Raw genomic sequence first — 46,186 nt, forward strand, 5'->3', positions numbered from 1 at the left:
CCCGCGCGGAGAGGAAGTCACCCGGGTCGATCGCGAACCCGTCGGCGCCGCGCTCGGCGGCCTCACCGACCGTTTCGGACAGATCCTGTCCCTCACTCACCGCGGACATGGCTCGACGCCCGGCCGCTGCGATGGTCATGCGCCTCGCTCCTTTTAGAGCTCATTGTCGAAAAACCGGTTCGAACGATCACCGACCACCGGGGTCGGGACGCTCCACCGAGGCCACGAACCGTTTCGAACGCATCGTTCGTGGTCACGGAACCGTCCACACTCATAACTCGCGACAGCGATGTTCGGGGAAGCACCGACATTCCGGTGTCGCGTCGTGCGGTGGTCAGAGGCTATCGCACGAGTCGGGAAACGCGCGGCGATTTCGTCGTATCCGAGCCGGGAATTCGACCTTTCCCGCCGTTTTCGCGCGATTCGTCACTTCCACGAAGCCGGAGCGTTACCCGCGGCCGGAAATTCGGTTATTCCGATTCCTCGGCAGCGCCACGCGGCATGAGATCGTGCACCCGGCGCAACCGGTCCAGCCAGCGGTGCTGCGTCTCCGCCGGAGGTGTGGCCGCGGCGACCAGCGCGGGGGAGGGGGCGGGGGCGCGTCGCGGCACCGGCAGCCATCCGTTCACCGGCAGCAGGGGCTCGCTGACCATGTCGCCGTCCAGCAGCGCCACCGTGCCCAGGCCACAGGCGAAGGGCAGCTCCGGCAGGGCCCCGGCGAGGGCGAGCTGCGCGGCCAACCCCACACTGCTCTCCACCGCGGAGGAGACCACACAGGGAAGTCCGCAGGCCTCGGCCACCCGCAGCGCGCGTCGGACCCCGCCCAGCGGGGTCGCCTTGATCACCGCCACATCGGCCGCCTCCGCGACCGCCACCCGCAGCGGGTCCACCGCACGCCGAATCGATTCATCCGCCGCTACGCGTACATCGACCCGCCGTCGTACGGCGGCCAGCTCCGGCACCGTTGGGCAGGGCTGTTCGACGTACTCCAGGCCGGAAGCGGCGCGGTCGAGCTCACGGATCCGCCGCACAGCCGTGTCGGTGTCCCAGGCGGCGTTGGCGTCCACCCGCACGGCTCCGGAGTTGCCCAGTGCGTCCCGCACCGCCACCAACCGTTCGACGTCGGCCGACTCCGGCTGGCCCGATTCGGCCACCTTGACCTTCGCGGTACGACAACCGGAGTCCGCGACGATGCGGTGTGCCCGCTCCGGGTCCACGGCCGGAACGGTGCAGTTGACCGGTACGGCGTCCCGTACCGGCTCGGGCCAGCTCTCGAAACAACTCTCCAGAGCGGCGCGCAGCCAAGGGGCGGCATCCACGTCCGAGTAGTCCTCGAACGGGCAGAACTCCCCCCAACCCGCGGGGCCGCTGAGCAGCACGCCCTGTCTGGTCGTGACTCCACGAAATCTCGTACGCATCGGCAGGCTGTAGACGCGTACCGCGTCGAGTTCGGCCAGGTCGAGTTCGTCGTCGGTGGAGCACATGACTTCGATCCTGGCACGTGCGTACCAACTCGGGCAGAGGTTTGCCCGGAACACCACACCGTCGGCGGTGGTCACAGCGAGTGCCGGGGTCAGGCCACGCTGGGTCTGCCGATGTCGAAGACGTCCACCTCGAAGCGGGCCCACTGCTGCCGCAGTGCCGCGACGCCCCGATCGAGCGCGAAGTTCAGTTCACCGAGGGTGACCGGCAGCAGCGTGAACACCTGTAGCTGTTCTACTCCCTGCGCGTCGGTGAACCGGGTGAACTCGGGCGGGAAGAGTGGATGACCACCCGCCAGCAGCGCGTGGAACTCGGTACCGGCCAGCAGCGGTTTGTCGTTCGGTACGAGCTGGTCCGGCACCAGGTGAGTCCCGTTCCGCACCAACAGTTCCGACGAGATGTCCACCAGGTAGCGGGCCGCTTCGGCCTGTTCCCGGTAGACCGTGCACGCCAGTTCCTGCGCGGGCTCGGCACCGATCGGTTGGAAACGCAGTCCGGAACTGATCACGGAGCTGAGGTGGTATTCGTCCAGATGGAAAAACACCAGACCGTAGCCACGATCGGGGCCGTGCACGTTCGGTGGTTCCGCCTCGGACGGTGTTCCCGCGTACCGTTCCAGGTTCGCTGCCAACCCGACGAAGCGGTGAGCCCCGCCTATCGTGGGTGTCGCGTCGTTCCCGGTGCTCATCCTGGCCCTCCAGCATCCTCCGCCTGCGGTGGTGTCCAACTACGGGCGTCGAAGCGGGATCGGCCCACCACGAGCCGTACCCCGCGCCCCCAGGAGCGGGGCAACCGCCTCTCACCCGTCCACATCGGGAACGGCCGGTCCCAGCAGGTCCTCGGAGTCCAATATCCGGTAGGCGTAGCCCTGTTCGGTGAGGAAGCGTTGCCGGTGTGCAGCGTAGTCGGTGTCCAGGGTGTCCCTGGCAACCACCGAGTAGAAGTGCGCCTGGCCGCCTTCCGTCTTCGGCCGCAGCAGTCTGCCCAGCCGTTGGGCCTCCTCCTGTCGCGAACCGAACGTACCGGACACCTGCACGGCCACCGAGGCCTCCGGGAGATCGATGGAGAAGTTGGCGACCTTGGAGACCACCAGCCGGTTGATCTCACCGCGCCGGAAGGAGTCGTAGAGGGCTTCGCGCTCCTTGTTCCTGGTCGAGCCCTCGATGATCGGGGCGTCCAGCTCCCGGCCCAGTTCGTGCAGTTGTTCCAGGTAGGCGCCGATCACGAGTGCGGGCTCGCCGGGGTGTTGGTCCAGGATCGCCCGTACCACCGACGCCTTGGTACGTGCGGTGGCACACACCTTGTAGCGTTCCTCGGCCTCGGCGGTGGCGTACTCGATGCGTTCGTTCTCGGTCAGCGTCACGCGCACCTCGGCGCAGTCGGCAGGCGCGATCCAACCCTGCGCCTCGATGTCCTTCCACGGCGCGTCGAAGCGCTTGGGGCCGATCAGTGAGAACACGTCGCTCTCCCGGCCGTCCTCCCGCACAAGGGTGGCGGTCAGACCGAGGCGACGCCTGGACTGGAGATCGGCGGTCATCCGGAACACCGGCGCGGGAAGCAGGTGCACCTCGTCGTAGACGATCAGACCCCAGTCGCGGGACTCGAACAGGTCGAGATGCTGGTACTCGCCCTTGGACTTGCGGGTTATCACCTGGTAGGTGGCGATGGTGACCGGCCGGATCTCCTTCTGCTCGCCGGAGTACTCGCCGATCTCCTCCTCGGTCAGCGAGGTTCGTTCCACCAGCTCGCGCTTCCACTGTCGCCCGGCGACCGTGTTGGTGACCAGGATCAGCGTGGTGGCGCCCGCTTCGGCCATGGCCGCCGCGCCGACCAGTGTCTTACCGGCGCCGCAGGGCAGTACGACCACTCCCGAGCCCCCTGCCCAGAAGGCGTCCACGGCCTGTCGCTGGTAATCACGAAGTTGCCAGCCGTGCTGGCGCAGCGAGATCGGATGGGCCTCGCCGTCCACGTAGCCGGCCAGGTCCTCGGCGGGCCAACCCAGTTTGAGCAGGGTCTGCTTGAGCCTGCCGCGTTCACTGGGATGCACCACCACGGTGTCGTCGTCCAGGCGCGACCCCACCATGGGTTTGACTTTCTTGCTGCGCAGCACCTCTTCGAGCACGGCGCGATCGCGCGCCGTCAGCACCAGCCCGTGCGCCGGGTCGTTGGACAGCTCCAGCCTGCCGTAACGACCCATCGTCTCGACGATGTCGACGAGCAGTGGCTGCGGAACCGGGTACCTGGAGTTGTTGACCAACGCGTCGACCACCTGCTCGGGATCGTGACCCGCGGCCCGCGCGTTCCAGAGCGCGAGCGGGGTCACCCGGTAGGTGTGAACGTGTTCCGGTGCTCGTTCCAACTCGGCGAACGGTGCGATCGCGGTTCGGGCCTGCTCGGCCCCGGGATGATCGACCTCCAGCAGGACGGTCTTGTCCGATTGGACGATCAGCGGTCCGTCAGTCACGTGCTGGCTCCTGGCTGAACTGGATCGGTGCTGGTGTGCGCGGGTGGTCACCACCGGCGCAACGGGTTCCCGACCGTCGAGTATTCCACCGCCGACGGAGCGTGCCACAGTGTCGCGCACCACGGTACCCGTCGGGTCGGCCGGTGGGTGGGCGTCAATTTCCCGCGAAATCGTCGGGCGCCAGCCGCGGATGTGCGGTCGGACACGGCTTCGCGAGTGTGTTCCGCGTCCGGCAGTGCGGGGCACAAAGCTCCTGTTGCGGTGAGATTCCATTGCGACAACACTCGTCCGGTTCGTCGGAAAACGAGGTCCCGGTATGTCGCCTTCCTCCAGTATCTTCTTCGTCCGAAAGAGTGAAAGCTATCGAAGAGGACGGCGTGAGTACTCCATCGCAACCACCCGATCCGGCGGAACCGCCCGAAGAGCAGCGGGCAGCGGAAGAGCCCGCTCACGAAGCTGGCGCGGAACAACCCACCTCCGAAGAAGGAGAGGGCAAGGCTCGTAAACCGCTGGTGATCACACTCACCACGCTCGGCGTGGCAGTGCTGCTCGGAGTCCTCGGGACGTTCGCCCTCGGGCCGCTGCGGTCGAACATCACCGAAGCGATCTCGGGTTTCACGGGGCCGACCATCGAGAAGGGTGACTGCCTCGACATGGTCGACGCGAGCCTGCGGAACTTCGAGGAGGAGAAGGTCGCGTGCGGCTCCGAAGCCTCGGACTACAAGATCGTCAAACACTTGACCAACGAGAGTTGTTCCGAAAAGCGCGCTTACGAGGTGTTGACCATCGAAAGTGACGTCTACTGCATGATCCTGGACGTCACCGCCGAGGACTGCCTGTGGGTGCAGGACAAGCAACACCTGGACACCAAGGTCTCCTGCGAGTCGAACAGGGCGACGTTCGACGTCACCAAGGTCGCCGACAAAGCCGACAAGGCCGTCTGCGCTCCCGGCTCCTATTACGCGATCTACCCCGAGCCCACCCGCACGGTGTGCATGAAGGAAGTCAACGGTAAGGGCTGAAGTACCGGGTCGGACCACTCCCGCGAACGAGTTCGCGCAAGGCTCGTTCGATACCGGCGGCGCGGTCGGAGTGATCGGAGCCGTTCGCCACCGCTCGGTGGCGAACGGCTCCTCCTGTCATGGGCGAGTCAGCTCGACTCGCGTGCCGCCGATTCCGCCGTGGTGGCCGATTCCGTTTCGGACTTTTCACCCTCGGTTTCCGACACCGTCCCGGTCTCGGAGTTCCCCTCGGTCTCGGAAGCCGCATCGGTTTCCGAACCGGCCTCACCGGTCTCGTGGGATCCCGTGCGGGAATCCGGTTCTTTCTCGGAAGCGGATTCTTCGGTCCGGGCTCGTTCCTCGGCGGGCTCCGCTTCCGTCTCGGGCTTCGATTCCGCCTCGTCGGCCGACTCCGTTGGGGAAGCAGCTTCTGTGTCGGCCTCCGAAGTCGTGTCCCCGGTTCGCTCGGTCGGAGCTTCCGGAGCTTCCTCGGAGTCGCGTTCGTCCGCCTTCTCCGCTGTCTCTGCGACTTCAGTGGGCTCGGTGGTCGTTTCCCCGGAGGCCCCGGAATCGTCCGAATCGGGCTGGTGCTCGCGGCTTCGCAACAGCCTGGCTATCTCGCCACGCAGCTGGACGAAGGTCTCCGATTCGCGCGTACTGATCTGGTCGCGGTCCTCACCGAGTTCGACCGGCAGATCGGCCACTATGGAGGCCGGGGACTTCGACAGCACCAGCACCCGGTCGCTGAGATACACGCTCTCGTCGATGTCGTGGGTGACCAGCAGAATCGTCGTGTCCTGCTCCTTGCGCACCTGCAGCAGCAGGTCCTCGAGCTCGAACCTGGTCTGCGCGTCCACCGAGGCGAACGGTTCGTCCATCAGCAGCAGCGCGGGACGGCACGCCAGTGCCCGGGCGATGGCCACGCGCTGCTGCATTCCGCCGGAGAGTTGCCAGGGGTACTTGCGTTCCGAACCGGACAACCCGACCCACCGCAGGGTCTGTTCCGCCCGTTCGCGGCGTTCGGCCTTGCCGATACCGCGGGAGCGCAACGGGAACTCGATGTTGCCGCGCACACTCATCCACGGAAACAGCGAGCGGCTGTAGTCCTGGAAGACGACAGCCAGGTCCTCCGGCACGCCTCGCACCAGGTCGCCGTGCATCCGCACCTCGCCGCGGCTCGGTGTGATCAGTGAGGCGAGGCAACGCAGCAGCGTCGACTTGCCACACCCGGAGGGGCCGACGATGCAGGCCAACTGGCCGGACTCCACGTCGAACGACACGTCGCCGATCGCGGTGTGCTGTTGACTGCCCGCGTAGGTGTGGCCCAACCCCGTGACTTCCAGCATCTTCGGCACGGTGTCGCTCCTGTCGGTTATCGGTTCGGACTGCTCCACTGTCAGGGTGTTGGTCATTGGGGCACCGCCTTGAGGACACGGCTCTCGACAGCCGAGAGGATCGCGTTCAGCACGTAGCCGAGAACGCCGATGAGTACGATTCCGCCCCAGAGCTGTTCGTAGTCGAGTTGGTCGCGTGCCAGCACCATCGCGTGGCCCAGACCGTCGCTGGCTCCGACCAGCTCCGAGATCACCATCATGATCAGCGCCAGCGAGAGGCTGATCCGCAGACCCGCGAAGATCTTCGGCACGGCGCTGGGAAGCACCACCGACCCGAACCAGAGCGGACGGGATATCCGGAACGCACGAGCGGTCTCGGTCTTGGTGACGTCCACCGAGCGCGCGCCGTCGGCGCTGTTGAGCAGGATCGGCCACACGCAGCCGAAGACGATCGTGGCCAGCTGCAGCTTGAAGCCGATGCTGAACAGCACCATGAACACCGGCAGCAGCGCCGGGGGCGGGATAGAACGCGCGAAGGACAACAGCGGCCCGACGTAGGCGAGCGCGTTGCGCGAACGCCCCAGTGCCAGTCCCAGCGCCACTCCGGCGACTCCGGCGACCAGCCATCCCAGCAGCAACCTGCCGATGCTGGGCAGCACGTCCTCGAACGCGGCTTCGGTCAGGAACAGCGTGCCGATCCCACCGCTGAACCACAGCTCCCAGGTCCTGGTGATGATCTGGAGCGGCGTGGGGAAGAACGTGTTGTCCCCGCCGGCGGTGATCAACTGCCAAAGCAGTACGCACACGATCAGTACCGTGAGCTGCAGCACGGCCCCGGTCAGCCGACCACGAGTGCGGACCCTGGTTCCTTCGGTGCTCATGATGTACCTCCCGCCGGGGCCCAGGTGATCCACTTCCGTTGTGCGCCGGCCATGCCCGCGTTGATCAGGTAACCGAACACACCCGCGATCAGGGTTCCCGCCAGCACCTGGTCCATCCGGCCCGCACCACTGCTGGCCAGGTAGATGTAGTGGCCGATCCCGCCGTTGCTGCCCATGAGCATCTCGGCACTGATCAGCACGATCAGTGCGGTGCTCGCGGACAGCCGCAGACCGGTGAACACGAACGGGATCACGTTGGGCAGCTTCACGCGCAGCAGTACCTGCGTTCGCGAGATCCGGAACGCCCTGGCGGACTCGAGCAGCTGGTCGTCGATCTCACCGATGGCGTAGATCGTGTTGAACAGCAGTGGCCAAAGACCCGCGTAGACGGCCAGAAAGATCTTGCCCGCGGGACTGCCCGCCGCCACGACCACGACCAGCGGGATCAGTGCGACCGAGGGGACGGGGCGCAGGAATTCGATCAGCGCCGTCACCGCGGTGCGCAGCAGCGGCACGCTGCCGAGCAACAACCCGGCGGGCACGGCGATCACAGCGCAGAGACACAGCGCGATCAACCATGCCAGCACGGTGGCGACCACGTCGCGCAGGAAGTCCTGCTCGCCGAGCATCCGCACGAGCTCTTGCAGCACGGTGGAGGGGGGTGGGAGATATTGCTGTGGCGCGAGACCGGAACGGCCGACGATCTCGCAAATCACGAGAAAGACGGCGACCCCGATCAGCGCGCGTAAGGTGTTACGCATGGTTTCCTGACTGGTTCCGATGGTTTGGCCGGGATCCGTCGATCCGGGACACTGATACGAGTTCGTCCCGCCGGAAGCTTCGGGACGGCGAACGCCTCGCCGTCCCGGGCGGAAAACCTCGATCAGTCGAGCGGCAAGCAAATGCCGGGCCGCGTTCGGCGGCCCGGCTGGCGTTGCTCGTTCTCAGGTCACTCGTTGCTCTCGGGTGCCTGGTAGAGCATCGTCTTGATGTCGAACTGGTTCGCCGGGAGCTCACCGTTGTTCTCCATCAGGCTCACGACGCTCTTGAGCCTGCTGGCTTCGAGCGTCGACGGGTAGGTGCCGATCGTGACCAGCGAGGCCGTCTTGGGCTTGATCTTGGCGTACTCCGGCAGCAGTTCCTCGACCGCGTTGCGGTCGCCGTTGGCCTCGGCCTGGGCCTTCGACATCACGCGCTGGAACTTGGCGGCGGCTTCGGAGTTCTGCTCGACCCACTCGCTGGTGGCGGCGTAGCCGGCGATCGGCATGTTCGCGGTCGGGCCGGAGGCCTGGTCCAGCAGGGTTTCCGCGCCGAGCTGGTTGGCGCGGGAGATGAAGGGTTCGATCACCGAGGCCGCGGCGACATCGCCCCGTTCCAGTGCGGAGGGCATGTCCGGGAAGTCCATCGTGACGAACTCGATCTTGCTGGTGTCGACCCCTCGGGTCTCCAGCGCGCTCACCGCGGTGAGTTCGTTGAGGTTGGCCCGTGTGTTCACGGCCACCTTCTTGCCCTCGAGGTCGGCGGGCTCCTGCACCGATCCGTCCGGCATGTGCATCAGCAGGAAGGTGCCCTTGGTGGCCTGGTAGGCGTCCGAGATGGCCTTGACGTCCACCTTGTCCTGCTGCTTGGCCCGGATGAACGAGACCCAGTTGCCGAAGGTGACATCCAGCTCACCGCTGGCGATCTTCGGGATACCCTGCGCACCACCGGCGATGGTGCTGGTGTTGACCTTCAGCCCCTCTTCGGCGAAGTACCCTTTGTTCTTGGCCAGGTGCAGTGGTGCCACGTCAACCGCGGGCATGGTGCCCAGGTTGATGGTGGTCATTCCGGAGTTCGAATCCTCGTTGCCCTCCGAACCGCTCAGCAGGCCGCAGCCGGAGGTCAGGAACAGGCCGATTCCGGCAGCGAGCGCCAGCGCTCTCCGGGACAGTGAGCGGCCGCTGGGGCCGCCGCGCGTAACAGGTCGAACCATGGTCAGCAATGCTCTTTCGGGTGATCTGAACGGGACGGCGAACAGGTCATTACTTTCACGGTTCCGGTACTAAGAGTCAACAGCTCAATAGTTATGCCACCACACGAGTGGTGCTCAATGAGCTATTTGGACACACAGTGCGAACAATGAATCTCTTTCGTGTAACGAGTGCGATTGGTCTCAGGCACTCGCGTCATGGTGAGTGTTTTATCTCACATTCGAGCGTGAGAGGTAGCTCGCTGTGCCGATCTAGCCGGGTGATTACCCTCTAAAGGTCTAATCCTGGCAATAGTGTGAATAACGGTACGTATAGCGCCCCACTTTCCCGATCGTGGTGTGCGCCAGTACGCTGAGGCCGCCCGCAGGAGTCGCGCAGCCCCGGCTCCACGGGGGGTGCGTTCGGGATGTCAGGGTGACGACCATCCCCTGAGCTGCACTTTCGTGTTTTCGGTGTCGACTGTCCGCACTGCGGAGACGACACGTGCCCGTAACTGTCGGAATGAGGAAGCCACGAGTGGCCGGAGGAAACAAAGGCCCCGATCGGTCGACCGGGACGGGGTCAGCGGGTTCACACCCATTGGTGACGGGTGCGGAAACCGCGACCGCGAGTGAAACGGGTGCGCCGGGGGAGGCACCCGTGGCGAACGGCAGCAGCGGTCCGGTCGACGATCACTCCGAGGAGCGGCCCTCGGGTGGGCTGCGGATGCGCAACTGGCGCCTGCGTACCAAGCTGCTGGTGGTTCTGCTCGTCCCGGCACTGGCAGCGCTGGTGTTCGGTGCTCTGCAGGTCGTCTCCGACTACAACCAGACACAGCAACTGCTCCGGATGCGACAGCAGGTCACTCTGGACACCAGATCCGCCGAGGTCGTGCACGAGTTACAGCGCGAACGCGACCTCACGGTGGCCTACATCGCGGCCGGACGCGGTGGCGAACGTTCCCAGCTGACCGAGCAGCGCGCCGCCGTGGACGCCGCGATCGAACGGTTCCGCTCGGCGATCGACGAGGCGAAACAACGGGGCAACACCTCGGTTGCCTCCTCCTACGAACAAGCGGTCAACCGGTTGGACCGGCTGCGGGCACTGCGCACGGTCACCGACGAGACCGCCTACCCGGCCAAGGCCGCGCTGCGTGCCTACAGCGCCTCACTGGACAACCTGATCGCGCTCGGTGAGCGCGCCGTCACCAGGATCAACAACGAGAGTGTGGTTCGGCTCTACCGGGCCACCAACGCGCTGTCCCGGGTCAAGGAGCAGGAATCGGTCAAACGCGCCAGACTGCTCTCGGCGTTGGAAAGCGGCGAATTCGGTATCGGTGGCCAGCGGCAACTGCTCGCCACCGACGCGAGTATGGAGGCCGCGCTGGAGGAGTTCCGCAAGCGCGCCACCAACGCCCAGATTCAGCGCTACAACGACACTGTCTCGGGCCTCGCGGTCGGTCAGGCTCGTGACCTGCAAGAAACCGCCATCGTGCAGGCCCAGCAGGGTGAGGGGCTCGACGATATAAACGCCCAGGAATGGATGCGTACGGCGACGCAGACGGTGAACCTCACCTACCAGGTGGAGTCGGAACTCCGGCAGCAGCTGCAGAACCAGGCGGACCAGCTGGCCGGCGCCGCTCGTACCCAGACCTATGTCGTGGTGGTGCTGGTACTCCTCGTGCTGATCGTGGCGTTCGCCATCGCGCTCCTAGTGGCGCGTTCGCTGCTGCTGCCGCTGCGCACGCTGCGGCGTTCCGCGCTGAACGTGGCCGACAACCGGCTTCCCGAAGCAGTCGAGTCCATCCTCGAAGAGGACAATCCGGACCTGGGCGAACGCAGCCGTATCGACCCGATCCCGGTGCACACCACCGAGGAGATCGGCAGGGTGGCGCGTTCCTTCGACGCGGTGCACGCGCAGGCGCTGCGCCTGGCCTCCGAACAGGCCCTGCTGCGCAACAACGTCAACGACCTGTTCGTCAACCTGGCACGCCGCAGCCAGACGCTGGTGCAGCGTCAGCTGTCGCTGATCGACCGGCTGGAGCAGGACGAACAGGACCCGGACCAGCTCAGCCAGTTGTTCGAACTGGACCATCTCGCCACCCGGATGCGCCGCAACAACGAGAACCTGCTCATTCTCGGCGGCACCGATCTGACCCGCCGGACGGTGCGTCCGGTCCCGCTCAGCGAGGTCATCGGCGCCGCTGTCTCCGAGGTGGAGCAGTACGCGCGGGTGGTCATCGGGGAGACGCCCGAGCTGGCGATGCAGGGGCGCGTGGTCAACGACATCGTGCACCTCATCGCGGAGCTGCTGGAGAACGCCACCGTCTACTCCAATCCGGACACCGAGGTCACCGTGCGCACCGCCTATCGCAGGCAGGAGCTCGTGCTGGAGATCCGTGACCGCGGTGTGGGGGTCGACGCGGAGCAGCTCGACGAGATCAACGATCGGCTGGTTCGCCCGCCGGACATCGATGTGGCGGTCTCGCGCCGAATGGGCCTCTACGTCGTCGGTCAGCTCGCACGCAGGCACCACGTCACGGTCGAACTGCAGAACAACGGTGACCTCGAGGGTGGCGCCACCGCCACCGTCCGGTTGCCGGGCGAGCTGATCGTGCAGCTCACCCCGAACGGCCCCATGCCGATGCCCGACATGCCGCGCGAGTCGTCGCGGGAGAGCATGGGCGAGACCGGCTCCAACGCCGGGCTCGCCGCCGCGTTCGGCGGTGCCGACCGTGCGGCCCAGCTCGAGCAACCGCAGGCCAACAACGGGTATCACCAACAGTTCCCCTCGAGCTCCCCGGAACTCGACGAACGTGACTCCGTCCCGGACAGCCCGGCGGCGCTGGAGGCGGAATCGACCACGCGAACCCCGTGGCCGGAGGAACAGCCGGAGTCCTGGGCACCGGACTCGGAGCCGTCGGAGACTCCGAACTATTCGGTTCGGTTGTCCTCGGGAGACACCTACGGAGTCACCGAGGTGCCGCGCTGGGAGAACGATTCCGAATCGCGGGATTATCCGGACGAACCGGAACTTCGTCGCGATGACCGACCCACCATGGGCTGGCCCGGGCCGGACGACTCGCCCCGTGCGACCGAATCGGACTCTCCGGACGAGTACGAGGGGCAGTGCGCCCCACCTCCTGGGCTGGAGGATTCTCCGGACCTGTTCCACAGTCCGTTCGAGTCGGAGAAGACCGAGCACATGTCCTGGCCCGGCCCCGAGCCGGCGGACGAGTCCGCCGGAGCGGGACCGCCCGTGCGCCCGGGGGACACCGACATCACCGAGCAGGTACCCGCTGTCGGACTCGGCTCCGAACCGGGTGCGCCGGAGATGGACGACACCCCGACCGAGCGGCTTCCCATATACGAAGCGGTGCTCTCGCAGTGGTTCCGTGAGGAAGACGGGGAACCCGCCACTACGGGACGTTCGGCCCTGGAGCACAACTCCGAACTTCCCTCCGACTCCGAGCTGGTCGACGACGCGATCGGTTGGCCGGGGCGCTCGACGTTCACCGACGATCATGGCGGTGATTCGCGACGTAATGGTATGAACCACGCGGTATCGTCTGGTGGCGATCTCGATGCTGGTGTTACCGGAGGCGAGTCGCGGAATGCTTCCCACCCGAGCGCTCGTGATTCGGCAGGACAGCGGGGGCCCGCTTCGCGGCCCGCCGAGTCCGAGGGGCACGAACGGCGAGTACCGCTCGAGGAGCCCGGCAGCTCCGCCGCCCCGGAGCCCGAACCCACGACCGACGGCGGCGGTTCCCACAGCTCGGAAACCGCCATGCGTGCCTTCTCCGGCCGTAGAGCTGCCACGCGCGAACAACGCAACCGGGTAGCCGACGCCCGTCAAACGGGCGAGGACCCGGGATGGGGTGCCGGTGACGCCGGATGGGAGGCCGCCGAAGCCCTCGTACAGCAAACCGAGCAGGAACAGGAACAAACCGCGGCCGGGTTGCCCAAACGCAGACCCAAGTCGAATCTTGTTCCGGGCTCGGCCACAGAACACCAGTCGCCGCCACCTGGCAAACCGGCAGTGCCCCGGTCGGCCTCGGCCGTCCGTGGCAGAATGTCCAACTTCCAGCAAGGCGTCCGACGTGGTAGGCACGCAAAGGTCGAACCAGAATCGACCGAACAGTCCCGCTCGATTCCGAGCCGTCCCGAGGAGCAGGAGTGACCGGGTCCGTCCAACAACCCATGAGCAGCAACAGCTTCAGTTGGCTGATCACCGACTTCGTGCGTCGGGTACCCGGCGTGGCGCACTCTGTCGTGGTCTCCGCGGACGGTCTGTTGCTCGCAGGATCGCAGGGTCTGCCCCGAGACCGTGCGGAGCAGTTGTCCGCTGTCGCGTCAGGGCTGGTCAGCCTTACCCAAGGCGCCGCCCGTTGTTTCGAGGCAGGTGACGTCACCCAGACGGTCGTCGAGATGGAACAGGGCTACCTGTTCCTGATGTCGATCAGTGACGGCTCCTGCCTGGCGGTGTTGGCCGCACCCAATGCCGACATCGGTCTGGTTGCTTACGAGATGACCCTGTTGGTGGAGCGTGTCGGACGACAGCTCACCCCCGAGCTGCGCGCTCAGTTGCAGGGTATGGGTCGATGAGATCAGCCGAGGCTGACGTTGGGAGCTCATGATGAGCGAGGGGGCCAACCCGAACTGGGACGGGGACCTGTTCCGGCTCTACAGCCAACGGATGGGTGACGACTGGCAGCAGGACTTCCTCGGTGAAGCCCCGGACGGTGGCGCCGGAGGGCAGCCCACCCCGCGTGGCGGCGAAGCCGCCAGTACCGAGGAGTACCAGCGTGGACTCTTCGGCGGGCCCGGTGCGGATCTCTTCGGCTCCGACTACCGCTCGGAGCACGGCGAAGCCGCCTCCGGCCAGGGGTCGCGTGGCGGTGAGGACGGTTCGGGCGGCGGCCCGATGTCCATGCCGTCCATCTCGCAGCCGATGTCCCCGCTGTCGCAGTCCATGCCGTCGATTTCCTCCTCGATGCCCTCCATTCCCGGGCAGGACGGCACGTCGGGTGAGGACACGGAGGAAGAAGGCTCGCTGATGCGGCCGTACGCCCGGACCCGCGGGCGTACCCGGAGCGACTACGAACTCGCGATCGAGACCCTGGTCTCGACCAGCGAGCTAGGGCGTACGCAGAGTGCGCAGGCCACACCGGAACACCGGTCGATCTGTGGCCTGTGCACGGATGCCCGTTCGATCGCCGAGATCTCGGCGCACCTGCGGCTTCCGCTGGGAGTGGTGCGAGTGCTGATCGGCGATATGGCCAGTCTCGGCCTGGTCGAGATTCACGATAGTGGAATGGTCGTGGGCGACCGGCCGTCCATGGAGTTCTTGGAAAGGGTGCTCAGTGGGCTTCGCAGGCTCTGATCCCCACGCGATGAACGGTGGAGACGGTGGTGGAAAGACCTCGACGAAGATCGTGGTCGCCGGTGGTTTCGGGGTCGGCAAGACGACCCTGGTCGGATCGGTCTCCGAGATCCTCCCGTTGACCACCGAAGCGGTCATGACCGAGGCCAGCGTCGGGGTCGACGACCTCACGGCCACGCCGGGCAAGGTGACCACCACGGTCGCCATGGACTTCGGCAGGGTCTCGTTGGACTCCGAGCTGATCCTGTATCTGTTCGGAACCCCCGGGCAGCACCGCTTCTGGTTCATGTGGGACGACTTGGTCCGTGGCGCCATCGGCGCGGTGGTGCTCGTGGACACCCGCCGTCTCGCCGATGCCTTCGCCTCGATCGATTTCTTCGACGATCGTCAGCTCCCCTACGTGGTGGCGGTCAACACCTTCGACGGGGTGCTGCACCACCGCCTCGAGGATGTGCGGGAGGCGCTGACCATCGACGAATCCGTGCCGATGCTGGGATGTGACGCCAGGGACAAGGAGTCCACCAAGAACACCCTGATCACGCTCGTGCAGCACGCGATGCGGCAGCGGATGGCGACCTCACAGAGCTGATCCGTTCGCCCTCGCCGGTGGCCGGTGGTTCGGCCCGCCCGGCCGAGCCCACCGGTACGTGGATCGAGTTCCTCCGGTTCGCGGCGTGGAAGCCCGCTGGAAGGCTGCCACGCTTCGGAGGTATCGACCGCGTGCCGGAGCGTGCCCGGTCCCGCGAGTTCCGCGCGGGACTCTCGGGCGAGCTGTTCACTGGTCGACCACCGCCACCGAGGTGATCCGGTGCAGCGGGAAGTCACCCAGCTCACCGCGGGTGGAGTCGAATCCCTGCAACACGCCGCCGCCGACACTCACCGGCCGCACGATCCGCTGCGTCGCTCCGCCCTGGGCGTCCACGAACCCCAGCCACACGCTGTGGCTCTGGCGCGCCGCCTCCCGTAGCAGTTCCAGCGTCGCGTTCGCGCTGGGTCTGCCGCGTTCCGGCGCGATGGTGTTGCCCCGGGTGGCAGCGGCCTGATCTCCCGCCCGCAGCGTGCGCACCCGCTCGGTGAGCTGCTGCTCGTCCGGACGGGTGGAATTGCTCGGTTCACCGCGTGCCCCGCCGTACCTGCCCCGCCCCTTGATCCGCTGCGGCCCCCGACTCAGGTCCAGCACACTGCCGTCGGTGCTCTCCGCGACCGGCGCGTACCCGTTGCCGCGCAGCTCCTCGACGAGCTGCTCCAACGGCAGCGGGCTGATCAGCACGGTCGGGGCGATCCTGCGCAGCCCCAGGTGGGCCAGCTGCTGCTTCCCGAGAACCTCGGTGAGCACCACGGGATCTTCACAGCGCAGAAAGGACGAAGCCGTTCCCACGCGCAGTTTGCCGTGCCTGCGGGCCGTGTCGTCTATGAGATAGGTCAGCCCCTGCGGCACCGGGGTGCGGGAACGCTGTTCGAACAGCTCCCGCAGCTGTTCGCTGCTGCGCCCGGCGTCGAGCGCTCGCCGTACGCTCGACTCGCTCACCCGGTACACCGTTGCGCTACCCGCCGACTCCACGTCGGCCACCAGGTTCAGCTCGGCGGCCAGCTCCGGCTCCAACCTGCCCGGGGCCACCACGGTCAGATCGGCCTGCACCAGCACGTGATCGACCGGTTCCGGGATCGCTGAGGCCATAATCCCGGCGGCAGCGCTCTCGTCGCCGGTCAGCAACGCACGCCCGGCCGAGGAAAGCCCCCCGAGCGCGACGATCCCCAGCGCCCTTGCCTCCCGGAGACTCCAGGCCACCAGTTCGTCACGCATCGAGCCGCCGCGTCGCGGCGCGCGCCAGGCGAGCACGGCGGCAACGTCGTCCTCCCGCCGGAAGCCCCACCCGCCGGGCTGCTCGTCCAGCGACTCCAACACACGCCGCCGGTCACGAGGTGCCGAGGAACGTCGCAGCCCCTCGGACAGCGTGCCCAGCAGCCGGTCCCGCGCGTCCCGCGAACCGATCAGACCGGGCAGCCGGGGCAGCTCCAGCCAGGAGCCGGCCAGCAGCGCCCAGCGGTGTTCCGGAGAGGCGGCCAACCACACATCGGCCTGTCTAGTCGGAACCCACTGCGGATCCTCCTCGGGGCTGGTGTCGATCAGCCCGGTCCCCACGGCAAGCTCCACGACCAGCGCGGCGCGCGTCTCGTCGCTCTCCAGCTTCCGGGCCAGCTCACGGACGTCCCGCACCCCCACTCCACCGGAACGCAGCACGTCCGGAGGCTCCTGCCCCCAGCTCTCCAGCAACAGCTCGACGTGGCGGTTCAACTCCAACGCCTCACCGGCGGCAGTGCCGTCGATGCGCTGTTGGCCGTGCTCGTCGAGTTCCGGTACCGGTTCCGTCGTCGCCACATCTCCCATCGGGCGGTCGCCTCGTGCGGCGAGCCCGAGCTCGCGGGGGAGTTCGACCGTGTTCTCGTCCCGTCGAAGCAGCAGACCGCGAAGCAGCAGCCGACCGATCGGGGTGTCCGAACGCTCCGCGCCGGGTTTGGCCTGCCCCGTGCGCCCGATCGGAGAAGCACCAGCGAGTTTGCTCACGACGCCGTGCTCCTCGTCGTCCAGTTCCGCCAGGACCTCGCGGGCGCGCTGCTCGGACAGTCCGCCGAGTTCGGCCCCCAGCCCCGCGGGGTGGGCGCCGATGGTTTCCCGCACCGTGACCGCGGTGCGGAGCGCATCGTCCGGACCCCAAACCAGGGCGAGCTCCCGCAGCGGCTCGACTCGGGAGCGCAGCTGTTCCAGAGTTGCCTCGCCGCCGAAGAAGCCGGTGAGCCGCTCCAGCGACACGCTCCGCTCGTCGGCGTCCAGCAGCACCAGGGCCTCCAGCACGTTCAGGCTGAACGTGTCCAGGTCCTCGCAGGCACGCGTGACCGAGGAACGCACCGTCGCGCGTGCCGCGAGTACCGCGGAGTCCGTCGGGGGCGGCGTCGCCAGATCCGGCCGGGAACGCAGCAGCGCGAGCAGCTGCCGGTCGTCGCGGGCACGCAGCAGCGCGGCCAGCGAATCGGTGCTTTCGTGGGGCGGTTCGTTCGTGGCTGGGTCGGCGGGCATCCGTTCCAACATACCCGTGCGGGTGGCTACCCGGTGGCGTGTGGTAAATGGCACTCGCCGTTCGGGGGTGGTGGGGGCAACACCCCGGATCAGGCAGACTGTGCTTCGAGTAGGAAAGTTCGAAAGCCCTCTCGCGGCTCGGTTCCGGCCGGGATCACCGGGCGTACGCGGCGGGATTCCCCGAAGGAGGTTGGCGTGGCCGACGCGAGCAAGTCCAAACGTGAGCGCATCGACCCGGAGTGGCCGCACGACGAGGCCGGACACCCGGTGACCGAGTTCCTGGCCGACCGCCAGGGCGCCATGTCTCCGTTCGGGGAGGTCACCTTCCCACTGCCGGAGGGGTCCGTGCCGTACCACCATCCCGAGACCACGATCAATAAGAGCTCCTAGCGCTACTCCCGTACGCGAACGGTCGTCGCCCCGCCAGCCCCTGGGGCCACCGGTGTTCCGTCCGTGCTCACCGCCCCGTTTTCCCCGCGGCCGCGGTGTCGGATCGACCACACGTGGCCGGGAACCGCGAGAGGCTCCGGCGGGCGGGGCACCGCGACGAGGCGGTTGACCTGGTGCTGCGCGGGGCATTGCCGGGTAGATGACGAAGACCCGTTGGGACGGGGTCGCCGTGGTGCCGCGATGGTGAGTTCTAGTCTCGGAGCTGCCACAGGGTTTCGCGAGAGCTCATCACTGACAGAGGTGCTACATGCCGGTTCCAGGTCCGGGCTATTCGATCACCGTTCGCGTCGAGGCCCCACCCTCGGCGAACGCCGCCGGTGACCTCACCACCGCGGTCGGCCGTACCGGTGCGGTCATCACCGCGTTCGACGTGGTGGAGTCGCACTCCGACCGCATCGTGGTGGACATCACCTGCAACTCGTTGTCCGCCGATCACGCCGAGGACATCACCGAGGTTCTCGAGGCGTTGCCGGGCATGCACGTTCGCAAGGTCTCCGATCGGACCTTCCTGGTGCACCTTGGCGGCAAGATCGAAGTCAATTCGAAGGTCGCACTGGCCAATCGTGACGACCTCTCCCGCGCCTACACCCCCGGTGTGGCGCGGGTGTGCACCGCCATCGCGAAGAATCCCGACGACGCACGCCGACTGACCGTCAAGCGCAGCTCCGTCGCGGTACTCACCGATGGCTCGGCCGTCCTCGGGCTCGGCAACATCGGCCCCGAGGCCGCGTTGCCCGTGATGGAGGGCAAGGCCGCGCTGTTCAAGAAGTTCGCCGGGGTCAACGCCTGGCCGGTGTGTCTGGACACCCAGGACACCGAGGAGATCATCCGAGCCGCGGAGCTGCTCGCTCCCGTCTACGGGGGCATCAACCTCGAGGACATCGCGGCGCCGCGTTGTTTCGAGATCGAGGCCAGGCTCCGGGAGAAGCTCAACATCCCCGTCTTCCACGACGACCAGCACGGCACCGCCATCGTCGTGCTCGGGGCGCTGCGCAACGCGCTGCGGGTGGTGGACAAGGATCTCTCGGACTGCCGGGTGGTGGTCTGTGGCGTGGGCGCCGCGGGCTCCGCGATCATCCGGTTGCTGCGCAAGAAGGACCCCGCCGACATCATCGCGGTCGACATCGACGGCATCGTGCACAGCGGGCGGCAGGACGCCGACGAGCACCTGCGCTCCATCGCGGAGCAGACCAACGCCGAGGGACGCACCGGCTCGCTGAGCGACGCGGTTCGGGGTGCCGACGTGTTCATCGGAGTGTCCGCGCCGAACCTGCTCAGCGAGGACGACGTGGCCGCCATGAACGACGACGCGGTCGTGTTCGCGCTGGCCAATCCCGACCCCGAGGTGGATCCGCTGGTCGCGCAGCGACACGCCACCGTGGTCGCCACCGGGCGAAGTGACTACCCGAACCAGATCAACAACGTGCTGGCCTTCCCCGGGTTCTTCCGGGGGCTGCTGGACGCGCACGCGCACAACATCACCGACGACATGATGCTGGCCGCTTCCAACGCCATCGCCGACGTGGTGGACGTCAATGACCGGGTGAATGCCTCGTTCATCGTGCCCAGCGTGTTCGACACCACGGTCGCTCCCGCCGTGGCTGACGCGGTCCGCAGGGTCGCGGTCTCCGGCGAGCCGGTCACCCCGGCGGCACAGGGTGGTGCCACCGGCGGCACCGTGGTGGGCGCCGTGGCGCCGAGCTTCGCGGAACTCGACGAGGAAACCGACATCTGACGAAGCGCTACCGGCTCACAGTGCGGCCGCCGCTGCCCGCGGCGGCCGCACACCTGTGTCGTGCCGGTGCCGATCGTCTAGGCTCGCCGCATGGCGACACAGCACGAATTCAGCCACGTGGACGAGTCCGGTGCCGCGCGGATGGTCGACGTCGCCGACAAGGAGAGCAGCGCCCGCAGCGCGGTGGCCTCCGGCGTGGTGCGTACCACGGCGGCCGTGATCGAACAGCTCCGGCGGGACGACCTCCCGAAAGGGGACGCGCTCGCCACAGCTCGTATCGCGGGCATCATGGCCGCCAAACGCACCCCGGATCTCGTGCCGCTGTGCCATCCCATCGCGATCGCCGGAGTACGGGTCGAACTCGAAACCGGGGAGCGGGAGGTGCGGATAACCGCCACGGTCCGTACCACCGACCGGACCGGGGTCGAGATGGAAGCTCTCACCGCCGTCACCGGGGCCGGACTGGCACTGCACGACATGATCAAGGCGGTGGATCCGGCCGCCGTGCTCGACGAGGTGCGTGTCGAGCGCAAGGAGGGCGGTAAAACCGGAGTGTGGACCCGGCCGGACGATTCGGAATGAGCGCCGGGTCGGAATGAGCACCGGATACGAGTACTCGGCAGAGCGGCAGGCAGCAGGGGAGCACACCATGACCCAACGAAGCGCCCGGGTGATCGCCGCTTCCAACCGCGCGGCGCGGGGAGTCTACGAGGACCGCACCGGGCCCGTCATCGTGGACTGGCTGCGACAGCGCGGTTTCCGGGTGCCCGACGCCGAGGTCGTCGGTGACGGTGAGCCGGTGGGAGCAGCGTTGCGGTCGGCCGTCTCCGAAGGGGCGGAGGTCGTGCTGACCACCGGCGGCACCGGGATCAGCCCCACCGACCGCACCCCCGAGATGACCGCCGAGGTGCTGGACTTCCCCGTGCCGGGGTTGGCGGATGCCCTGCGCGAGGCAGGGCTGCCCGAGGTTCCCACCGCGATCCTCTCGCGCGGACTGGCCGGTGTCGCGGGCAGCACGCTCGTCGTCAACCTTCCCGGCTCGCGTGGGGGCGTGCGGGACGGCCTCGAGGTGCTGGACGGCGTGCTGGAGCACGCGTTGGAGCAGTTGCGTGGCGGTGACCACCACCGTGGCGCCGAGCACACCCCCGAGATGGGCGCCGGGAGCGGCGCGATCGAGCACACGACGGCGAACTCGGCCACGAGCGCAGGGGAGGACGGAGTCGTGCTCGCGGAAATGACCGAGGCGAGCATCGACGTGTCCCTGCTCGCCGAGCGCGTGGAACATCGCGCGGCGGGTGCCGTGGTCACGTTCGCGGGTGCCGTCCGCGATCACGATGGTGGTCGCGGGGTCCAGGAGTTGGAGTACACCGGTCATCCCTCGGCCGAGAACGTGATCTCGGAGGTGGCGGCCGATGTGCTCTCGCGCTCGGACGGGGTGCGCGCGCTCGCGGCGCAGCACCGCACCGGGATGCTGGGGATCGGTGACGTGGCCCTGGGCTGCGCCGTTTCGGCCGAACACCGCAAGCAGGGATTCGACGCCTGTGCGGAGCTGGTGGACGAGGTGAAACGGCGGCTTCCGGTGTGGAAGCGGCAGGTATTCGACGACGGGCAGGAAGAGTGGGTCAACTGCCCTTAGCGTGATCATGTCGGCTCGGTTCGCGTGGCGGTGCGGGTGGCGGAACCTCTGGCACGGCTCTCGCTGCGGGGAGGCCCGACATCGGGTAGCGACCTACACAACGTCGGGCCTTCCTCGCGAGAGCCGCACCGGAGAACCCGCGGCGGCGCCGACTGCGTGAGTGGTCGGGGTTCACCCTGCGTCGAAGCGGCCCGGCCTTGCAATGCATCCGACTCACGCACCGGGGTCACCCGCGCTGCGACCCGCATGGTCGCGTCCCCACAGCGGTCTCGGGCGCGGCGATTTCGTGGGAAATTGACGCCCAGCCGGCCACGTCGCCGGGCTGTCTCGACAATTTCGCGAGAAATTGACGCCGCCCACAGTGGGGCTCCCCCGTGCTTGTCCCGGGGAGGCTCTGTGGCGGGTCTCGATCGCGTGGGTGGTGCTGCGGCGCTCCTGGTGCGGCTCAGCGGTGTTGTTCGGTGCTTGCGCCGTCGCGGTGTCGTTTGTCGGAGAACGCACCGGTGATCGCTCGCACGAGCAGCACCAGCGCCACTCCCAGCAGCCCGCCGCTGACGTTGTCGAGCCAGTCCTGCGCGCTGCAGTGCCGAACGAACAGCGTGAACCCCTGACTGGCCTCCACCAGGGCGGGCAATAGCAGTATCACCGCCACAACAGCGGCCGTGTGTAGGCGGTTCCGCACAGCCAGCCCGGCACACACCCCGAACGGCAACAGCACGAGCGAGTTCAACGAGCTCTGGGTCGGCACGGGCAGATCCAGCAGCCCCGGACTCGCGGGCCAGCCGAGCGGGCAGGCGAAGACCCGGCGCGCGGACAGGCCGAACTCCGGTCCGCTCTGCGGTGTGAGGGTCACCGCCGTCCCGGCGGCCAGTGCCGTCATCGCGGCCAGGGTCGGAATCCTTCGCGTTCCGGCGGCTCGTACCAGCCTGCCGTGCAGCACCGCCCCGAGCAGCGTCAGTACCACGAACACCGCCACCGAAGCGGGTGACACCACGGATCGGATCACGGCTTCGAGCACTGCGCTCCCTCTGGTCGGCGCCGAGAACCATGATCCATTCTGGTGCCGCGGCCGAAGGGATGTCCAACCGCCTCGGATGAGCCGTCCGAGTCCTCACTGAGCCGTGCGGTGGACAAGAACGGGGCCCCGCCGCTGGGGGAAGGCGGCGAGGCCCCGAGTTCGGGCTGCCCGGCTTCCGCGTCCCCGACCACAGTCGGGCTCCGGTGCTCGCTCCCTCGCTCCCGAGAACCGGTTCGCGTCCGGGCGCCGGGATCCGCGATGGAACCCGGCCGTGTTTCGGTTATCGCGTCATCAGCGGATGTCGAGCTGCTGACCCGGGAAGATCAGGTCGGCACTCTCCAGGATGTCGCTGTTGCGCTCGTAGATGTCCTGGTAGTTCACGCCGAACCGCTGACCGATCTCGCTCAGCGTGTCACCGGAGCGGACGGTGTAGTCGGCACCGTTCGAGCGCACCGTGGACTGCTGGGACTGCTGCCCGGAGTCCGACTCGGTCTCGGTGGGCTGCTCCTGCTTCGGGGCGGATTCCTGCGGCGCGGCTGCCTGTTCCTGGGCGGCGGAGTCCTGGGAGACGGTGCCCGCGTTGTCGGTGCTGCCGCTGACCCAGTTGGTCTTGGCGGTGCAGCCCGGCCAGGCACCGGGACCCTGCTGGGCCAGTACCTTCTTGGCGATGGCGATCTGCTCGGCACGGCTGGCCTGGTGGGCGTTCGGGGCGTACTGGTCACCGCCGAAGGCCGACCACGTCGAAGGGGTGAACTGCAGGCCGCCGTAGAAACCGTTGCCGGTGTTGATGTGCCAGTCCCCGCTGGATTCGCACTGGGCGAGTTCGTCCCAGTCCGCGGCGCTGGCGGGAGCGGCCACCGCGAGCGGCGTGGCCACCACAGCACCCGCGACGGCTACCCTGGCAGCGTTGCGAGTGAAATTCGACGACTTACGATGCTTGCCCTTGTAACGAGCCATGTCCCTCTCTCCTGCCGCGCCTGCGGGATTTCCGGCGGCTCCGAAGAGAACCCGGATTCCGTGGAGTTTCGGGGGCTCCAGCGGTTTCCCGTCCCTGCCCGGTTTCGTTTCGTTCGGGGGTAGGAAGCCCGCCGGGCAGAGCTCGGCGCTGCGGACTTCCCGGTTTTCTCGTTGTTCCGGCCGGTTCGGGGCCGACCGATGGGAACAGTACGTAATCGCGCAAGCGAACGGAAACTTAATGGATTGTGACGCTAGTCACAGTAACATGGCTTCGGGGTCACTCGATCAGGGGTATTTATGCAGCGCACGGCGTCGTTATCAAGCCGTTTCCGAGTCGATATCGATCACTCGCGGTGAGGTCTGAATCACCTTTGCGGACCCGGCTTCGATTGCACAGATCCAGTGTGGTAGGGCAGGTCTGTCCTTTTTTGCTGCCGTGTGGAAGGAAGTTGCGCGGCGGGCGATTTCGACACTCACAGCTGTTCGGTGGTCGCGAAGCGCGGCCGAAAACGGTTCATCGGGTGATCCGTCACCCGGTTGGGGAATGCGGAAGATGTGGCCTCGGAAACGCGGCTGTGAGATCCCGGTGAAATCACACAAAAGAGTTAGGCAGACACGCCGAGGCATGGTCTCCGGCGTGTCGGTTCCCCGCCGCTGTGGTTCACGGTCGGAGGTCGACAGCCAGCAGGCCGCGAGGCGGGGTGCTGGTCGGATCGTCGCCACGCGGGCCCGCTCAGCCGCCCGCGAACGGTGGCAACACGTCGAACTCGGCCCCGTCCGGAACCAACACGGCCTCGTCCCGCACGGCCACCCCGTCGAGCAGGAAACCGCACGCTCCGACCACCCGGGCCAACGGTTCCTCGTGCGCCGCCAGTACGGCTCGAACCACGTCGGACGCGGACACCGGCGCGTCGGCCGCGCTCGGGCTCACCCGCAGCGTCTCCTCCGCGACTCCGGCTGCCGCGCGGGCTCCCGCGAAGTACCGCACCCGCACCGCGACCGCCGTGGCCGCGGCGGAACCCGTCGGCGGTGATGCCGCGGGCTCCGGTGGGACGAGCTGTGTTTCCTGTCTGTCGTCCATCATCGGCCGGGAGTCCTTTCGGGATGCCGTGTCGCCTCGGCGCGAGGCCCCGTAGGCTCGGCGGCCCGGACGCGCGCCGGTCGGCGTCGGCCGGACCACCGAGCGAGTAGCACTTCGAGAAGTTCTAGCCGCCGATCGAGCTCATCGGGCGGGAAGGCTGCGCGAAGCCCTCCTCGTCCATGCCGTGGCCCGCGGCCTTGGCCCACATGGTCTCCCGCCACAGTCGGGCGAGTTCCTCGTTGTCGACGCCCTCCCGCATCGGTTCGCGCAGGTTGGTCTCGGTCTGCGAGAACAGGCAGGAGCGCAGCTGCCCGTCGGCCGTGAGCCTGGTGCGGTCGCACGTGGCGCAGAACGGCCTGGTGACCGAGCCGATCACTCCGACGGTGGCAGGGCCACCGTCGACGAGCCAGCGTTCGGCAGGCGCCGAACCGCGTTCGGCGCTGTACGGGGTGAGGGTGAACTCCTCACCCAGCATCCGCAGGATCTCGTCCGCGGTGATCATCTCTTCGCGGTCCCAGCCGTGCTGCGGATCCAGCGGCATCTGTTCGATGAACCGTAGCTGGTAGCCCCGCTCCAGACAGAACCGCAGCAGATCGCACGCCTCGTGATCGTTGGTGTTCCGCAGCAGTACGGCGTTTACCTTCACCGGTTCCAGGCCGGATTCCTTGGCCGCACGCAGTCCGTTCAGCACGTCGTCGAACCGGTCCCGACGCGTCAGCCGGTGGAACGTCTCCCGATCCAGGGTGTCCAGCGAGATGTTCACCCGGTCGAGGCCGGCGGTGGCCAGCTGCTCGGCGAACCTGCCGAGGTTGATGCCGTTGGTGGTCAGCGAGGTCTTGGGAGCCTGCGGCAACTCGCTGGTGGCGGTGATGATGTCCACCAGGTCCTGCCGCAGCAACGGTTCACCACCCGTGAAGCGGACGTTGGTTACCCCGAGTTCGCGCACCGCGAGCTCGATGAGCCGGATCATCTCCCCGGTGTCGAGCATCTCGGACCGCTTCATCCACGGCAGGCCCTCGGCGGGCATGCAGTAGGTACAGCGCAGATTGCACTTGTCTATCAGGGACACCCGCAGGTCGGTCGCGATCCGTCCGAAGCGGTCGACCAGGTACGGCGTATCCGGACGCGCCGACGTGTCGATCGTCCGGCGGGCGACCGGGATGCCCAGGTCCACGGAAGTCACACCGCTCAGCGTAACCGCCAGGTCGGGGGGAATTCGATCGCGCGAACCGGTTTTGTGCCGGTGCGCTCAATCGGTAAGGCCACGACCGCGTGAGGTTCGGAGAAAACCACGAAATCTTTTTCAAAACGTGAAAGCGGAACAAAATCCCTGGATCGAGCCGCATTAGCGAGTTTAACGTGTGTTTCGTGCCGCAATATCGTGTTTCCGAAGCAGCGGAGCTGCTCGGCGTCAGCGACGACACCGTTCGACGCTGGGTGGACGCGCAGCAACTGCCCGCCGAGTCGGACGGTTCCGGGCGCCTGGTGGTGGAGGGCTCCGCGTTGGCCGAATTCGCCCGCACCAGAGCCAGAGCCGCCCGCGATCCCTCCGGGATCGAGCGCTCCGCGCGCAACCGCTTTGTCGGACTGGTCACCGAGGTCACTTCGGACACGGTCATGTCGCAGGTCGAACTCCAGTGCGGCTCCCAGCGAGTGGTTTCGCTGTTGAGCACCGAAGCGGTGAGCGACCTCGGGCTCCGTCCGGGAGTGCTGGCGGTGGCCGTGGTCAAGTCGACCGCCGTGGTGATCGAGACCCCCGGAGGTGGGCAATGAACCGCACACATCGCGGCGCGGCGTCGACGGCGGTGCTGGTGGTCCTGCTGTCCCTGCTCAGCGGCTGCGGCGCCGCCTCGAGCGAGCGGAACACCCTGACGGTACTGGCCGCCGCGTCGCTGACCGAATCCTTCCGCGAGATCGGCGACGAATTCACGAAACGCAACCCCGACGTCGACATCCGGTTCAACTTCCAGGGCTCCTCGCTGCTCGCGGAGCAGATCAGGCAGGGCAGTGGCGGGGACGTGTTCGCCTCCGCGAACACCGACATGATGGCCAAGGTGCGGCGGGCCGACGCGCTGGCGGGTGATCCCCACACCTTCGCCACCAACCGACTGACCATAGTGGTTCCACCGGGCAATCCGGCGGGAGTCGAGTCGTTCGCCGACCTCACCGACTCCGACACCTCGGTCGTCCTCTGCGCCCCGCAGGTGCCGTGCGGTTCGGCCACTGAACAGGTCGAGTCCGTCTCCGGGGTGCGGCTCGACCCGGTCAGTGAGGAGAGCGACGTCAAGGACGTGCTGCACAAGGTGGTCGCGGGCGAGGCCGATGCCGGACTCGTCTACGTTACCGACGCCAGTTCCGCCGGTGAGGAGGTGGAGGCGATCGACTTCCCCGCCTCCGACGAGGTGACCAACGAGTATCCGATCGCCCGGCTGGCTGAGGCGGAGCATCCGGAACTCGCGGGCCGGTTCGTCGAATTCGTACGGGGCGAGCGGGGACAGCGCATCCTCGGCGATTACGGTTTCGGTGCGCCGTGAGCGACCCGGGTTCACGAGGTGTCCGTATCCCCGGCGCACGCGGTGGGGAGCGGCCGGTCGGGGTGCCCCTGCCGCTGCGGTTGCCCGCACTGTTGGCACTGGCACTGATCGTGCTGCCGGTGCTCGGCCTGTTCACCCGAATCGACCCCGCTCGGTTTCCCACCCTGCTCACCAGCCCGGCAGCGCTGACCGCGCTGGAGCTGTCGGTGCGTACCGCACTGATCGCGACCGCGCTGGCGCTGCTGCTCGGCGGGCCCCTGGCCGTGGTGCTCGCGCGTTCTCGTTTTCCAGGGCTGCGGTTCGTGCGCGGGTGCGTGCTGCTCCCGCTGGTGCTACCCCCGGTGGTCGGCGGCCTGGCACTGCTCTACCTGCTGGGCCGCACCGGACCCCTCGGAGGACTGCTGCGCGACTGGTTCGGACTGACCCTGCCGTACACCACCACCGCCGTGGTGCTGGCGCAAACCTTCGTCGCCATGCCGTTCCTCGTGGTGAGCCTGGAAGGAGCGCTGCGCGCGGCGGGAACCGAGTACGAGCGGATCTCGGCCACCCTGGGGGCCGGGCCGTGGCTGACCTTCCGGCGCGTCACACTGCCCCTGCTGCTCCCCCCACTGGGCTCCGGCCTGGTGCTGACCTTCGCACGCGCGCTCGGGGAGTTCGGGGCCACCATCACCTTCGCGGGAAGCCTGCGCGGCACCACCCGGACGCTGCCGTTGGCCATCTACACCGAAGCGCAGGCCGATGTGGAGGCTGCCGTGGCGATGTCGCTGCTGCTGGTGGCCATCGCGCTGTTGGTCATCCTCGTCGCCCGACCGAAGGCGGTGGAAGGACGTGCCTGACCGTACCGACGTGCCTGACCGTACCGACGTGCCTGACCGTGCCGAAGACACCACCGCGCCGTCCCCGAGCGATCCGCCCGGAGCGGGAGAGGGCGGCGAGGACAGCGGGCTGGTTGCCGAGATTCGGTTGCGGCGCGGTGAGTTCACACTCGAACTGTCCTGCCGGGTACCTCCCGGCGAAGTGCTGGCCGTGCTCGGCCCGAACGGGGCGGGCAAGTCGACGCTGTTGACCGCGCTGACCGGATCCGTCCGCCCGGAACACGGCAGGATCCGGCTCGCGGACCACACCTGGCTGGACACCCGACGTCGGATCGACGTCCCCACCCACCGCCGCGGCGTCGGACTGCTCGCCCAACGGGCGATGCTGTTCCCGCACCTCACAGCCCTGGACAACGTGGCATTCGGGATGCGCGCCTCCGGCGTCCGCAGCAAACCGGCACGGCGAGCCGCGCTGGAATGGCTGCGACGAACCGAGACCGGCGAGCTCGGCGACCGCAAACCGGCCGAGCTGTCCGGTGGACAGGCACAACGGGTCGCGTTGGCGCGGGCACTGGCCGCCGACCCCGAGCTGTTGCTGCTCGACGAGCCACTGTCCGCCTTGGACGTGGCGGCCGCCCCCGCCATGCGGGGACTGCTGCACCGGGTGCTGGGGCAGCAGCGACGGCCCTGCGTGCTCGTGACCCACGACGTACTCGACGCGGTGGTGCTCGCCGACCGGGTCCTGGTGCTCGACCGGGGTGGCGTGGTCGAGCAGGGCAGCACCCACCGGGTGCTGTCCCGCCCCAGGAGCGTCTTCACCGCGCGGATCGCCGGACTCAACCTGATCACCGGCACCGCCACCGGCGAGACCGTACGGACCCCACAGGGCAGGGTGCTGCACGGCAGCGTGGTCGAACCAACCACCCCCGGAGAGCCCGCCGCCGCCGTGTTCTCCCCGAAGGCGGTGGCGGTCCACCCCTCTGTTCCCGAGGGGAGCCCACGCAACGCGATCCCGGTGCGGGTGGTCGGTATGGAACCGCTCGGCGACGCGATCAGGCTCCGCGGCGAAACCGACTCGCACGAGTCGGAGGCCGCACTGGCCGCCGACATCACCCCCGCTGCCGTCGCCGAACTGGGGTTGCGGCTCGAAGACGAAGTTTTTTTCGCGGTCAAGGCCACCGAAGTGGCCATACACCCGGTTTCCGGTGGATGATCGAGGGGTGACTGAGATATCCCCCTGGACCTACCTGATGGACATGGACGGCGTGCTGGTGCACGAGGAACACATGGTTCCCGGTGCGAACGAGTTCCTCGCCGACCTGCACGAACACGGGCTCCCCTTCATGGTGTTCACCAACAACTCCGTGTACACCAGGCGAGACCTGCGGGCGCGGCTGCAACGCAGCGGGTTGGACGTGCCGGAGTCGTCGATCTGGACCTCCGCGCTGGCCACGGCGCAGTTCCTGGACCAGCAGCGCCCCGGCGGCTCGGCCTACGTGGTGGGCGAGTCCGGACTCACCACCGCGCTGCACGACATCGGCTACGTGCTCACCGATCGCGAGCCCGACTACGTGGTGCTCGGCGAGACCCGTACCTACAGCTTCGAGGCGATCACCAAGGCCATCCGGCTCGTCGAGGGCGGTGCCCGGTTCATCGCGACCAATCCGGACGAGAAGGGCCCCAGCCGCGAGGGCACGCTGCCCGCCACGGGAGCGGTCGCCGCACTCATCGAGCGGGTCACCGGAAGTGAGCCCTACTACATCGGCAAGCCGAATCCGCTGATGATGCGTTCGGCGCTGCGGGAACTCAAGGCCCACTCGGAGAACACCCTGATGATCGGGGACCGGATGGACACCGATGTCCGCTCCGGGCTGGAGTCGGGGCTGCAGACGATCCTGGTGCTGTCCGGGATCTCGGACCGCGACACCGCCGAGCGCTTCCCGTACCGCCCCACCAAGGTCATCGACTCCGTGGCGGATCTGGCAGGGCGGGTGGCCAACCCCTTCGACTGATCGGCCCCTCGACCGCTCGGGGACCGTTCGTCCTGGAGAGGGTGCGTCGTAGGGGAGGATTCCGCCCGGGCGGTCGTGCGCGGCACGAGCCCGAGCGGGCACCCGCTCGTCATGTCGGAGTCCGCGCGAGATGTCCTGGGAGAGGTCGCATCTCCCCGAAAGAGGTTGCGGCGGTGCCGAACACCGGGGCGGGTGGCGGCACTGCCGCGCCGATCGTGCTCACCCGACGTGCCCGCGACCTTTCGGCACCACGAAGCGACTGCCGACTCGCCGATAGCTCGTCCGGGAGCTGAGCGTGCGCCGCACCGTCAGCGACGCGGCACCAGCGCGTGAGCCTCGTCGGTGTCCACGATTCGCTTGCCGAACGGCACCAGTGAGACGGGAACGAGCTTGAAGCTGGCGATCCCCAGCGGGATTCCGATGATCGTGAGGCACATCGCCACCCCCGTGGTGATGTGTCCCAGTGCCAGCCACCAGCCCGCCAGGATGATCCACAGCACGTTGCCGATCGCCGAGAACGTCCCCGAGCCGCGTTCGTCGACCAGTTGCCGACCGAAGGGCCACAGCGCGAAGTTGGCCATCCGGAACGAGGCCACGCCGAACGGGATGCCGATGATCGTCACGCACAGCAGTATCCCGGCGAAGACGTAGCCGAGCGCCATCCAGAAGCCACTGAGCACCAGCCAGATGATGTTGAGAAGCAGTCGCATGACACCACGATGCCAGCTCCCGGGGCGGACGGGTTCGGGGAGAATCCCCCAGTTCTCCGCGAGGGATTCCCGTCCCGGAGTACGGCCGATCGTCGTGGTTACCCGGTCAGCGTTCCCCCGAAAACCGTGACCGCGCGTCCTCCCAGCACCACCCGTTGCCCGTCCAGCCGGGCCCGCACCGTTCCGCCGCGCGAGGAGACCTGTTCACCCACCAGCTCCGTACGCCCCAGCCGCTCCGCCCACCACGGGGCCAGTGAGCAGTGCGCGGAACCGGTGACCGGATCCTCGGGTGCTCCCACGGCGGGAGCGAAGAACCTGCTGACGAAGTCCACCTCCGGTCGGTCGCTCGCGGCGGTGACGATCACGCCGCGCTCGGTGATCCGCTGCACTTCGGAGATGTCCGGTCGTAGCTCGCGCACCAGGCCCGCGTCGTCGAGGTGAACCAGCAGGTCGGTGTTGCTGCGGGCCACGGCGATCACCCGTTCGGGGGCGATGTCGCCGAGCGCGGCCGTGACGGGCACGTCAGCGGCGGACTCGTTCGGCCGCATGGGGAAATCCATCTCCACCGTGCCGTCGGCGGTAGCGGTGCAGGTCAGCTCACCGCTGCGGGTGTCGAACCGCTGCGAACCGCCGAGCACGTGTGCCGCGGCGAGCGTGGCGTGCCCGCAGAGGTCCACTTCGGTGGTGGGGCTGAACCAGCGCAGGGGTTTCGCTGCGTGCTCGTCGACTCCGGTGACCACGAACGCGGTCTCGCTCTGGTTGAACTCGGCCGCCACCGACCGCATCCAGGCCGGCTCGGCGGGTTCGTCCAGCAGCACGACGCCTGCCGGGTTGCCGCTGAAGGGGGTGTCCGTGAAGGAGTCGACGAGGTAGCTCCGCATGATCGTCACTCTATAGGGCTTCGTCCACTAGGTTTTTCGTTTTCGGTACCCGAATCCCGGCGTCACCCCTCGACGCCGTCGCGACAGTGCGCAATCATGCGGTTCCCCTGCCCTGAACGGCGTAACGGAGGTACTCGTGTCGCACACCGACCGCGCGGAGCCCGCTGTTCCGACCACCAGCCCCAGCTATTCCTCGGGTACCTCCGACGTGCCGCTCATCGGCGAGACCATCGGTGCCAACCTGTTGCACACCGCGGAGCGGTTCCCGGAACGGGACGCGATGGTCGAGTTCGCCACCGGACGTCGCTGGACCTACCGCGAGTTCGTCGCCGAGGTGGACGCGCTCGCCATCGGTCTGCTGGAGAGCGGGCTGGTCAAGGGAGACCGGGTCGGCATCTGGGCGCCGAACCGCGCCGAGTGGACACTGGTGCAGTACGCCACCGCGCGGATCGGCGCGATCCTGGTCAACATCAACCCGTCCTACCGGGTGCACGAACTGGAGTACGTGCTCAACCAGTCCGGTGTCCGCACGCTGATCTCGGCGCAGCGGTTCAGGACTTCCGACTACGTGGACATGGTCGGGCGGGTCCGCCCGAGCTGCCCCGATCTGGAGCGGGTGGTCTTCCTCGGAAGCCCGGAATGGGACGAGCTGTTCCGGTACCCGTCAGATCCCGCGCGGCTGCGTCGCGCCGAGGTGGGGCTCTCCGCCGATGACCCGATCAACATCCAGTACACCTCCGGAACGACCGGTTTCCCCAAGGGCGCGACCCTGTCGCACCACAACATCCTCAACAACGGCTTCTTCGTCGGCGAGCTGTGCGGCTACACCGAGCGGGACCGGGTGGCGATCGCGCCACCCTTCTACCACTGCTTCGGGATGGTCATGGGCAATCTGGCCTGCACCAGCCACGGGGCCGCCATGATCATTCCTTCCGAGGGATTCGACGCGGCCTCGGCGCTCGGCGCGGTTCAGTCGGAGAGCTGCACCTCGCTGTACGGCGTGCCGACGATGTTCATCGCCGAGCTGGATCTGCCCGACTTCGCGGAGTACGAGCTGTCCTCGCTGCGCACCGGAATCATGGCTGGCTCGCCCTGTCCGGTGGAGGTGATGAAGCAGGTCATCGAGCGGATGGGGATGGGCGAGGTCGCCATCTGCTACGGAATGACGGAGACCTCACCGGTGTCGGTGCAGACCAGGGCCGACGACTCGCTGCGGCGGCGGGTGTCGACCGTGGGCAGGGTGGGACCGCACCTGGAGGTCAAGATCGTCGACCCGGACACCGGACTGACCGTGCCGTGCGGCGAGTCGGGGGAGCTGTGCACGCGTGGGTACTCGGTGATGCTCGGCTACTGGAACGAGCCGAACAAGACCGCCGAGGTGATCGACTCCGCACGCTGGATGCACACCGGCGATCTGGCCGTGATGGACGAGCACGGCTACGTCAGCGTCACCGGCCGCATCAAGGACATGATCATCCGGGGTGGCGAGAACATCTATCCCCGCGAGGTGGAGGAGTTCCTGTACACGCATCCGGACATCCTGGACGCCCAGGTGATAGGAGTGCCGGACGAGCGCTACGGCGAGGAACTGATGGTCTGGGTGCGGTTGCGGGAGGGAGCGGAGGAACTCACCCCCGAGGCGCTGCGGGAGTTCTGCCGTGGCGAGCTCGCCCACTACAAGATTCCGCGCTACGTGCACGCGGTCGACGAGTTCCCGATGACGGTGACCGGCAAGGTGCGCAAGGTGGAGATGCGGGAGCGGGCGAAGGAAATACTCGGGACCGAGTGAACCGGCGGGGAGGTGCGGTTATCGCGCCGGCGCGCCGCGTTCAGCCCGCCAGGAGGCGGCGTACCCACCGGGTACGGGTCTCGCGCATGGTGGTCGAGAGCTCGGCCTCCGGGGCGATTCCGTCGAAACCGTGGAAACCGCCGGGCCAGACGTGGAGCTCGGCGACTCCGCCACAGGCCCAGAGTCGGGACGCGTAGGCGACGTCCTCGTCCCGGAAGACCTCAGCCGAACCGACGTCGACGAAGGCGGGCGGCAGTCCGGACAGGTCCTTCGCCCGTGCCGGAGCGGCATAGCTCGACACCTGGTCGGTGCCGCGACGCGGTCCGAGCAGGGCGTTCCAACCGGTTTCGTTGCTGCCGCGGTCCCACACACCGATGCCGTCGATCTGCTGGCTCGAGACGGTTTCGTTGCGGTCGTCGATCATCGGGTACATCAGCATTTGACCCGCGAGGGCGGGGCCGCCCCTGTCCCGGCAGAGCAGGGCGAGTCCCGCCGCGAGTCCGCCACCGGCGCTGGCGCCCGCGAGGACGAGCCGAGTCGGGTCGAAGCCCAGCTCGTCGGCGTGCCCGGCGGTCCAGACGAGGCCGGCATAGCAGTCCTCGATCGGTGCCGGATCCGGATGTTCGGGAGCCAGCCGATACTCCACGGAGACGGCCACGGCGTCCAGTTCCTCGACCCAGTCGAGCACGGTTCCCATGCCGAGGAATCGGTCACCGACGATCATCCCGCCGCCGTGGGTGTGGTAGAAGCCCGGGCCGCCCGGTGTGTGGTCGGGGCGGGCGAACACCGAGAGCGTGAGGTCGGGCGCTCCCTCGGGGCCGGGAACGGTTCTGCTGGTGTGCTCGATGCTCCGACCGGTCAGCAGTTCCTCGACCGAGATCGTGCTGTTGGCCCGTAGCGCCGGAATCATCTCCGGGGTCAGTGTCGACGGCAAGCTCTCGCCGAACCCGGCGAGGACCTCGCGCAGCTCGGGGTCGAACGGTGGGGCTGGGTGCTCGCTCGACATGACACTCCTCGGGATAACCTCGTGATCGGTCGTCGATTTCGCGAGAAATCGACGGACGGGGTGTGAGGCGGAGTCACGAACCGTTCGCCTCGCCCGGCCCGATCCGCTCCAGCACCGCTGCGTCCTCCGCACCGAACTGCTCCTCCAGCCGCTCCGGGGCGGCGTCCACGTCGATGCTCGCCACGTCGGCACCCCGCGCCGCCGAGATCGCCCCCAGTCGCCTGCCCGCCCGGTCGGAGGCGTAGGCGGAGAGTTCGTCGAGGTCGAGACCGAATGGCTCCTCCTCGCCCGCCCAGTCGGGGCGCCACTGGATCTGCTCGACCGCGTAAGGCAACAGCTCGTCCATCCGCTGCTGCACGAGCTCCCAGTTGCGCTCGTCCGCGGCCACGTGGCGGCGGCAGGTGAAGGTTCCCCACGCCATGTGGCGGCGTTCGTCGTCGCCGATCCGGCGGATCAGTTCCCGCATGCCGGGCAGGATGTCGCGTTCCTTGCAGATCTTGTTCCACGCGTAGTAGCCGGTCAGCGCCAGTGTTCCCTCCACGATGTGGTTGTAGGTCACCGAGGCGCGCACCTGGTTGGCCGGGCTCGGATCGCGGTGCAGCGTGTTCAGCGACTCCGGCAGGGCCTCGTAGAAGATCGCACGATAGCCCGGATTCTCCGCCACGTACGGGTGCAGGTCCTCCGTGAGGCCGACGGCGTCCAACCAGAGCCTGAACCCTTGGGTGTGCTTGCTCTCCTCGAAGGCGAACTGTGTGAGGTAGATCTCGTCCGCGAACCGCCCTTCGGTCCCCATCGCCGAGATGAACGGTTGCAGGTCCTCGGTGACCGCCTCCTCGCCCGCGATGAACTGGGCGCAGAGTAGCGCGACACCCTGCTGCTCCTGCTCGGTGAGTCCTCGGAAGTCGGCGGCGTCGCGGCTGAAGTCGATCTCGGCCGGGTTCCAGAACTTCGCGTTGCCCTTGTCGAACAGGCGCAGCGGCAACGCGTCCCAGTTGACGCCGCCCGCGCGCAGCGAGTGGAAGTCGGTGCGCTGTGCCGGGGTTCGATCCGCCGCGGTGCTGCTCATGGTCTCACCTTCACGAGTTGTGACGAGGACAACACCGAGTATTTTCGATACGCGTCAGTTCCGCGTCAAGGATCTCCGTGCGCCCCGCACCAACAGCGAGACCAGTGCGAACCCCAGGCCCAGCGGACACAGCATCGCGCACGCGTTGAGCCACCAGGGCAGGTCGCCGTAACCCGCGGCCCAGAGCCCGAAGATCACCAGGATGACGGCCAGTCCGGCACAGAACATCCCCACTGCCACCGGTATCACGACGCCGCGTGCGGGTGCTGTCATGTGACCAGCCTATTGAAGCTCCCCGCGCGCCCTCGTCGGGTCCCCGCTCGTCGGCTCACCGCTCACCGAGTGGCCGCGGGTGACGGGCCGAGCCCTCCGAGGGGTGTTCCGTGCCGGGACTGCCCACCGGTTTCGGTCACTCGGAGTGCCGGGGAACTCCACGGGGCGAGGTCGCCGATCGGGTCCAACGCAGCCTGTGGCGTTGTCGTGCGCCCAGGGCCAGGTACGCTTGAACTCGACGCGTCCTGGAACGCAATCGCCGCAACAGGCTCGCAGTGGCCGTGAGGAGGTGGCGTATCCGGGGCGCGTTCGTCGTGCCGGAGCAGTTTCCGATCGGCGCCGACGCTTAGTGGCAACAATCGAATGTAGGCAACAACGTTTCCCGGAACCGCGCGGTACCAGTGCCGCATGGCCGGGAACACGTATCTGACAGGGAACGGTGAGGACTGTGCCGACCGGCAGGGTCAAGTGGTACGACGCGAACAAGGGCTTCGGCTTCGTGACCCAGGACGGTGGGGAGGACGTGTACGTGCGGGCCTCCGCGCTGCCGTCCGGGGTTGAGGCGCTCAAGACGGGACAACGGGTCGACTTCGACCTGGCCCAGGGCCGCCGTGGTCCCCAGGCGCTCCGGGTGCAACTGCTCGATCCGCCCCCCTCGGTGGTGGAAGCCCGTCGACGCCCTGCCGACGAGTTGCACGGCATGGTCGACGACATGATCAAGCTGCTCGAAGCCAGCGTGCTGCCCGAGCTCGACAAGGGGCGTTACCCGGACAAAAAGGTGGCCAAGCGGGTCGGTGGGGTCGTGCGCGCCGTGGCCCGCGAGCTCGACCCGGGCGGCTCCTGAGGCTCACGCCGCCCCCGCGTCCGAAGGGGGTCCGAGGCGAGACGGCCACGGTGAGGCGACCGGACCGGGCATCGCGCTCAGCTCGTCGGCGGTTCCTGCTGTCGTGAGTTCCCCACCACCCAGGTTCCGCCGATGACGAACTGCAGTTGGCCGGTCTGGTTGACACTCACCGTGCCGTATCGCTGCACCTCCACCTGGTCCAGCCGTGCCCCGTCCTCCGGCAGTCGGAGGGTGTAAGCGTGCTGCTCGTCCTCGCCGCTCATCACGCCGCTGCGGCCTCGCAGCCGTTCCCCGGAGTCACTCAGGTAGGTGAACACCACCTGCCACGGGGCGGAAGAGATCTCGTCGGGAACCGAGATCTGCAGCGGATAGCCAGCGGGCATCGGCAGCTCACCGGCGGCTTCCGGGTCCGGCTCGCTGCACTCTCGGGCGAGTCGCTCGCAGTACCGTACCGGCGACACTCGCACGGACTCGCCGTGCGAGTAGAACGTCACGCCCGGTTCCTCCGGTACGGAACAGCCCGCCAGTAACAGGGGGGCCAGCATGAGCAGTGCTGTCAGTCCTCGGCGCACGCCGCTGACCTTACGACCCCGTGGCTCGGCTCGTCCGGCCCGGTCCCCGGCGCGCATTTCGGTCCCGTCGCGCATCGCGATCCGCTTTCCTCCACTCCCAGCCCGAGCGCTCGGTACCCGCGTCACTCCACCGGCACGAAGCGAACCCGGAACATCTTCGGCCAGTTCTTGCCGGTGAGCAGGAACTGCCCCGACTCCGCCGTGGCGGCTATCCCGTTGAGCACCCCGGCCCGGTCGGCCTGCTCGGCGGTGAGCAAACCGCTCGCGTCCACCACGGCGGTCACCCGGCCGGTGTTCGGGTCGATACGCACTATCCTGTTCGTGCGCCAGACGTTGGCCCACACCGAGCCGTCCACGCACTCCAGTTCGTTCAGCTCCGTCACCGGTTCGCCGCCCAGCCGCACCGACACGCTGCCGCGTTCGGCGAACGAGGCCGGATCACGGAAGGTCAGCTGGTCCGTGCCGTCGCTCATCACCAGTCTGTCCGCGAAGGAGCACAGGCCCCAGCCCTCTCCCCGGTAATCGACGCGACGGATCTCACCGAGATCGTCACGGTCGCGCAGTATCGCCGTCCCGGATTTCCAGGTCAGCTGCCAAACGCGGTCGTCCGTGAGGGTGATGCCCTCGCCGAAGAACCGGTCCGGCAGCCGGACCCGGTCCGATTCCCGCCCGGTTGTCAAGCTTTTCGCGCGCAGAACCGATTCACCACGTTTACCGGTGCTTTCGTAGAGTGTCCCCGAGTCAATTTCCAGACCCTGGGTGAACAAGGACGGATCATGCGGCAGAACGTGGATCACATCGGCACGCAGGTGTGGCACGCTGCCCACGTGCCACAAGCCCTGTTCGCTCTCCTCGCGGCCCTGGTGGCCGTGCTGTTCTGGTTGCTGCGGCGTTCCGCATCGAGAGATCATCAGGATCACCAGCGGAACGAGGCATACCAGCAGCAGCCTGCCGGTTCGACTCCGGCGTCCTCCGAGACGGATTCCTCTCCCGCCGAGGGGGAGCCGTCGGTGAGTTCCGACTCGAGTCCGCCGCTGCCGAATTCGCACCCCGAAAGCGTGGCACGCCCGAATACACCGCAAAACACGTGCGGCACAATCGGGAGTGTGACGCCTATGCCTGCTCCGATCAGCGACGTCGAGACGGCGTCCGCGCCAAGCACCGCTGCCGGGGGCGAGCGGCGACCCGATCCGAAACTCGCCGGGGCGGTGGACACCGCACGTGCCGCCGCCGAGGAGGAGGCCGTAATCGGCACCGACCCCACCGGCTCGCCGGTCCTCGTCATGGAGACGAACGGGGAAGCCGTGGGGGAGCACGTCGGTGTCGAGTACGAGTCCGAGCACGCTGCCACTCACTACTTCGAGACGACGTATCGGGGCTACGTCGGCTGGCGCTGGGCGGTGACCGTGGCCACCTCCGGCCCCGACGATCCGGTGACGGTCAGCGAGGTGGTGTTACTGCCGGGACCGGAGGCTTTGGTGGCTCCGGAGTGGCTGCCGTGGAGCGAACGGATTCGCCCCGGAGACCTGGGGGCGGGGGATCTGCTGCCCAGCGGGCAGGACGATCCCAGACTCGCGGAGGGCACCCTGCCGGGCGACGACGACCCGGTTACGGAACTCGCCTACGAGGTGGGTGGCGGCAGGCAACGGGTGCTCAGCAGAGAGGGACGACTCGAAGCGGCCGAACGCTGGGAATCCGGCGAGTTCGGCCCCGACGCCGAGACCGCCCGGCTGGCCCCCGGCCCTTGCGGCAGTTGCGGTTTCTTCCTGCCGTTGGCCGGAGCCATGCGAGCGGCTTTCGGGGTGTGCGCCAACTCGGTATCCCCCGCCGACGGGCGTGTCGTACACGTCGAGTTCGGCTGCGGAGCCCATTCCGAGGGCGAAGTGGACACCTCCTCCACCATTCCGGTGGCGGAGGTGGTCTACGACGACACGTCCCTGGACTTCGAGTCCCGGGACGCGAAGTGAGAACCGGCCCGGTGGGGCTTTTCCGGCGGTGAACCGCTCGGGCAACGATGGGTGTCCCTCGCGGGTCTCGCCGCCGAACGGTGAAAGAGCGCACCAGCGCGGCGCGCCGTCCCGGTGTTCGGGGCGGCGCGCTCGTCTCGCCGGTGGAGGCCTCCGGCGATTCCCGAAGGCCTCCGCGAGTCAGTGCGCGGCTCGCAGCGTCGCCGAATCCACCGCGTAGGTGGCGACATCGGCGAAGTCCAGGATCGTGACGGTCTCCTCACCCACGGTCCAGGCGTCGTGGCCCGGTTCGATGTGGACCACTTCGCCCGCTTTGACCACGCCGTAGGGGCCGTCGTTCATGGCCACGTGCAGGTTTCCGGTGAGCAGGTAGGCCACATGGCGTTGCTGACAGGTCTCGGTACCCGCCAGCGGCGCCACGTCACGTGACCAGTGCCAGCCGGGTTCGAGTACGAACCTTCCGACGGCGGAACCGTGCAGGTCGAACAGTTCCAGCCTGCCGTGCGGGAATTCGCGGACCTCGGTGGGATCCGCGAACGACATCGATACCAGTGATTGCATGATCGTCCCCCTGACTGATGTTCTCCGGCCGAATCGACGCCCGGGTGAACTCCGGCCCCGGGCGCCGAGCCACGCATCCCGCTCCTCGCCGCTCGTCCCGCGTGTGCTCCCGGAACGAGCCCCAGCCTCGGCACTGGACGCTCGGATTCGTCCCAACGGATACGTCCCGGCGGGGTCGGCCCGCGGCGGTTCCGTCCGGTGAGCGCTTCGGCGAGGCCACACGGAATACCCCGCGGGCGTCCCGAACCGCGGTACGGACCGGTCACTCCGCTCGTGCCGGGCTCGATCGTGCTGCCGACTCGACTGTGCTGCCGACTCCACTGGGCTGCCGACCCGACTGTGCTGCTCGTCGAACGTGGTCGGTGGAGCCGCTAGTCGCGGTGGCCTCGCCCGAATCCCTGATCGCCGTCCGGTGAGCGGGTGTCCTCGCAGGATACAGTGACACCGCGGGAAAAGCCCGGCAAAGGCCTGTTCAAGAGGACGAAGTTGAGCGATTCAGCGGACAACGTGGCCACGGACGACTCGTCCGATCCGTTCGGCACGGCGGCGTCGCGTGCCGCCGTACTGGATGCCTGGCGTGGCTCGCCCACCCGGTTCCGGGAGGACGCCAACGCCGAGGAGGACCTCCGGCTGGGCGGTTACCGGGACCGGCTGCTGGTCGAACTCGCCCAGAACGCCTCGGACGCGGCACGCGCTGCCGGGACGACCGGACGGTTGTCGGTCCGGCTCGCCGACGGCGAGCTCAGAGTGGCCAACACCGGGCAGCCGCTCGACGAGACCGGCGTCTCGGGACTGACGGCGTTGCGCGCCTCCCCCAAACGTGCCGAGCCGTCCGTCGGCAGGTTCGGTGTGGGTTTCGCGGCGGTCCTGGCCGTCACCGACGCGCCCAGGCTGGCCACGGCCGTGGGCGGGGTGGAGTTCTCGGCCGCCCGGACCCGGGACGAGGTGGCGGCGCTGGCCGAGTCGAGTTCTGAGACGCCCGCCGCCGTGACGGAACTGGCCTCTCGCGGCGGCCAGGTGCCGGTGCTGCGGCTCGGTTGGCCGACCGACGAGCGGCCCCCCGAAGGCTTCGACACCGAAGTCGTACTGCCGCTGCGCTCCGACATCGACGGCGAGAGACTGCTGGCCGACATGGCGGAGCAGGTGGTGGACCTGCTGCTGGCGTTGCCCGCGCTGCACCACGTCGGCATCGGCGAGCGGCACTGGTCCCGCACGGAGTCCGCCGACGACAGGGTCGTGGTGCACACCCCCGAGACCACCCGTCATTGGCTGGTCGAACGCGCCACCGGTGAATGGCCGGAGTCCACGCTCACCGGCATAGGTGTGGAGCAGCGCGAGCACTCGCGGTGGTGGATCTGCTGGGCGGTGGAGCTGGCCGGTGACGGCACCGTGCTGCCTGCGCACAACGACGTGCTGCACGCGCCCACTCCCACGGAGGAACGGCTCTCGCTGCCCGCCCGGTTGTTGGCGGGGGTGCCCGTGGAACCGGACCGCAGACGGGTATCGGAGTCACCCGCCACGAGGGTGGTGCTGGAACGGGCAGCCGCTTCCTATCCGCTGCTGCTGTCGCGGTTGGAACCGCTCGAACGGACCGCACTGGTACCGGAACCCGGCTTTCCGCTGTCGGACACCGACGAACGGTTGCGCCGCGACGTCGTCGAGCGGCTGACCGAGGCAGCATGGTTGCCCGCCGCCGACGGTTCGAGGATCGCTCCCCACCGCGCGACCGTGTTGGACCCGTTCGCTCCCGAACTGGTCGAACTGCTCTCCGAGGTGGTACCCGGCCTGCTCAGTGCGAACCTCTCGGAGTCCCCGCATGCCACCGCGCTGCGCTCCCTGGGCGTGCACCGCATGGGGGCAGCCGAGATCGTCGAAGCAGTGACCGGGCTCGACAGGCCCGCGGCATGGTGGCGGCGGTTGTACGAGGCGCTGCTGCCGATCGAGAGCACCGACCGCACGGCGCGCGAAGAGCTCACCGCGTTGCCGGTTCCGCTGGCCGACGGCCGAACCGTGACCGGGGTGCGGGACCTGCTGCTACCCGGCGATGGCGCGGAGGAAGCCGTTGCCGCACTGGCCGAACTGGACGTCACCGGGTTGCGGATCGCGGCGGCCGAGGCGGTGCATCCACTGTTGGAACGTCTCGGTGCGCACCACGCGGGCGCTTCCGAATTGCTGGACGCGCCCGCCCTGGTCGAGGCGGTGCACAACAGCGTGGCCGACGCACGGGCCGGAGCCGATCCCATGCGGTTGGCCGAACCGGTGCTTCGGCTGGCGGGCGAGACGGACCACCGCGAGTGGCTGGGTGCGTTGGCGTTGCCGGACTCCGACGGTGAAGTGCGTCGTGCCGACGAGCTGTTGCTGCCGCAGGCGGCGCTGCTGGAAGTGCTCGATCCCCACGCCCTCGGCCCCGATGCGCCGTTGCAGACCGTCGCGGGGCACGTGGTCGAACGGTGCTCGGCCGAGCGGCTCCGTTCCGTGGGGGTGCTGGATTCGTTCGCCGTGCTGATCGAGGAGGAACCCACCTCACCACACGAGGGGGTGGCCGACGCCGAGGTCTGGTGGCGTGAGCTGGAGCGGCTGCGCGGGGACGAGTGGCCGCCCCACCGGTTCGTCGGAGTGCGGGATCTGGACCTGGTCGCCGAGAACGCCTGGCCCGCGGCACTGCGCCTGCTCACCGCCGATCCCGAAACCGCCCGCGCCATGCGTGAGCCCGACGGCTACACCTCGTGGTGGATAGCCCGGTTCGCCACGTTGGGCGGGCGCTCCCCCAGGCAGTGGCGGCTCGCGGAGGCCGAACAACTCGCGGGGCTCTACGACCCGGTGCCCGATGTCGGTGTGGAGGAACGGACCTTGCGGCTCGCCGGGGTACGTGACGAACTGACGGTGCACGACACCGCGGATGCCGCCGATCTGGTGGCGCGACTCGCCGACCCGGAGCGCAGGGTACGTGCGGGACTGACGTTGGGTGCCCACCGCGCGTTGGCCGAAGCGGTGGCTTGGGGGCGGCTCGATCCCGGCGATGTCGACCCGCCGCGAGCGGTACGGTCGGTCAGCTCGGCGGTGGTCTCCGCCGATCGGGCGGTGGTGTTGGACGAGCCGTGGTTGCTGGGGGTGTTCGAACCGGCTCTGGTGGTTGCGGGTGGAAACTCGCACGAGTTCGATGCCGAGGCGCTCGCCGAGCTACTCGACCTGCCGCTGGCCTCCGAGCAGGGCGTGGTCGAGATTCTCGGACAGGGCGTCACGCAGTCGTGGCAGGACGTGGCGAGGGTTCCGGGGGCCTGCGAACTGCTCGGGATGCCCGTGCCCCACGGAGAGGTCGAACTGCGGGACGGCCTACGGGTGCGTACTTCGGAAGGGGAACACCAGGTGCACTGGTGGGTCGACAACGCCGGTGCGATCTACAGCGAGCGAAGCTCGGACGGATTGGCACGGGCCTTGGCCTGGGCGGTGGATCGTTGGCAGGACCGGTTCACCCTGGCGGCGCTGCTGGCCGACCCGGACGCCACCACGCTGCTCCGCTGAGGCACCCGCCCGGCGTGGGCTCCGCCCATCGTCTTCGGGGCGGCGTCGATTTCTCGCGAAATTTCCGCCACTCCGGGGAAGCACCACGGCGGCAGGCGTCAATTTCTCGCGAAATCGCCGGACGGTGGGACGGCGCGGTGCAGAGCTCCCACCACTCCCGCAGGCCGCGCTCCGACCACCTTGGCAGTCGGCGCCGCCGCGGGTTCTCCGGTGCGGCTCTCGCGAGGAAGGCCCGACGTTGTGTAGGTCGCTACCCGATGTCGGGCCTCCCCGCAGCGAGAGCCGTGCCAGAGGTTCCGCCAAGTGAGAGCAGCGAAGGCCGAGTGGACAAAGTTCCGTTGAGATGTCAGCCGTCGAGCCCGGCGAGCCCCTGCCAGGAACCGCGGGAACCGCGACGTGAGGCCGAGCGCTGCCAGCGAAAGACACCGTAGCCGAGCACCCCCAGTGCACCGCCCGTCACACAGGTCCAGAACCGTACGTCGACCCCAGAACTCGTCCAGCCGAGCATGCCGAACACCACGGCGGCCACCAGCCAGCACACCGTACCGGTGAGTACGACCGGAGTCGGGCCCGCGAGTTTGCCTGGCAGGGCAGGGACCGGGCGCATCTGTGGCGGTCCGGTGGGAGCGCCGTTGTCGTCCGCTGCCACGGTCGTCCTCTCCCTTCGATCGGGATCCGTTCGGGGCGAGACGCTTTCGCCGGGAGTTCGGGTGCGTTCTCCGTCCGCGAGTCGAGGGGCGCGAGACTGTCGACGGGGTGCGGTACGGGAGTCATCAGCTTACCCGTGCCGTCCTGTGACTGCCGCGTCGCGGCGGAATTGTCCGTTATTTTGCTAGACTAACGAGGTGTCTGAAACGGCTGAACGCGAGCGCACTCTGGCGAGCAGACTGCGTATCGCCATCGTTCGCCTGAACCGTCGGTTGCGTGCGCAGACCGAATCCAGTGTGACGCTCTCCCAGATGTCGGCACTGGCCTGCCTGTGGCGGAACGGCCCCCTGGCACCCAGAGAACTGGCCGCCCATGAGGGGGTGCAGCCTCCTTCCATGACCAGGGTCATCGCCGCGCTGGAGGATCTCGGTCTCGTGTACCGGCGTCAGCATCCCACCGATGGTCGTCAGGCCATCGTGGAGCTGACCGAGGCGGGCAACCAGCGCATGGAGCAGGAGGTCTCCGTGCGGGAGCAGTGGCTCGATCTGCGTCTGGCGGAACTCACGGACCAGGAGCGCGACACGCTCTCCAGCGCGGCGCGCATCCTCGAGCGGATGGCCCGGTGAGGCCTTCCCGCCGTGCTTACCAGCGGCGCCGGGTTTCCGGCGTGCCCGCTCCCCGCACGACCGGCTGCCCTACGACCAGCTGCCCCACGACCGGCTGTGCGGTCACCCCGCGCTCGCTCCCGTGGACGGTGCTCCTCCCGACGTAGTCCGCCCTCGGGTGCCCCCCCACCGCGGCGAGCGATCCGGCGGGAGGCTCCGTCGACCGGGCGCCCGCCGGGCGGGACGGAGCGTTCCGAGCAGTGATACCCCCGACAAATCGAACGGTTGACCGCAGCAGATGTCCAAGCCCGCCCAGCAGGAGTCCGACAGGCCGGAGCGAAACAGCCGGTCATCCGTAGCGGATGCATCCGCTGGGGGACGGGCACGCGGTGGGATGTTTCGTTCGCTGCGGGAACGCAACTACCGCTACTACGCCTCCGGGCAGGTCGTCTCGCTGACCGGCACCTGGATGCAGCGCGCCGCGCAGGACTGGCTCGTACTCGAACTCTCCGACGGCTCCCCGGCCGCCCTGGGGGTGGCGGTCGCGTTGCAGTTCCTGCCCACCCTGTTGTTCACGCTCTACGCGGGGGTGATCGCCGATCGGGTCGACAAGCGTCGGCTGCTGATGGTGGTGCAGGGCGGAATGGGGCTGTGTGGAGTGGCGCTGGGGCTGCTCGACGTCGGCGGGGTGGTCGAGCTCTGGCACGTCTACGCGCTGGCCCTGGGGCTGGGCTGCTTCTCGGCTGTCGACGCCCCGGTGCGGCAGTCCTTCGTGGTCGAGATGGTCGGAGCCCGCCAGCTGCCGAACGCGGTCGCCCTGAACTCGATGACCTTCAACCTCGCCCGCATCGTCGGGCCCGCGATCGCGGGGGTGCTGATAACCCTGATCGGCACGGGGCCGGTCTTTTTGATCAACGGGTTGAGTACGGGCGCTGTGGTGGGTGGCCTGTTGCTGATGGATCCGAGCAGGTTGTACCGGAGCTCGGGAACCACGGAGGAGAGCGGCGGTCTCCTGGCGGGACTGCGCTACGTCTCGCGGAGCCCACGGCTGATCGTGGTGCTGGCGCTGGTCTGCTGCGTGAGCACGTTCGGCATGAACTTCGAGAACGCCTTCGCGGTGATCGCGCGCAACGTGTTCGACCGGGATGCCGCCGGGTACGGCTTGCTGATTACCGCACTGGCGGTGGGCACGCTCAGTGGCGCCTCACTGGCGGCCCGCAGGGCGGGTGGGCGTCCCCGGTTGCGGCTGGTGTTCGGAGGTGCCGCCGCGTTCGGTGCCCTCGAGGCGGCGGCTTCGCTGATGCCCTCTTACCGCAGCTTCGCGGTGGCACTGATCCCGGTCGGGATCGCCGTGATGACCTGTACCACGGCGGCCAATTCCACTGTGCAGCTTTCCGTGGATCCGGAGATGCGGGGCAGGGTCATGGGGTTGTACATGATGCTCTTCCTCGGTGGCAGGCCTGTCGGGGGATTGCTCTCCGGGTGGTTGGCGGAGATATTCGACGGTAGGGCGCCGTTGTTGCTCGGCGGTATCGCCGTGGTGCTGGCGAGTCTGGTGGGTGCCATCGTGTTGGCACGGAGTTCGGGACGGGAGAACGACCCGCCGGGGTTGCCGAAAAAAAGAGGTTAGGCTAACCTAAATGATGTCGCTTCGTGGTGGGAGCGGCAGTCAGTTCGGGGACGGAGAACCCCCGGCCCCACGGGCCGGGGGTTTCTCAGTTGCGTGTGAGTGTGAGGGCGCCCTGGTTGGGTGGTTTCGTAGCGGTCACGTGAGTCGGCGCCTTGCGGCGTTGGGCCGGCTCTTGAGTAGCGACCTACGCGGCGAGCGGCCCGGCCTTGCAATGCATCCGACTCACGCACCGGGGACGATCCCGCTGCCTCGCTCATGGTCACTTCCCGATGGCGGTCTCCGGGGCGGGGGGGGGGGGGGGGGGG

At 68.1% G+C, this 46,186-nt stretch carries 41 protein-coding genes and 1 pseudogene (1 of these 42 only partly in view); 20 read left to right on the forward strand and 22 right to left on the reverse strand.

The window, feature by feature from the left end; genetic code table 11:
• The 4 genes from ACOQFL_RS17875 to ACOQFL_RS17890 form a co-directional block, all read right to left on the reverse strand.
• Window positions 1–139, reverse strand: partial view of an SPFH domain-containing protein gene (locus tag ACOQFL_RS17875; RefSeq protein WP_435545328.1) — the 5' end (the start) only. 1,661 nt of this gene lie to the left of the window's left edge; the window shows 139 of its 1,800 coding nt (coding positions 1–139); the start codon lies at window positions 137–139; the stop codon falls past the left edge of the window.
• Window positions 140–470: 331 nt separating this feature from the next.
• Window positions 471–1,484 (reverse strand): o-succinylbenzoate synthase, encoded by a 1,014-nt coding sequence (locus tag ACOQFL_RS17880; RefSeq protein WP_435545329.1) that lies wholly within the window; start codon window positions 1,482–1,484, stop codon window positions 471–473.
• Between the two features lie 89 nt (window positions 1,485–1,573).
• Window positions 1,574–2,170 (reverse strand): suppressor of fused domain protein, encoded by a 597-nt coding sequence (locus tag ACOQFL_RS17885; RefSeq protein ID WP_435545330.1) that lies wholly within the window; start codon window positions 2,168–2,170, stop codon window positions 1,574–1,576.
• A gap of 111 nt (window positions 2,171–2,281) precedes the next feature.
• Complete coding sequence (locus tag ACOQFL_RS17890; RefSeq protein ID WP_435545331.1) at window positions 2,282–3,946, reverse strand: DNA repair helicase XPB; 1,665 nt, start codon at window positions 3,944–3,946, stop codon at window positions 2,282–2,284.
• Between the two features lie 377 nt (window positions 3,947–4,323).
• On the opposite strand from ACOQFL_RS17890, the gene ACOQFL_RS17895 reads away from it, so the two are divergent.
• On the forward strand, window positions 4,324–4,968 hold the full coding sequence (locus ACOQFL_RS17895) for a hypothetical protein (RefSeq protein WP_435545332.1): 645 nt from the start codon (window positions 4,324–4,326) through the stop codon (window positions 4,966–4,968).
• A gap of 571 nt (window positions 4,969–5,539) precedes the next feature.
• Here ACOQFL_RS17895 and ACOQFL_RS17900 read toward each other — a convergent pair.
• The 4 genes and pseudogenes from ACOQFL_RS17900 to ACOQFL_RS17915 all read right to left on the reverse strand — a co-directional run.
• Window positions 5,540–6,302 (reverse strand): annotated as a pseudogene (locus ACOQFL_RS17900) (ABC transporter ATP-binding protein); the annotation flags it as partial.
• Between the two features lie 53 nt (window positions 6,303–6,355).
• The gene (locus ACOQFL_RS17905; RefSeq protein WP_435545333.1) at window positions 6,356–7,162 is read right to left on the reverse strand and encodes an ABC transporter permease; all 807 of its coding nucleotides are present in this window, start codon (window positions 7,160–7,162) and stop codon (window positions 6,356–6,358) included.
• The gene (locus ACOQFL_RS17910; RefSeq protein ID WP_435545334.1) at window positions 7,159–7,923 is read right to left on the reverse strand and encodes an ABC transporter permease; all 765 of its coding nucleotides are present in this window, start codon (window positions 7,921–7,923) and stop codon (window positions 7,159–7,161) included. The genes ACOQFL_RS17905 and ACOQFL_RS17910 overlap by 4 nt, the downstream gene beginning before the upstream one ends.
• 188 nt (window positions 7,924–8,111) lie before the next feature.
• Entirely contained in the window at window positions 8,112–9,134 is a 1,023-nt protein-coding gene (locus ACOQFL_RS17915) for an ABC transporter substrate-binding protein (protein ID WP_435545335.1), read from the reverse strand.
• Window positions 9,135–9,771: 637 nt separating this feature from the next.
• Here ACOQFL_RS17915 and ACOQFL_RS17920 point away from each other — a divergent pair.
• The 4 genes from ACOQFL_RS17920 to ACOQFL_RS17935 are packed head-to-tail and all read left to right on the forward strand — an operon-like array spanning window position 9,772 to window position 15,082.
• A complete protein-coding gene (locus tag ACOQFL_RS17920) occupies window positions 9,772–13,290 on the forward strand; it encodes a sensor histidine kinase (RefSeq protein WP_435545336.1) in 3,519 nt (1,172 codons plus the stop codon).
• Window positions 13,287–13,715 carry a roadblock/LC7 domain-containing protein gene (locus ACOQFL_RS17925; protein WP_017973097.1) on the forward strand — a complete coding sequence of 143 codons (429 nt, stop codon included), beginning with the start codon at window positions 13,287–13,289 and terminating at the stop codon, window positions 13,713–13,715. The genes ACOQFL_RS17920 and ACOQFL_RS17925 overlap by 4 nt, the downstream gene beginning before the upstream one ends.
• Window positions 13,716–13,746: 31 nt before the next feature.
• Window positions 13,747–14,493, forward strand: coding sequence for a DUF742 domain-containing protein (locus ACOQFL_RS17930; RefSeq protein WP_435545337.1), 747 nt, complete (start codon window positions 13,747–13,749; stop codon window positions 14,491–14,493).
• Complete coding sequence (locus tag ACOQFL_RS17935; protein ID WP_435545338.1) at window positions 14,474–15,082, forward strand: GTP-binding protein; 609 nt, start codon at window positions 14,474–14,476, stop codon at window positions 15,080–15,082. Before ACOQFL_RS17930 ends, ACOQFL_RS17935 begins: the two co-directional genes overlap by 20 nt.
• Before the next feature lie 186 nt (window positions 15,083–15,268).
• Here the strand turns inward: ACOQFL_RS17935 and ACOQFL_RS17940 are convergent, their stop codons facing one another.
• Window positions 15,269–17,569, reverse strand: coding sequence for a helicase-associated domain-containing protein (locus ACOQFL_RS17940; RefSeq protein WP_435545339.1), 2,301 nt, complete (start codon window positions 17,567–17,569; stop codon window positions 15,269–15,271).
• A 195-nt stretch (window positions 17,570–17,764) separates the two neighbouring features.
• Between ACOQFL_RS17940 and ACOQFL_RS17945 the strand changes: the two genes are divergently transcribed.
• The 4 genes from ACOQFL_RS17945 (at window position 17,765) to ACOQFL_RS17960 (ending at window position 21,390) form a co-directional block, all read left to right on the forward strand.
• Window positions 17,765–17,959, forward strand: a complete 195-nt coding sequence (locus ACOQFL_RS17945) for a hypothetical protein (RefSeq protein ID WP_435545340.1) — start codon at window positions 17,765–17,767, stop codon at window positions 17,957–17,959.
• Between the two features lie 307 nt (window positions 17,960–18,266).
• Window positions 18,267–19,754, forward strand: a complete 1,488-nt coding sequence (locus ACOQFL_RS17950; RefSeq protein WP_435545341.1) for an NAD-dependent malic enzyme — start codon at window positions 18,267–18,269, stop codon at window positions 19,752–19,754.
• Window positions 19,755–19,844: 90 nt separating this feature from the next.
• Complete coding sequence (gene moaC / locus ACOQFL_RS17955; protein WP_435545342.1) at window positions 19,845–20,336, forward strand: cyclic pyranopterin monophosphate synthase MoaC; 492 nt, start codon at window positions 19,845–19,847, stop codon at window positions 20,334–20,336.
• 67 nt (window positions 20,337–20,403) lie between these two features.
• Window positions 20,404–21,390 carry a molybdenum cofactor biosynthesis protein MoaE gene (locus tag ACOQFL_RS17960; protein ID WP_435545364.1) on the forward strand — a complete coding sequence of 329 codons (987 nt, stop codon included), beginning with the start codon at window positions 20,404–20,406 and terminating at the stop codon, window positions 21,388–21,390.
• Between the two features lie 445 nt (window positions 21,391–21,835).
• Here ACOQFL_RS17960 and ACOQFL_RS17965 read toward each other — a convergent pair whose 3' ends face one another.
• From ACOQFL_RS17965 to moaA, 4 genes are all read right to left on the reverse strand, one after another.
• On the reverse strand, window positions 21,836–22,408 hold the full coding sequence (locus ACOQFL_RS17965) for a VanZ family protein (protein WP_435545343.1): 573 nt from the start codon (window positions 22,406–22,408) through the stop codon (window positions 21,836–21,838).
• A gap of 291 nt (window positions 22,409–22,699) precedes the next feature.
• Window positions 22,700–23,365 (reverse strand): transglycosylase family protein, encoded by a 666-nt coding sequence (locus ACOQFL_RS17970; protein ID WP_435545344.1) that lies wholly within the window; start codon window positions 23,363–23,365, stop codon window positions 22,700–22,702.
• A gap of 733 nt (window positions 23,366–24,098) precedes the next feature.
• Window positions 24,099–24,446 (reverse strand): ubiquitin family protein, encoded by a 348-nt coding sequence (locus tag ACOQFL_RS17975; protein ID WP_435545365.1) that lies wholly within the window; start codon window positions 24,444–24,446, stop codon window positions 24,099–24,101.
• 124 nt (window positions 24,447–24,570) lie between these two features.
• Window positions 24,571–25,629 carry a GTP 3',8-cyclase MoaA gene (gene moaA, locus ACOQFL_RS17980; protein WP_435545345.1) on the reverse strand — a complete coding sequence of 353 codons (1,059 nt, stop codon included), beginning with the start codon at window positions 25,627–25,629 and terminating at the stop codon, window positions 24,571–24,573.
• A gap of 185 nt (window positions 25,630–25,814) precedes the next feature.
• Between moaA and ACOQFL_RS17985 the strand changes: the two genes are divergently transcribed.
• From ACOQFL_RS17985 to ACOQFL_RS18005, 5 genes are all read left to right on the forward strand, one after another.
• On the forward strand, window positions 25,815–26,219 hold the full coding sequence (locus tag ACOQFL_RS17985) for a TOBE domain-containing protein (RefSeq protein ID WP_435545346.1): 405 nt from the start codon (window positions 25,815–25,817) through the stop codon (window positions 26,217–26,219).
• Window positions 26,216–26,980: a molybdate ABC transporter substrate-binding protein gene (gene modA / locus ACOQFL_RS17990; protein ID WP_435545347.1), complete on the forward strand. Its 765-nt coding sequence runs from the start codon at window positions 26,216–26,218 to the stop codon at window positions 26,978–26,980. The genes ACOQFL_RS17985 and modA overlap by 4 nt, the downstream gene beginning before the upstream one ends.
• Before the next feature lie 26 nt (window positions 26,981–27,006).
• Window positions 27,007–27,816: an ABC transporter permease gene (locus tag ACOQFL_RS17995; RefSeq protein ID WP_435545366.1), complete on the forward strand. Its 810-nt coding sequence runs from the start codon at window positions 27,007–27,009 to the stop codon at window positions 27,814–27,816.
• 109 nt (window positions 27,817–27,925) lie between these two features.
• A complete protein-coding gene (locus tag ACOQFL_RS18000; protein WP_435545367.1) occupies window positions 27,926–29,008 on the forward strand; it encodes a sulfate/molybdate ABC transporter ATP-binding protein in 1,083 nt (360 codons plus the stop codon).
• A 37-nt stretch (window positions 29,009–29,045) separates the two neighbouring features.
• A complete protein-coding gene (locus ACOQFL_RS18005) occupies window positions 29,046–29,807 on the forward strand; it encodes an HAD-IIA family hydrolase (protein WP_435545368.1) in 762 nt (253 codons plus the stop codon).
• 308 nt (window positions 29,808–30,115) lie between these two features.
• Here ACOQFL_RS18005 and ACOQFL_RS18010 read toward each other — a convergent pair whose 3' ends face one another.
• Both ACOQFL_RS18010 and ACOQFL_RS18015 read right to left on the reverse strand, forming a co-directional pair.
• Window positions 30,116–30,517, reverse strand: a complete 402-nt coding sequence (locus ACOQFL_RS18010; RefSeq protein ID WP_435545348.1) for a YccF domain-containing protein — start codon at window positions 30,515–30,517, stop codon at window positions 30,116–30,118.
• 98 nt (window positions 30,518–30,615) lie between these two features.
• Window positions 30,616–31,398: a PhzF family phenazine biosynthesis protein gene (locus tag ACOQFL_RS18015; protein ID WP_435545349.1), complete on the reverse strand. Its 783-nt coding sequence runs from the start codon at window positions 31,396–31,398 to the stop codon at window positions 30,616–30,618.
• A 136-nt stretch (window positions 31,399–31,534) separates the two neighbouring features.
• Here ACOQFL_RS18015 and ACOQFL_RS18020 point away from each other — a divergent pair, with 136 nt between their 5' ends.
• On the forward strand, window positions 31,535–33,187 hold the full coding sequence (locus ACOQFL_RS18020; RefSeq protein WP_435545350.1) for an AMP-binding protein: 1,653 nt from the start codon (window positions 31,535–31,537) through the stop codon (window positions 33,185–33,187).
• 40 nt (window positions 33,188–33,227) lie between these two features.
• Here ACOQFL_RS18020 and ACOQFL_RS18025 read toward each other — a convergent pair whose 3' ends face one another.
• The 3 genes from ACOQFL_RS18025 to ACOQFL_RS18035 all read right to left on the reverse strand — a co-directional run bounded on the left by ACOQFL_RS18025 (window position 33,228) and on the right by ACOQFL_RS18035 (window position 35,532).
• The gene (locus ACOQFL_RS18025; RefSeq protein ID WP_435545351.1) at window positions 33,228–34,193 is read right to left on the reverse strand and encodes an alpha/beta hydrolase; all 966 of its coding nucleotides are present in this window, start codon (window positions 34,191–34,193) and stop codon (window positions 33,228–33,230) included.
• A 73-nt stretch (window positions 34,194–34,266) separates the two neighbouring features.
• The gene (locus tag ACOQFL_RS18030; RefSeq protein WP_435545352.1) at window positions 34,267–35,259 is read right to left on the reverse strand and encodes a R2-like ligand-binding oxidase; all 993 of its coding nucleotides are present in this window, start codon (window positions 35,257–35,259) and stop codon (window positions 34,267–34,269) included.
• Window positions 35,260–35,313: 54 nt separating this feature from the next.
• Window positions 35,314–35,532, reverse strand: a complete 219-nt coding sequence (locus ACOQFL_RS18035) for a hypothetical protein (protein ID WP_435545353.1) — start codon at window positions 35,530–35,532, stop codon at window positions 35,314–35,316.
• A gap of 448 nt (window positions 35,533–35,980) precedes the next feature.
• Here ACOQFL_RS18035 and ACOQFL_RS18040 point away from each other — a divergent pair, with 448 nt between their 5' ends.
• The gene (locus ACOQFL_RS18040) at window positions 35,981–36,376 is read left to right on the forward strand and encodes a cold shock domain-containing protein (RefSeq protein ID WP_092628913.1); all 396 of its coding nucleotides are present in this window, start codon (window positions 35,981–35,983) and stop codon (window positions 36,374–36,376) included.
• Between the two features lie 77 nt (window positions 36,377–36,453).
• Here the strand turns inward: ACOQFL_RS18040 and ACOQFL_RS18045 are convergent, their stop codons facing one another.
• Together ACOQFL_RS18045 and ACOQFL_RS18050 are read right to left on the reverse strand one after the other, a co-directional pair.
• A complete protein-coding gene (locus ACOQFL_RS18045) occupies window positions 36,454–37,023 on the reverse strand; it encodes a DUF2771 family protein (RefSeq protein WP_435545354.1) in 570 nt (189 codons plus the stop codon).
• Between the two features lie 47 nt (window positions 37,024–37,070).
• Window positions 37,071–37,859: a glutaminyl-peptide cyclotransferase gene (locus ACOQFL_RS18050; RefSeq protein ID WP_435545355.1), complete on the reverse strand. Its 789-nt coding sequence runs from the start codon at window positions 37,857–37,859 to the stop codon at window positions 37,071–37,073.
• A 204-nt stretch (window positions 37,860–38,063) separates the two neighbouring features.
• Between ACOQFL_RS18050 and ACOQFL_RS18055 the strand changes: the two genes are divergently transcribed.
• A complete protein-coding gene (locus ACOQFL_RS18055) occupies window positions 38,064–38,915 on the forward strand; it encodes a DUF3027 domain-containing protein (RefSeq protein WP_435545369.1) in 852 nt (283 codons plus the stop codon).
• Window positions 38,916–39,095: 180 nt separating this feature from the next.
• Here the strand turns inward: ACOQFL_RS18055 and ACOQFL_RS18060 are convergent, their stop codons facing one another.
• On the reverse strand, window positions 39,096–39,476 hold the full coding sequence (locus ACOQFL_RS18060) for a cupin domain-containing protein (RefSeq protein WP_435545356.1): 381 nt from the start codon (window positions 39,474–39,476) through the stop codon (window positions 39,096–39,098).
• Between the two features lie 507 nt (window positions 39,477–39,983).
• Between ACOQFL_RS18060 and ACOQFL_RS18065 the strand changes: the two genes are divergently transcribed.
• A complete protein-coding gene (locus ACOQFL_RS18065) occupies window positions 39,984–42,998 on the forward strand; it encodes a sacsin N-terminal ATP-binding-like domain-containing protein (RefSeq protein ID WP_435545370.1) in 3,015 nt (1,004 codons plus the stop codon).
• A 346-nt stretch (window positions 42,999–43,344) separates the two neighbouring features.
• Here the strand turns inward: ACOQFL_RS18065 and ACOQFL_RS18070 are convergent, their stop codons facing one another.
• Complete coding sequence (locus ACOQFL_RS18070) at window positions 43,345–43,647, reverse strand: DUF2530 domain-containing protein (protein WP_435545357.1); 303 nt, start codon at window positions 43,645–43,647, stop codon at window positions 43,345–43,347.
• A 196-nt stretch (window positions 43,648–43,843) separates the two neighbouring features.
• Here ACOQFL_RS18070 and ACOQFL_RS18075 point away from each other — a divergent pair, with 196 nt between their 5' ends.
• On the forward strand, window positions 43,844–44,272 hold the full coding sequence (locus ACOQFL_RS18075) for a MarR family winged helix-turn-helix transcriptional regulator (protein ID WP_092628908.1): 429 nt from the start codon (window positions 43,844–43,846) through the stop codon (window positions 44,270–44,272).
• 277 nt (window positions 44,273–44,549) lie between these two features.
• On the forward strand, window positions 44,550–45,881 hold the full coding sequence (locus tag ACOQFL_RS18080) for an MFS transporter (protein ID WP_435545358.1): 1,332 nt from the start codon (window positions 44,550–44,552) through the stop codon (window positions 45,879–45,881).
• Window positions 45,882–46,186: the final 305 nt, after the last annotated feature.

The organism is Actinopolyspora sabaoui, assembly GCF_051225635.1.
In the GTDB taxonomy this organism is placed as follows: domain Bacteria; phylum Actinomycetota; class Actinomycetes; order Mycobacteriales; family Pseudonocardiaceae; genus Actinopolyspora.

Coding starts and splice junctions, on each gene's coding strand:
- modA (WP_435545347.1), top strand. CDS start 26,216: ATGAACCGCACACATCGCGGCGCGGCGTCGACGGCGGTGCTGGTGGTC.
- ACOQFL_RS17930 (WP_435545337.1), top strand. CDS start 13,747: ATGAGCGAGGGGGCCAACCCGAACTGGGACGGGGACCTGTTCCGGCTC.
- ACOQFL_RS18005 (WP_435545368.1), top strand. CDS start 29,046: ATGGACATGGACGGCGTGCTGGTGCACGAGGAACACATGGTTCCCGGT.
- ACOQFL_RS17960 (WP_435545364.1), top strand. CDS start 20,404: ATGACCCAACGAAGCGCCCGGGTGATCGCCGCTTCCAACCGCGCGGCG.
- ACOQFL_RS17910 (WP_435545334.1), bottom strand. CDS start 7,923: ATGCGTAACACCTTACGCGCGCTGATCGGGGTCGCCGTCTTTCTCGTG.
- ACOQFL_RS18010 (WP_435545348.1), bottom strand. CDS start 30,517: ATGCGACTGCTTCTCAACATCATCTGGCTGGTGCTCAGTGGCTTCTGG.
- ACOQFL_RS17950 (WP_435545341.1), top strand. CDS start 18,267: ATGCCGGTTCCAGGTCCGGGCTATTCGATCACCGTTCGCGTCGAGGCC.
- ACOQFL_RS18025 (WP_435545351.1), bottom strand. CDS start 34,193: ATGTCGAGCGAGCACCCAGCCCCACCGTTCGACCCCGAGCTGCGCGAG.
- ACOQFL_RS17915 (WP_435545335.1), bottom strand. CDS start 9,134: ATGGTTCGACCTGTTACGCGCGGCGGCCCCAGCGGCCGCTCACTGTCC.
- ACOQFL_RS18045 (WP_435545354.1), bottom strand. CDS start 37,023: ATGCGCGACGGGACCGAAATGCGCGCCGGGGACCGGGCCGGACGAGCC.
- ACOQFL_RS17975 (WP_435545365.1), bottom strand. CDS start 24,446: ATGGACGACAGACAGGAAACACAGCTCGTCCCACCGGAGCCCGCGGCA.
- ACOQFL_RS18055 (WP_435545369.1), top strand. CDS start 38,064: ATGCCTGCTCCGATCAGCGACGTCGAGACGGCGTCCGCGCCAAGCACC.
- ACOQFL_RS18080 (WP_435545358.1), top strand. CDS start 44,550: ATGTCCAAGCCCGCCCAGCAGGAGTCCGACAGGCCGGAGCGAAACAGC.
- ACOQFL_RS17905 (WP_435545333.1), bottom strand. CDS start 7,162: ATGAGCACCGAAGGAACCAGGGTCCGCACTCGTGGTCGGCTGACCGGG.
- ACOQFL_RS18050 (WP_435545355.1), bottom strand. CDS start 37,859: ATGATCTCTCGATGCGGAACGCCGCAGCAACCAGAACAGCACGGCCAC.
- ACOQFL_RS17940 (WP_435545339.1), bottom strand. CDS start 17,569: ATGCCCGCCGACCCAGCCACGAACGAACCGCCCCACGAAAGCACCGAT.
- ACOQFL_RS18030 (WP_435545352.1), bottom strand. CDS start 35,259: ATGAGCAGCACCGCGGCGGATCGAACCCCGGCACAGCGCACCGACTTC.
- ACOQFL_RS18060 (WP_435545356.1), bottom strand. CDS start 39,476: ATGCAATCACTGGTATCGATGTCGTTCGCGGATCCCACCGAGGTCCGC.
- ACOQFL_RS17880 (WP_435545329.1), bottom strand. CDS start 1,484: ATGTGCTCCACCGACGACGAACTCGACCTGGCCGAACTCGACGCGGTA.
- ACOQFL_RS18015 (WP_435545349.1), bottom strand. CDS start 31,398: ATGCGGAGCTACCTCGTCGACTCCTTCACGGACACCCCCTTCAGCGGC.
- ACOQFL_RS17885 (WP_435545330.1), bottom strand. CDS start 2,170: ATGAGCACCGGGAACGACGCGACACCCACGATAGGCGGGGCTCACCGC.
- moaC (WP_435545342.1), top strand. CDS start 19,845: ATGGCGACACAGCACGAATTCAGCCACGTGGACGAGTCCGGTGCCGCG.
- ACOQFL_RS18035 (WP_435545353.1), bottom strand. CDS start 35,532: ATGACAGCACCCGCACGCGGCGTCGTGATACCGGTGGCAGTGGGGATG.
- ACOQFL_RS17970 (WP_435545344.1), bottom strand. CDS start 23,365: ATGGCTCGTTACAAGGGCAAGCATCGTAAGTCGTCGAATTTCACTCGC.